54 protein-coding genes, 1 tRNA gene, 1 pseudogene and 1 riboswitch (1 of these 57 only partly in view) are annotated in these 54,285 nt (G+C 69.2%); of the genes and pseudogenes, 28 read left to right on the forward strand and 28 right to left on the reverse strand.

The window, feature by feature from the left end; translation table 11 throughout:
• Positions 1-653 precede the first annotated feature (653 nt).
• On the forward strand, positions 654-2,078 hold the full coding sequence (locus tag RIB45_RS05125; RefSeq protein WP_350049158.1) for a M23 family metallopeptidase: 1,425 nt from the start codon (positions 654-656) through the stop codon (positions 2,076-2,078).
• Between the two features lie 76 nt (positions 2,079-2,154).
• Here RIB45_RS05125 and RIB45_RS05130 read toward each other — a convergent pair whose 3' ends face one another.
• Positions 2,155-2,799 (reverse strand): TetR family transcriptional regulator, encoded by a 645-nt coding sequence (locus RIB45_RS05130; protein WP_350049159.1) that lies wholly within the window; start codon positions 2,797-2,799, stop codon positions 2,155-2,157.
• 110 nt (positions 2,800-2,909) lie between these two features.
• On the opposite strand from RIB45_RS05130, the gene RIB45_RS05135 reads away from it, so the two are divergent.
• Complete coding sequence (locus tag RIB45_RS05135) at positions 2,910-3,767, forward strand: NAD(P)H-binding protein (RefSeq protein ID WP_350049160.1); 858 nt, start codon at positions 2,910-2,912, stop codon at positions 3,765-3,767.
• Positions 3,749-4,228 (forward strand): anthrone oxygenase family protein, encoded by a 480-nt coding sequence (locus RIB45_RS05140; RefSeq protein WP_350049161.1) that lies wholly within the window; start codon positions 3,749-3,751, stop codon positions 4,226-4,228. Before RIB45_RS05135 ends, RIB45_RS05140 begins: the two co-directional genes overlap by 19 nt.
• A gap of 7 nt (positions 4,229-4,235) precedes the next feature.
• On the opposite strand, the gene RIB45_RS05145 is transcribed toward RIB45_RS05140, so the two are convergent.
• A complete protein-coding gene (locus RIB45_RS05145; RefSeq protein WP_350049162.1) occupies positions 4,236-6,017 on the reverse strand; it encodes an SLC13 family permease in 1,782 nt (593 codons plus the stop codon).
• Positions 6,018-6,049: 32 nt separating this feature from the next.
• Entirely contained in the window at positions 6,050-7,222 is a 1,173-nt protein-coding gene (locus RIB45_RS05150) for a M14 family metallopeptidase (protein WP_350049163.1), read from the reverse strand.
• 219 nt (positions 7,223-7,441) lie between these two features.
• Here RIB45_RS05150 and RIB45_RS05155 point away from each other — a divergent pair, with 219 nt between their 5' ends.
• Genes RIB45_RS05155 through RIB45_RS05175 form a run of 5 tightly spaced genes read left to right on the forward strand, consistent with a single transcriptional unit; the run spans position 7,442 to position 11,313 of the window.
• Positions 7,442-8,800 (forward strand): MFS transporter, encoded by a 1,359-nt coding sequence (locus RIB45_RS05155; RefSeq protein ID WP_350049164.1) that lies wholly within the window; start codon positions 7,442-7,444, stop codon positions 8,798-8,800.
• 54 nt (positions 8,801-8,854) lie between these two features.
• A complete protein-coding gene (locus tag RIB45_RS05160) occupies positions 8,855-9,214 on the forward strand; it encodes a TraR/DksA family transcriptional regulator (protein WP_350049165.1) in 360 nt (119 codons plus the stop codon).
• 22 nt (positions 9,215-9,236) lie between these two features.
• Positions 9,237-10,508, forward strand: a complete 1,272-nt coding sequence (locus tag RIB45_RS05165; protein WP_350049166.1) for an MFS transporter — start codon at positions 9,237-9,239, stop codon at positions 10,506-10,508.
• A gap of 36 nt (positions 10,509-10,544) precedes the next feature.
• A complete protein-coding gene (locus tag RIB45_RS05170) occupies positions 10,545-10,856 on the forward strand; it encodes a YciI family protein (RefSeq protein ID WP_350049167.1) in 312 nt (103 codons plus the stop codon).
• A gap of 34 nt (positions 10,857-10,890) precedes the next feature.
• Positions 10,891-11,313 carry an EVE domain-containing protein gene (locus RIB45_RS05175; protein ID WP_350049168.1) on the forward strand — a complete coding sequence of 141 codons (423 nt, stop codon included), beginning with the start codon at positions 10,891-10,893 and terminating at the stop codon, positions 11,311-11,313.
• Between the two features lie 39 nt (positions 11,314-11,352).
• Here RIB45_RS05175 and RIB45_RS05180 read toward each other — a convergent pair whose 3' ends face one another.
• The gene (locus RIB45_RS05180; RefSeq protein WP_350049169.1) at positions 11,353-12,078 is read right to left on the reverse strand and encodes a Crp/Fnr family transcriptional regulator; all 726 of its coding nucleotides are present in this window, start codon (positions 12,076-12,078) and stop codon (positions 11,353-11,355) included.
• 185 nt (positions 12,079-12,263) lie between these two features.
• Here RIB45_RS05180 and RIB45_RS05185 point away from each other — a divergent pair, with 185 nt between their 5' ends.
• The 6 genes from RIB45_RS05185 to rfaE1 all read left to right on the forward strand — a co-directional run bounded on the left by RIB45_RS05185 (position 12,264) and on the right by rfaE1 (position 18,945).
• Positions 12,264-13,295: a trans-3-hydroxy-L-proline dehydratase gene (locus tag RIB45_RS05185; RefSeq protein WP_350049170.1), complete on the forward strand. Its 1,032-nt coding sequence runs from the start codon at positions 12,264-12,266 to the stop codon at positions 13,293-13,295.
• Positions 13,296-13,403: 108 nt separating this feature from the next.
• Complete coding sequence (locus RIB45_RS05190; RefSeq protein ID WP_350049171.1) at positions 13,404-13,964, forward strand: NUDIX hydrolase; 561 nt, start codon at positions 13,404-13,406, stop codon at positions 13,962-13,964.
• 13 nt (positions 13,965-13,977) lie between these two features.
• Positions 13,978-15,459 carry an inorganic phosphate transporter gene (locus RIB45_RS05195; RefSeq protein WP_350049172.1) on the forward strand — a complete coding sequence of 494 codons (1,482 nt, stop codon included), beginning with the start codon at positions 13,978-13,980 and terminating at the stop codon, positions 15,457-15,459.
• A gap of 107 nt (positions 15,460-15,566) precedes the next feature.
• Positions 15,567-16,592, forward strand: coding sequence for a methionine synthase (locus tag RIB45_RS05200; RefSeq protein WP_350049173.1), 1,026 nt, complete (start codon positions 15,567-15,569; stop codon positions 16,590-16,592).
• Between the two features lie 46 nt (positions 16,593-16,638).
• On the forward strand, positions 16,639-17,421 hold the full coding sequence (locus tag RIB45_RS05205; RefSeq protein ID WP_350049174.1) for a metallophosphoesterase family protein: 783 nt from the start codon (positions 16,639-16,641) through the stop codon (positions 17,419-17,421).
• 63 nt (positions 17,422-17,484) lie between these two features.
• The gene (gene rfaE1 / locus RIB45_RS05210) at positions 17,485-18,945 is read left to right on the forward strand and encodes a D-glycero-beta-D-manno-heptose-7-phosphate kinase (protein ID WP_350049175.1); all 1,461 of its coding nucleotides are present in this window, start codon (positions 17,485-17,487) and stop codon (positions 18,943-18,945) included.
• A gap of 4 nt (positions 18,946-18,949) precedes the next feature.
• Here rfaE1 and RIB45_RS05215 read toward each other — a convergent pair whose 3' ends face one another.
• A complete protein-coding gene (locus RIB45_RS05215) occupies positions 18,950-19,435 on the reverse strand; it encodes an MmcB family DNA repair protein (protein WP_350049176.1) in 486 nt (161 codons plus the stop codon).
• Between the two features lie 126 nt (positions 19,436-19,561).
• Here RIB45_RS05215 and RIB45_RS05220 point away from each other — a divergent pair, with 126 nt between their 5' ends.
• On the forward strand, positions 19,562-20,368 hold the full coding sequence (locus RIB45_RS05220) for a hypothetical protein (RefSeq protein ID WP_350049177.1): 807 nt from the start codon (positions 19,562-19,564) through the stop codon (positions 20,366-20,368).
• A 45-nt stretch (positions 20,369-20,413) separates the two neighbouring features.
• Here the strand turns inward: RIB45_RS05220 and RIB45_RS05225 are convergent, their stop codons facing one another.
• On the reverse strand, positions 20,414-20,911 hold the full coding sequence (locus tag RIB45_RS05225) for a hypothetical protein (protein WP_350049178.1): 498 nt from the start codon (positions 20,909-20,911) through the stop codon (positions 20,414-20,416).
• Positions 20,912-20,928: 17 nt separating this feature from the next.
• A riboswitch (cyclic di-GMP riboswitch) is annotated at positions 20,929-21,039 on the reverse strand.
• A 205-nt stretch (positions 21,040-21,244) separates the two neighbouring features.
• On the opposite strand from RIB45_RS05225, the gene RIB45_RS05230 reads away from it, so the two are divergent.
• From RIB45_RS05230 to RIB45_RS05240, 3 genes and pseudogenes are all read left to right on the forward strand, one after another.
• Complete coding sequence (locus RIB45_RS05230; RefSeq protein ID WP_350049179.1) at positions 21,245-21,934, forward strand: FecR family protein; 690 nt, start codon at positions 21,245-21,247, stop codon at positions 21,932-21,934.
• A gap of 10 nt (positions 21,935-21,944) precedes the next feature.
• Positions 21,945-22,226, forward strand: a pseudogene (locus tag RIB45_RS05235) (PAS domain-containing protein); the annotation flags it as partial.
• Positions 22,227-22,242: 16 nt separating this feature from the next.
• Complete coding sequence (locus tag RIB45_RS05240; protein WP_350049393.1) at positions 22,243-22,419, forward strand: PAS domain-containing protein; 177 nt, start codon at positions 22,243-22,245, stop codon at positions 22,417-22,419.
• 22 nt (positions 22,420-22,441) lie between these two features.
• Here the strand turns inward: RIB45_RS05240 and RIB45_RS05245 are convergent, their stop codons facing one another.
• From RIB45_RS05245 to aceA, 4 genes are all read right to left on the reverse strand, one after another.
• Entirely contained in the window at positions 22,442-23,065 is a 624-nt protein-coding gene (locus RIB45_RS05245; protein WP_350049180.1) for an HdeD family acid-resistance protein, read from the reverse strand.
• A 203-nt stretch (positions 23,066-23,268) separates the two neighbouring features.
• A tRNA-Arg gene (locus RIB45_RS05250) sits at positions 23,269-23,345 on the reverse strand.
• Between the two features lie 59 nt (positions 23,346-23,404).
• Entirely contained in the window at positions 23,405-24,163 is a 759-nt protein-coding gene (locus tag RIB45_RS05255) for a hypothetical protein (protein ID WP_350049181.1), read from the reverse strand.
• Between the two features lie 571 nt (positions 24,164-24,734).
• Entirely contained in the window at positions 24,735-26,054 is a 1,320-nt protein-coding gene (gene aceA, locus RIB45_RS05260; RefSeq protein WP_502882554.1) for an isocitrate lyase, read from the reverse strand.
• A gap of 286 nt (positions 26,055-26,340) precedes the next feature.
• Here aceA and RIB45_RS05265 point away from each other — a divergent pair, with 286 nt between their 5' ends.
• Positions 26,341-27,885 carry a helix-turn-helix domain-containing protein gene (locus tag RIB45_RS05265; RefSeq protein ID WP_350049182.1) on the forward strand — a complete coding sequence of 515 codons (1,545 nt, stop codon included), beginning with the start codon at positions 26,341-26,343 and terminating at the stop codon, positions 27,883-27,885.
• 24 nt (positions 27,886-27,909) lie between these two features.
• Here RIB45_RS05265 and RIB45_RS05270 read toward each other — a convergent pair whose 3' ends face one another.
• The 10 genes from RIB45_RS05270 to RIB45_RS05315 all read right to left on the reverse strand — a co-directional run bounded on the left by RIB45_RS05270 (position 27,910) and on the right by RIB45_RS05315 (position 36,559).
• On the reverse strand, positions 27,910-28,746 hold the full coding sequence (locus RIB45_RS05270) for a 3-oxoadipate:acetyl-CoA acetyltransferase (RefSeq protein WP_350049183.1): 837 nt from the start codon (positions 28,744-28,746) through the stop codon (positions 27,910-27,912).
• Between the two features lie 35 nt (positions 28,747-28,781).
• On the reverse strand, positions 28,782-29,951 hold the full coding sequence (locus RIB45_RS05275; protein ID WP_350049184.1) for a lyase family protein: 1,170 nt from the start codon (positions 29,949-29,951) through the stop codon (positions 28,782-28,784).
• Positions 29,948-30,592 carry a protocatechuate 3,4-dioxygenase subunit alpha gene (pcaG, locus tag RIB45_RS05280; protein ID WP_350049185.1) on the reverse strand — a complete coding sequence of 215 codons (645 nt, stop codon included), beginning with the start codon at positions 30,590-30,592 and terminating at the stop codon, positions 29,948-29,950. Before pcaG ends, RIB45_RS05275 begins: the two co-directional genes overlap by 4 nt.
• Positions 30,593-30,596: 4 nt before the next feature.
• Positions 30,597-31,319 carry a protocatechuate 3,4-dioxygenase subunit beta gene (gene pcaH / locus RIB45_RS05285; RefSeq protein ID WP_350049186.1) on the reverse strand — a complete coding sequence of 241 codons (723 nt, stop codon included), beginning with the start codon at positions 31,317-31,319 and terminating at the stop codon, positions 30,597-30,599.
• On the reverse strand, positions 31,316-31,720 hold the full coding sequence (gene pcaC / locus RIB45_RS05290; protein ID WP_350049187.1) for a 4-carboxymuconolactone decarboxylase: 405 nt from the start codon (positions 31,718-31,720) through the stop codon (positions 31,316-31,318). The genes pcaH and pcaC overlap by 4 nt, the downstream gene beginning before the upstream one ends.
• Entirely contained in the window at positions 31,713-32,504 is a 792-nt protein-coding gene (gene pcaD / locus RIB45_RS05295) for a 3-oxoadipate enol-lactonase (protein WP_350049188.1), read from the reverse strand. Before pcaD ends, pcaC begins: the two co-directional genes overlap by 8 nt.
• Before the next feature lie 100 nt (positions 32,505-32,604).
• Positions 32,605-33,561 carry an acetyl-CoA carboxylase carboxyltransferase subunit alpha gene (locus tag RIB45_RS05300; RefSeq protein ID WP_350049189.1) on the reverse strand — a complete coding sequence of 319 codons (957 nt, stop codon included), beginning with the start codon at positions 33,559-33,561 and terminating at the stop codon, positions 32,605-32,607.
• A 109-nt stretch (positions 33,562-33,670) separates the two neighbouring features.
• Positions 33,671-34,573: a site-specific tyrosine recombinase XerD gene (gene xerD / locus RIB45_RS05305; protein WP_350049190.1), complete on the reverse strand. Its 903-nt coding sequence runs from the start codon at positions 34,571-34,573 to the stop codon at positions 33,671-33,673.
• Positions 34,570-36,441, reverse strand: a complete 1,872-nt coding sequence (locus tag RIB45_RS05310; protein WP_350049191.1) for a hypothetical protein — start codon at positions 36,439-36,441, stop codon at positions 34,570-34,572. The genes xerD and RIB45_RS05310 overlap by 4 nt, the downstream gene beginning before the upstream one ends.
• Positions 36,419-36,559: a hypothetical protein gene (locus RIB45_RS05315; protein ID WP_350049192.1), complete on the reverse strand. Its 141-nt coding sequence runs from the start codon at positions 36,557-36,559 to the stop codon at positions 36,419-36,421. The genes RIB45_RS05310 and RIB45_RS05315 overlap by 23 nt, the downstream gene beginning before the upstream one ends.
• A 266-nt stretch (positions 36,560-36,825) precedes the next feature.
• Between RIB45_RS05315 and RIB45_RS05320 the strand changes: the two genes are divergently transcribed.
• From RIB45_RS05320 to RIB45_RS05335, 4 genes are read left to right on the forward strand one after another with little or no spacing between them, the layout of a single operon-like run.
• Complete coding sequence (locus RIB45_RS05320) at positions 36,826-37,386, forward strand: shikimate kinase (protein ID WP_350049193.1); 561 nt, start codon at positions 36,826-36,828, stop codon at positions 37,384-37,386.
• The gene (gene aroB / locus RIB45_RS05325; RefSeq protein ID WP_350049194.1) at positions 37,383-38,546 is read left to right on the forward strand and encodes a 3-dehydroquinate synthase; all 1,164 of its coding nucleotides are present in this window, start codon (positions 37,383-37,385) and stop codon (positions 38,544-38,546) included. The genes RIB45_RS05320 and aroB overlap by 4 nt, the downstream gene beginning before the upstream one ends.
• Entirely contained in the window at positions 38,543-39,919 is a 1,377-nt protein-coding gene (locus tag RIB45_RS05330) for an HlyC/CorC family transporter (protein ID WP_350049195.1), read from the forward strand. Before aroB ends, RIB45_RS05330 begins: the two co-directional genes overlap by 4 nt.
• Positions 39,920-39,941: 22 nt before the next feature.
• Positions 39,942-40,553 carry a DUF2889 domain-containing protein gene (locus tag RIB45_RS05335; RefSeq protein ID WP_350049196.1) on the forward strand — a complete coding sequence of 204 codons (612 nt, stop codon included), beginning with the start codon at positions 39,942-39,944 and terminating at the stop codon, positions 40,551-40,553.
• A gap of 4 nt (positions 40,554-40,557) precedes the next feature.
• On the opposite strand, the gene RIB45_RS05340 is transcribed toward RIB45_RS05335, so the two are convergent.
• Positions 40,558-40,857: a ribbon-helix-helix domain-containing protein gene (locus RIB45_RS05340; RefSeq protein ID WP_350049197.1), complete on the reverse strand. Its 300-nt coding sequence runs from the start codon at positions 40,855-40,857 to the stop codon at positions 40,558-40,560.
• Positions 40,858-41,034: 177 nt separating this feature from the next.
• Entirely contained in the window at positions 41,035-41,307 is a 273-nt protein-coding gene (locus RIB45_RS05345) for a BolA family protein (protein ID WP_350049198.1), read from the reverse strand.
• Positions 41,308-41,514: 207 nt separating this feature from the next.
• Between RIB45_RS05345 and RIB45_RS05350 the strand changes: the two genes are divergently transcribed.
• The 3 genes from RIB45_RS05350 (at position 41,515) to cobT (ending at position 45,236) form a co-directional block, all read left to right on the forward strand.
• A complete protein-coding gene (locus RIB45_RS05350; RefSeq protein ID WP_350049199.1) occupies positions 41,515-42,150 on the forward strand; it encodes a J domain-containing protein in 636 nt (211 codons plus the stop codon).
• Between the two features lie 134 nt (positions 42,151-42,284).
• A complete protein-coding gene (gene cobS, locus RIB45_RS05355) occupies positions 42,285-43,301 on the forward strand; it encodes a cobaltochelatase subunit CobS (protein WP_350049200.1) in 1,017 nt (338 codons plus the stop codon).
• A gap of 30 nt (positions 43,302-43,331) precedes the next feature.
• Complete coding sequence (cobT, locus tag RIB45_RS05360) at positions 43,332-45,236, forward strand: cobaltochelatase subunit CobT (RefSeq protein ID WP_350049201.1); 1,905 nt, start codon at positions 43,332-43,334, stop codon at positions 45,234-45,236.
• A gap of 267 nt (positions 45,237-45,503) precedes the next feature.
• Here cobT and RIB45_RS05365 read toward each other — a convergent pair whose 3' ends face one another.
• From RIB45_RS05365 to RIB45_RS05390, 6 genes are all read right to left on the reverse strand, one after another.
• A complete protein-coding gene (locus tag RIB45_RS05365; RefSeq protein WP_350049202.1) occupies positions 45,504-47,153 on the reverse strand; it encodes an ABC transporter ATP-binding protein in 1,650 nt (549 codons plus the stop codon).
• A 10-nt stretch (positions 47,154-47,163) separates the two neighbouring features.
• Entirely contained in the window at positions 47,164-48,252 is a 1,089-nt protein-coding gene (locus RIB45_RS05370; protein ID WP_350049203.1) for an ABC transporter permease, read from the reverse strand.
• A 3-nt stretch (positions 48,253-48,255) separates the two neighbouring features.
• Entirely contained in the window at positions 48,256-49,365 is a 1,110-nt protein-coding gene (locus RIB45_RS05375) for a microcin C ABC transporter permease YejB (RefSeq protein WP_350049204.1), read from the reverse strand.
• A gap of 65 nt (positions 49,366-49,430) precedes the next feature.
• Positions 49,431-51,281, reverse strand: coding sequence for an extracellular solute-binding protein (locus RIB45_RS05380; protein WP_350049205.1), 1,851 nt, complete (start codon positions 51,279-51,281; stop codon positions 49,431-49,433).
• Positions 51,282-51,403: 122 nt separating this feature from the next.
• Positions 51,404-52,240, reverse strand: a complete 837-nt coding sequence (gene hisN, locus RIB45_RS05385) for a histidinol-phosphatase (RefSeq protein WP_350049206.1) — start codon at positions 52,238-52,240, stop codon at positions 51,404-51,406.
• Between the two features lie 94 nt (positions 52,241-52,334).
• A complete protein-coding gene (locus tag RIB45_RS05390; RefSeq protein ID WP_350049207.1) occupies positions 52,335-52,892 on the reverse strand; it encodes a c-type cytochrome in 558 nt (185 codons plus the stop codon).
• 266 nt (positions 52,893-53,158) lie between these two features.
• Here RIB45_RS05390 and RIB45_RS05395 point away from each other — a divergent pair, with 266 nt between their 5' ends.
• Both RIB45_RS05395 and RIB45_RS05400 read left to right on the forward strand, forming a co-directional pair.
• Entirely contained in the window at positions 53,159-53,908 is a 750-nt protein-coding gene (locus RIB45_RS05395) for a 3-deoxy-manno-octulosonate cytidylyltransferase (protein WP_350049208.1), read from the forward strand.
• 88 nt (positions 53,909-53,996) lie between these two features.
• A protein-coding gene (locus tag RIB45_RS05400) for a hypothetical protein (RefSeq protein ID WP_350049209.1) crosses the window boundary here: on the forward strand, positions 53,997-54,285 show its 5' portion. The gene runs 242 nt beyond the window's last position; the window shows 289 of its 531 coding nt (coding positions 1-289); its start codon is at positions 53,997-53,999; its stop codon lies off the right edge, out of view.

Consider the following 54,285-nt stretch of genomic DNA (forward strand, 5'->3'; position numbering starts at 1 on the left):
GAACGACACAGAAGACGGTCACGCCTGCGACCAACCGACGGCCTCTCAATCCCTCGAAAGACCCGATCAGACCCAGGACCCGACGAACGACGCCGCCGTCCGCATATCCCTTCCGATCATCCACAATGTCCGATAAAGCGGCCGGACGTTTACCTCTGGAGCGACGGACGATCAAGCCCTTATTCCATCGGTTTTTTCCGACCCCGACCCGCGAGCCCCGGGGGGGGGCGCCGCGTCCCGGCGAGGGCGGCTTATAGGGGAGCGGCCCGGGGGGTGTCAAACCCTTTCATGACGTTTTTTTTGCGCCGCGCCGCAAACCGACGACCGCCGGCTTAAGGCTTTGGCTTCGCGCGGTGAATCTGTTAAGGAGAAGCGGTTGGGAGGACAGGCGGCGCGGTTTTCGGGCGCACCGCTCATCCGACGGGAGTCGCGCGGGATCCGGCATGGCGCGTCGCTGCGCGACGTGCGAGCGCCGGGCGCCGGGCGCCTGGACGGCCCTGCAGGGGCGCCCGCACAGGGGCGCCCGCACAGGGGGGCGGGGTCGCCCGACGGTGCGGAAAACGTCCGGAGTCCGGCTGCAGGCCCGTCGGCCGCCGCCGTCCCGCTTCCCGCATGAGGTAAACTGGTCCGCCTATAGAGAGACGGAGAGATGCGTGACGCCTTACGATTCTGACGACCGGCCGCGCGCCGCCGCGCGCCGCCCCTTCAAACTGGGCGGCGCCGCCTTGGCCGGGACGCTGGCGCTGGCCGCCGGTCTGTATTTCGCATGGCCGGGCGGCGGCCCCGACCTGCTGCCGCAGCCAGGCGGCGACGCCGCCTTCGCCGAACCGGTCGAGCACCCCGCCCCGCCGGATCGCCCGCAGCTGGCCGCCGCGGCCCCGACCCCGCTTGAGGCGCAGTCCGACGCCGCCGCCAATGAGGCGTTGCTGGACGACCCGTTCGAGATGACGCTGACCGTCGAGCCCGGCGACACGCTGATGGCGATGCTGACCGACGCCGGCCTGGATCGTGGCGAAGCGCATCGCGCCATCCAGGCGTTGGCCGAAGTGTACAGCCCGCGCAAGCTGAAGCCGGGGCATGAGTTCTCAATCACCCTGCGCCCCGGCGCGGGCGAGCGTCCGGCCGCGCTGGAACGGCTGCTGTTCGAGCCCGACCTGACGCAAACCATCCAGGTGGTGCGCGCGGCGCCGGTCGGCCAAGAGGCCGCCGTATTCACCGCCGAAGCGGCCGACCGACCGGTCACCGTCCGCCGGGCCCGCGCCCACGGCGCGATCGACAGCTCGCTCTATCAGGCGGCCGTCGACGCCGGCGTGCCGCTGCCGGCGCTCGGCGAAATGATTAACGTCTTCGCCTTCGACCTCGACTTCCAGCGTGAGATTCAGCCGGGCGACCGGTTCTCGCTGATGTTCGAGGAAAAGCGCGACGAGGAGGACCGGCTGGTCGAAAGCGGCGCGGTGCTGCTGGCGGAGATGACGGTCGGCGGCAAGCAGCGCCGCTACTACCGCTTCGAGGACGCCGACGGTTTCGTCGACTACTACGACGCCGACGGCCGGTCCGTCCGCAAGGCGCTGCTGCGCACGCCGGTCGACGGCGCGCGGATCTCGTCCCGCTTCGGCAAGCGCAAGCATCCGATCCTGGGCTACACCCGGATGCACAAGGGCATGGACTTCGCCGCCCCGACCGGCACGCCGATCTACGCCGCCGGCGACGGCGTGGTCGAGGTGGCGGGCTGGAACGGCGGGTTCGGCAAATACGTCCGGATCCGCCACAACGGCACCTTCAAGACCGCCTACGCCCACATGTCGCGAATCGACAGCCGGGTGAAACCGGGCCAACGGGTGCGCCAGCGTCAGATCATCGGCTATGTCGGCACCACCGGCCGCTCCACCGGACCGCACCTGCACTATGAGGTGCATCAGAACGGCCGCCAGGTGAACCCGCAGGGGGTGAAGCTGCCGACCGGAAAGGTGCTGGCCGGCGCGGACAAGACCCGCTTCCAAAGCGCCATGCGCGAGCTGGAGGTTCAGTTCGCCGAGGCCGCCGACCTGAGCAAGACCCAAACGGCCGACGCGCGCTGAGCCGCCGGCCGGACGCCGCGATCGAAAAGGGCGCGCCCCGCCGGCGCGCCCTTTTTCTTTCCGGCGCCCGTCACCGTCAGGTCGGCGCGCACAGTCGGCGGATCTCCGCCGCCGCCATCTCCTTGTAGGCGGCGATGAGCGCGTCCGCCTCCGCGTCCGGCAGCGAGAGGGCGAGGCGCATGGCCGATTCGCCGCTTTGCATGAGGATCAGCGCGTGGCGCGCCAGCCGCGCGCGCTCGCCCGTCGGCGCGACGCGCGCCAACGCATCGGCCAGCAGCGCGCCCGTCTCGCGCACGTCGGCCACCTCCAGCGCCCCCAGGGCCGGGTCGGCCAGCACGCCGGCGCGGACTTGCGCCATCGCCGGATCCTGGCGGAACATCGCAAGATAGATGTCGACGAGACCCGAAAAGGCCTCGATCAACCCGTCCTCGGTGCGGACAGGCGCGAGCCCCTCCGCGATGCACCGGCGGCCGGCTTCGAAGTAGCGTTCCGCCAGCCCGTGGATCAGGGCGCTTTTGTCCGGGAAGTACTGATAGAGCGACCCGATCGAGACGCCGGCGCGCTCGGCGACCGCGCTCATCCGCAAGGCGTCCGCGCCGTCCCGGGCGATCAGGTCGGCGGCGCAATCCAGCATGCGGCCGACCCGCTCGCGGCTCCGCTTCTGGCTCGGCCGACGCCGTAACGCCCCTGCCGCTTCGCCGGCCGCCGCTTTCCGCCCCATCTAAACCTCGTATGTGAGAAATGCTCATTTTTTGTTGACGGCTACAATATGAGGCTTTATCAGATTTTTCAAACATGAGCTTACCTCACATTAAAGAAGGACTTCGAACCATGACGCAGATAGACGAGCGGCCGGTGCTTGTGACCGGCGGGACAGGCAAGACCGGGCGCCGCGTCGCGGCCCGCCTGGCCGCGCGCGGGGTCGCCGTCCGCGTCGCGGCGCGCAGCGCCGAGCCCGGATTCGAATGGGCCGACCCGGACAGCTGGCGGCCCTGGCTGACCGGCGCGCGGGCGGTCTATATCGCCTATGCGCCTGATCTGGCCGCCGACGGCGCGCCCGAGATCGTCTCGGCCTTCGCCGCCGCCGCCCGCAAAGCCGGGGTCGAGCGTCTGGCGCTGCTGTCCGGCCGGGGCGAGCCGGAGGCGCAACGGGCCGAAGCCCTTCTCGCCGACGGCTGCGTGGGCGCGGCCGACTGGACGGTCTTGCGGGCCGGCTGGTTCGTGCAGAACTTTTCCGAAAGCTTCCTGCTGCCGGGCGTGCAGGCGGGCGAGATCGGCCTGCCGGTCGATCCCGACTCGGCCGTGGGCGAGCCTTTCATCGACGTCGAAGACATTGCCGACGCCGCCGTCGCCGCGCTGTGCGAGACCGGACACGCCGGCCGGATCTATGAGATGACGGGCCCGCGCCTTCTGACCCTGAAAGAGATGATCGCGGAGACGGCGCGCGCCGCCGGCCGACCGATCCGCCTCACCGCGATCGACCCCGACGCTTACCGCGCGGCCTTGACGGCCCAAGGCGTCCCGGCCGAGACGATCGAGCTGGTGATCTACCTGTTCGGGACGATCCTGGACGGGCGCAACGCCCGCGTCTGCGACGGGGTTCGGCAGGCGCTGGGCCGCCCCGCCCGCGACGTCTCGCTGTACCTCGAAGAGACCGCGGCGAGCGGCCTGTGGCGGAGGGCGGCGTGATGGGCGGCGCGTTCGAAATCGCGGCTCCGGCGCTCTCGGCGCTCGCCGCGCTGGGGGCCGCCGCGGTCGGCGGCCTGTTCTTCGGCTTCTCCAACTTCATCATGGCGGCGTTGGCCCGCAGGCCCGCCGGCGAGGGAATGGCGGCGATGCAGGCGATCAACGTCACCGTCCTGAACCCGGCGCTGTTCGCACTGCTGTTCGGGCCGGCCGTGCTGGCGGCGGCCGCGGCCGCGCTGGCGCCGTCGACGGCGGCGCTCGCCGCCGTCGCGGTCTATGCGCTCGGCTGCATCGGCGTAACGGGGACGCGCAATGTGCCGCTGAACGAGAAATTGCGCCGCGCCGACCCGCAGGAGCCCGGGGCGGAGGCGCTGTGGCGGGACTATCTGCGCCGCTGGACGCGCTGGAACCATCTGCGCGCGGCCGCCTGTTTCGCGTCGGCCGGCCTGGCGCTTGCGGCGTGAGGCGGCCTCACAACGGCCAGACCCAGAGGATCATAGGCGTGCCCACCGTGACGATCAGCGCCTCCAGCGGCAGGCCGACGCGCCAATAGTCCTTGAAGCGATAGCCGCCGGGACCCATCACAAGCGCGTTGTTCTGATGGCCGATCGGGGTCAGAAAAGCGCAGGACGCGCCGAGCGCGACGGCCATCAGAAAGGGATCGGCGGCCGCGCCCAGATCGCGGGCGATCGTCACCGCGATCGGGGCCATGACGACGGCGGTGGCGGCGTTGTTCAGCACGTCCGAAAGCGTCATGGTCACGATCAGCAACATCGCCACCAGCACCCAACCCGGCAACCCGCCGGTCACGTCGATCAGTCCGCCTGCGATCAGCTCCGTCGCGCCGGTCGTCTCCATCGCGCGCCCGACCGGGATGAGCGCGCCGAGCAGCACGATCACGGGCCACTCCACGCCCTGATAGAGTTCGCGGGCGCTCAGAACGCCGGTCAACACGACGCCGATCACGGCGATCGCAAAACATACGGTGATCGGGGCGAGTCCGATCGCGGCCGCGGCGACGGCGGCCGCGAAGAGCCCCAGCGCCCAGTACCCTTTGGAGCGGCGCCCGATGGCGAGCGCGCGCTCCGCCAACGGCAGACAGCCGAGCCGCGCGATGACGTCCGGCAGGTCGCGCTGCAACCCCTGGAGCAGCAGCACGTCGCCGGCGCGCAGGCGAAAATTCCGCAGGCGGCCGCGATGCGGGCGTCCTTGACGCGATACGCCGAGCAGCGTCACCCCATAGCGCGGCCCGAAGCGCATCTGCTCCACCGTCCGACCCTCGACGCGCGCGCCGGGGCTGACGACGGCCTCCGCGATGCCGGCGTCGTCGCTGCGCAGGTCCTTGGCCGCCTCGCCCGGGCCGCCGGCGACTTCCAAATCCAGCTTGTCGACGAAGCGATCGATCTCCTCGGCGGAGCCTTCGATGGTCAGCACGTCGACCGCCTGGAGCGGCTCCTGGCGCGGCAGGACCGGATAGCGCCGCCCGCGGCGGATCAGGGCCACCACCTGGACGTCGATATCCTTAGTCTGCTCCTCGATCTCGGCGACCGTGCGGCCGTAGGCGGCGCTCTCCTTGGGCACGCGCACCTCCGAGAGATAGCTTTCGATCTCGAAGACGTCCGAACCGCCGCCGGGCGCCTCCTGGCCTTGCGGCACCAGGCGCCAGCCGATCAAGATGAGGTACAGAAGCCCCGCCAGCATCACAACGCCGCCGACCGGCAGGAAATCGAACATCCGGAAGCCTTCGCCCAGCGAATCCCGCCGGAACCCGCTGACCAGAATGTTGGGCGGCGTGCCGATCAACGTCGTCAGGCCGCCCAGGATCGAGGCGAAGGCGAGCGGCATCAGGATCGGCTTGACGGGCGCGCCGCTCTTGCGCGCGGACTGCAGCGCGACCGGCATCAAAAGGGCCAGCGCGCCGACATTGTTCATGAAGCCCGACAGGACCGCCGCCGCGCCGGACAGGCTGGCGACATGGCGCGTCGGCGTTCCGGCCCCAAGCTGCACCAGCCGCGCAAGCCCGTCGATCGCGCCCGAGACCGAAAGCGCCCGCGATAGGATCAACACCAACGCCACCGTGACGGTGGCCGGATGACCGAAGCCTTGGAACGCCTCCCGGCCGGGCACGAGGCCGAGGAGAACCGCCGCCATAAGGCCGGTCATCGCCACCAGATCGTAGCGCAACCGTCCCCAGGCGAAGAGGCTGAGAAGCACCGCCAGCAGCGTCAGGATCAGCGCCTGGTCGGTCGTCACCGCTCGCCCTCCCGCGGTCTCGCCATCGCGGTCTAGCCGCCCTCGGGAGCCGGATCGCCGTCAAGCGACGGCAGCGTGCGATAAAGCGCGTCGACGCAGGCCCGGCCGATCAGCCTGCAGCGCGCCGGCGACCAGCCGTAGCGCAAATCGGGCGCATCGGCGTTGTCCTTGAACGGCATCTCCAGCGTCATGGCCAGCGCGCCGAACCGCTCGGTGATCTGCTTCGTCGAGGTCGACAGGGTCTTGGCCGAACCGCGCGCCGCCTTCGGATAGCCGTGTTCGGTCTGGAAATCGGGATTGGCGCGGGCGAGTTCCGCCTGGAATTGAGCGAGCAGACCTTCAAGGCGATCGTCGAAGGCCGGCGCGCTCTCCCCGCCGGCGATGAAGACGTAGGGCAGACCTTCGTCGCCGTGCACGTCGAGGCAGACGTCGACGCCCGTGGCGTCCATCTTGGCGAGCGTGTGATAGACCTCCGGGCTGCGCTCCAGGCTCGGCTTGTCCCATTCCCGGTTGAGGTTCGCGCCGAGCGCGTTGGTGCGCAGATGCCCGCGCCGCGAGCCGTCCGGGTTCATGTTGGGCACGATGTAGACGACGGCGCGCTCGAGCAGCGCGCGGCTGACCGGATCGTCCGGGTCCAGCAGCCGGGCGAGGAAGCCCTCCATCCACCATTCCGCCTGGCTTTCCCCCGGATGCTGGCGCGCGATCGCCCACAGCGCCTTCTTGCCGGACCCTTTCCGATCCGGATCGGGGTCGCCGATCGTCAGCAGATCCAGATCCTCGCCGTCGAGCGTCTTGCCCAGCACTTCATGCCGGCAGCGCGGCTTGGTCTGACAGGCGGCGATCAGATCGTGATGGCGCTCGCGGCTGTAGGGCGCGAAATAGGCGAGCCAGACCAGATCCGCCTCGACCGGATCGAGGCGAATGGTCAGGCGACCGTCCGCATAGTGCGTCTCGGCGCGCGTCCACGTCTCCCGGTCGTAGGACAGGCAGGCGCGATATGCCTCCCATCCCTTGAGGTAGGAGGCCTCGCCCGCATTCTCGATCACCAGTTCGATCGACCGGCCGGTCGCGCCGGCGACGCGGAAATAGAACCATTGGAAGAAGCCGTCCTCGCCCGGATCGGGTTTGATGGCGAGACGGGCGCGATCGCCTTCAATCGCGCGCACTGCGATGTTGCCGGCGTCGAAGGCGTCGGAGATCTGCATGGGGCGGCTTGGTCCTCGGTCTGGTTGAACGGATTTTCGGGCGCGTCGCGCATGAGGCGAAGCGTCCTCAGACGGTACCCGGCGGACCGCCCGGCCTCAAGCGTCGCCGAATGCGACCGCGCCGCCGACAAATTCCCTATTGCCGCTCCCGCGCAATGGGCATATGGGCGCAGAGAGACACTATGGGCGGCCGAGCCCGCCCCACCAGCGAGGACGGACATGATTTCTGCGGTCGGATCCGCCTGGGCGCTTTTCTTCGGTCTGGCCTTCATCATGATCGGCAACGGGCTGCAGGGCGCGTTGCTCGGCGTGCGGGCGGAGTTGGAAGGTTTCGACGGCGTGATGACGGGCGTCATCATGACCGGCTACTTCGTGGGCTTTCTCGTCGGCAGCCGCGTTGTGCCCTACATCATCCTGCGCGTCGGTCATGTGCGGTGCTTCGCGGCGCTGGCCTCGCTCACCTCGATCACGATCCTGATCCACCCGACCTTCGTCGACCCGTGGGTGTGGACGGCGATGCGGCTGCTGACCGGTTTGGGCTACGCCGGCCTCTACATCGTCGCCGAAAGCTGGCTCAACGACCGGGCCACGAACGAGACCCGCGGCCAGTTGCTCGCCGCCTACATGATCACCATGCTGGGCGGCGCGGCGGCCGGATCGCTGCTGCTTGGCGCGGCGGAGCCGTCCAGCTTCGTCCCCTTCATCCTGATCTCCGTGCTGATGTCGTTTGCGGTGATCCCGATCCTGTTGTCGGCGGCGCCGACGCCCGCGGTCGATCAGCCCGAAGCGATGTCGCTGCTGCGGCTTTACCGGGCCTCGCCGCTGGGGGTGGTCGGCGCGTTTCTGGTGGGGACGACGCAAAGCCTATTCTTCGGCATGGGCGCGGTCTACGCGACGCGCGCCGGCTTTTCGGTGGCCGAGACGTCGATTTTCATGATGGGCGCCTTCGTCGGCGGCATCATCCTGACCTGGCCGATCGGACGCCTGTCGGACATCTTCGATCGGCGTCTCGTGTTGACGGTTACGACCTTTTGCGCCGCCTTGGCGGCCATAGCGGGCGCGTTGCTGACCGCTCGACTGGATTGGATGCTGTTCGTCGCGATGGGGTTCTTCGGCGGCTTCAACCAACCGCTCTATTCCTTGTGCATCGCGCACACGAACGATTTCCTGACGCCCAAACAGATGGTGCGCGCCTCCGGCACGCTGGTGATGCTCACCGGCCTCGGATCGCTCGGGGGACCGCTGATCGCGGCCCAATCGATGGAGACGATAGGGCCCTGGGGGTATTTCTGGGCGTTGGCGGTCCTGCAAACGGCGCTCGGCCTGTTCGCGCTCTACCGGATCAGCCGCCGCCCCGCCCGGCCGTTGGACGAGCAAGGCGTCTACGTCGCCGTGCCGACTACGCCGACGCCGGTCACCGCCTCGCTCAACCCGGAGATCGACTGGCCGGAGACCGACGGCGCACAGCTCACCCCCGACGACCTGCCCGAGCCCGAGCCGGCGCCTGACGAAGGCGAGGCCGTGGCGATCGACGCCGACGACGAGGACGACCGCCCGGGCGAGCCGTTGAAGGCCTGATCGGCGTGCGGCGCAATCTTTCCCCGCCCGAGCGCGCATGCTAGGCGATCGGGCATGAGCGATGACGCGCCCCTGTTCGATCCGGATGCCGCCCGCGCCCGACTGGAGGCGCGGCGCGCGGAACTGCGCGCGTTGGGCGAGGTCAGCGCGGAAAGCCGCCGCCCCGTGACGCTGGATCAGCAGAGCGTCGGCCGGCTGTCCCGCATGGACGCGATGCAGGGCCAAGAAATGGCGCTGGCCCAGAATCGGCGGCGGGAGGCGGAGCTCCTGCGCATCGAGCAGGCGCTGGCCCGCCTCGCGGCCGGCGATTACGGCTACTGCGTCGTCTGCGACGAGCCGATCGCGGCGAAACGGCTTGCGCACGACCCGTCGATCCCGACCTGCGTCGACTGCGCCTCCGGCGCCGGCTCGTGAAGCGGCCGCGCGGACCCGCTTGATGGCCGACCTCGCCCGCGCCGCCAAAGGCTTCCTGCGCGCCGATCCCCGACTGCTTGTCTTCGGGGTCGTGACCGCCTTCGCAAGCAGCTTCGGTCAAACCTATTTCATCGCGCTGTCGGGCGGGGAGATTCGCGCGGCCTTCGATCTCTCGCACGGCTCCTACGGCGCGGTCTATTCGGCGGCGACCCTGGCGAGCGCCGCCGCGCTGGTCTGGACCGGCAAGCTGATCGACCGGATCGATCTGCGGGTCTGGACGGCTGCGATCGTCTCCGGCCTCGCCGTCGCCTGCGCGCTGATGAGCGTGGTGCAGAGCGTCGCGCTTCTCGCGATCACGATCTTCATGCTTCGCCATTTCGGCCAGGGGCTCCTGAGCCACACCAGCGCGACCAGCCTGGCGCGCTATTTCGCCGAAGGGCGCGGGCGGGCTGTCGGCCTCGCCGGCATGGGGTATCCGCTGGGCGAGGCGCTGTTCCCAGCCGCCGCGGTGGCCCTTATGCTCTGGGCCGGCTGGCGGGAGATGTGGCTGATCTGCGCGGGCGTGATGCTGGCGGGCTTCCTGCCGCTGCAGATGGGGCTGCTGCGGGGGCACGGAATCCGCCAGACCCGCTGGCGCGAGCGCATGGCGGCGGAAGAGGATGCGGAGGCGGCTGCGGCCGCCGATCGTCCAAGGGGCGCGCGCGGCCCGAACTGGACCCGGGCGGAGGTGCTGCGCGATCCGCGCTTCTATCTGGTGCTGCCGGCGATTTTGGCGCCCAGCTTCATCATCACCGGGATTTTCTTCCATCAGGTGCATATCGTGGAGGTGAAGGGCTGGTCCCTCGGCCTCTATTCGGCCGCCTTCGTCGCCTACGCGGCCGCGACCGCGCCCGCCGGCATCCTTTACGGCGCGTTGATCGACCGGATCGGGGCGGCCCGCGCCCTGCCCTACTTCCTGCCGGCGATGGTCGCCGCCTGCCTCGTCCTTGCGCTGAGCGACCATTGGCTCGCCATGTGGGTCTTCATGATCTTCGGCGGCGCCAATGCGGGCATGACGCAGACCTTGGGGGCCGCGCTCTGGGCGGAGGTTTACGGGTTGCGCCATCTCGGCGCGATCAAGGCGCTGACGACGGCCCTGATGGTCTTCAGCACGGCGGCCTCGCCGGTCATTCTAGGGGCGTTGATCGACGGGGGGATCGCCGTGCGCACGCTCCTGTTCCTATGCGCCGGCTATGCGGTCCTGGGGGTCGGCCTTTCAATCCTGGGCCGCACCCGGTACGGTGCGCGCGCCTGAACAAAGCCGACAACCATAATCACAGGAGCGAGACATATGCTGGTCTGTTTTCATCTCGTCGATGCGCCGGGTATGACCGACAAGCGCGCCGAGATCCGGCCCGAGCACCTCGAATACCTCAACACCAAGAAGGACGACATCCTGTGCGCCGGCCCGCTGGTCGCCGATGACGGCGAGACCTCGATCGGCAGCATGATGGTGATCGACTTCCCGAGCGTGGAGGCCGCGCGCGCCTGGATCTCGGAAGAGCCCTTCACCAAGGCGGGCGTTTACGACATGCAGAAAATCACGCTCTGGAAGAGCGTCTTTGCGCCCGGCGCCAACGTCGCCGGCGCGACCGCCGCCTGACCTGCCTCGGCCGGCGAGAGAAGGAGCGCGGACGATGGCGCGGAACTACTGGCTGATGAAGTCAGAGCCGGGCACCTGGTCGTGGGACGATCAGCTCGCCAAGGGGGCCGAGGGCGAAGGCTGGGACGGCGTGCGCAACTATCAGGCCTCCAACAACATGAAGGCCATGAAGATCGGCGACCGCGCTTTCTTCTACCATTCGGTCAACGAGAAGCGGATCGTCGGGATCGTCGAGGTGATTGAGGAGTATCACCCCGATCCCACCGACGCGTCCGGCCGCTTCGGCATGGTGACCGTCCAGGCGGTCGAGCCGATGCCCGAACCCGTGAGTCTCGCCCAGATCAAGGCCCAGCCGGATCTGGCGGAGTTGCCGTTGATCAAGCAATCCCGGCTCTCGGTGATGCCGATTCCCGAGAGCGCCTGGGAAGAGATCTGCCGGATGGGCGGGTTGACCTAAGCGGGCCGGAAGCGGGCCGTCCGGGAATTTCCAGGCCCCTCAGTCCGCCGCCGTCGCCTCGGCGCTTTCTTCGACCCTGCGGTTCAGCGCCACGATCTTTTTCTGCATCTCGGTTGCGACCAGCCGCTCGATCGCGCTTTGGATCGGCGGGTGCTTGCGCATCAGCACGCGCAGTTGCAGCGCGTCGATGCAAAAGCAGCGCGATGCGCGCGTCAGCGTCGCGCTGGCGGTCGCCGGCTCGCCCGTCACGCTGGTGATCTCGCCGATCAGCGAGTCGGCCCTCACCGTCCCGACCGTGCGTCCGTCGGCGACGACCGCCGCCTCGCCGTCGGCGATGTAGACCAACCGCTCCACCGGCATGCCCTCGTGGGTCAACTCCGCTCCCGCCTCCAGATCGCACCACATCCCGGAATCGAGAAACCGACGCGCCAGATGAGTCGGGACGTTGGGCATCTTGTGTTGCAGAAAAATCCGCTCCTCGTCGGAGAACCGAACGCGTCGGCTCAGGAAGAAGATGCGCGCGATGCCGATGGCGCTGATCACGATCCAGCAGGTCTGGATCACGGCCGAGGCCATGTTGAAGCTCTGCGCCAAACTCACCAGAACGAAGCCGGCGGCGAACAGGTTCAGCGCCGGGTAGGTGTAGCTCTGCCCCCGGATGACGCCGAACTGCAGCGCCGCGTAAGAGGCCAAATACAGCCCGACCCCGACGGCGCCGGCGATCTCGGCCAGCAACGTCTCGTTGCCGGCGATCCAGTCTTCCATCTCCGCCCCTCCCAGGACGTCCCCGCGCGGGAACCGCCGTCCCGCATCCGCCTGGCGGGACGCTACCATACCCTTTGGTCCCGCGCCCAGCGTCAGTATGCGCGCAGCGTCCTCGGCCGCGCGGCTTGTCCCGCCGGGCGAGACGGGGCACGGTTTTTTCTGGACGAGCGGCGCGCGAGGGGGCGATGCGGGAAGGGCGCGAGATAGAGATCGTCGGCTGTCACGCCGAAGGAGAGGTGGGCGACGTCATTATAGGCGGCGTCGCGCCGCCGCCGGGCGCGACGATCGCCGAGCAGGCCCGTTTCATAGCCGAGGACGGCGGGCTGCGCGCCTTCGTATTGAACGAGCCGCGCGGCGGCGTTTTCCGGCACGTCAATCTGCTGGTCCCCGCGGTCGATCCGCGCGCCGACTTCGGCTGGATCATCATGGAGCCGGCCGACACCCCTCCGATGTCCGGGTCGAACAGCATTTGCGTCGCCACCGTCGCGGTCGAGACGGGTCTGGCGCCGATGACGGAGCCGGAGACGATCGTTCGCCTGGAGCCGCCGGCCGGCCTGATCGAAGCCCGCGTCGCCTGCCGAAACGGAAAGGCCGAGCGCGTAACGGTCCGCAACGTCCCCAGCTTCGCGACCCGCCTCGACGCGCCGTTGGAGGTCGCCGGTCGGGGAACCTTGTCGGTCGACGTCGCCTACGGCGGAGACAGCTTCGTGATCGTCGACGCGGCCGCGCTGGGCGCGGCGATCGAGCCGTCGGAGGCCCGGGCGCTCGCCGAACTCGGCGTCGCGATCACGGCTGCGGCGAACGAGCAGCTGGGCTTCCACCACCCGGCGGGGACGGGCTGGGACCATATTTCCTTCTGTCAGTTCGCCGCGCCGGTGGAGACGATCGACGGGGTCAAGACCGGCCGTAACGCGGTCGCCATCCGGCCCGGCAAGATCGACCGGTCGCCGACCGGCACGGGCTGTTCGGCGCGCATGGCCGCGCTGCACGCCCGCGGGCTGTTGCGGGTCGGAGAGCCGTTCGCCGGCCTGTCGATCTTGGGGTCGCGCTTCGATTGCCGCATCATCGAGACGGCGCAGCTCGCCGGAACGCCCGCGATCGTCCCGGAAATCTCGGGCCGGGCTTGGATCACCGGCAGAAGCCGTTTGAGCCTGGATCCGGACGATCCCTGGCCGGGCGGCTACCGATTGTCCGACACCTGGCCGGACCTGCTCTAGATCTGGAGCGGCCGTCGCGCGCGACGAATCATGTGACAAACGGATGACGAAAAGGTTACACGGATGGCGCTGCGTCCGCAGGCCCGGGCGCGCGCGTGGGAGACTTGATTGGTTCTGTTTTCGAAAACGGCGCACCAGGTCGCCGTCCTGCCCTACATCGACACGCCGGCGGGCGTGCAGGCGCTGCTGATAACCTCGCGCCGGCGGGGACGCTGGGTGCTGCCGAAAGGATGGCCGCAGGCCGGCGGGGGGCTGTCCGAGGCCGCGGCGCGCGAAGCGGTCGAAGAGGCGGGGTTGAGCGGCGCGACGGCCCCGCGGCCGGTCGGGGCCTATCGCTACGCCAAGCGCATGAAAGGCGGCTATCGTCTGACCTGCACGGTCAGCGTCTACCCGCTGCGGGTGCGCGAGCATTTGTTGTCCTTCGACGAGAAGGGGGAGCGCCGCCAGCGCTGGATGTCGCTTCCCGAGGCGGCGCGCCTCGCCGACGATCGCGGCTTGCGCCGCCTGCTGGAGCGGCTGGGCGCGCTGCCGGCGAGCGCGCTTTTGCTTCTGTTGGAGGATCCCCCCGCCGCCGCCCCGGCGCCGCCGCAGGCCGATCGGTCGCTGTTGCGCGCGCTGGCGGAATTGATCGGCTTCGCCGGGTCTTCCGACACGACCGGTCGGCGCTGAGGAGCGAGCCCCGATGAGCGATCCCGCGCCGCCGAAAGGCACCCTCGACCGCGACCTTGAGAAGCTGACCCACCGCGAGGCCGCGGCCCGCAGCGTGACCGGCCGTCTGGCGCCGGCGGCGTTGGCGGGGCTGTTTCTGGCGGCCGCCGGGGCGGCGGCGTTCGGCTTCGCCTCCGGCGACGATACGCTGGCGATCACCTTGGTCGCCGCCGTGCTCGGCGGCTACATGGCGATCAACATCGGCGCCAACGACGTCGCCAACAATGTCGGTCCGGCCGTGGGCGGACGCGCGATGACGCTGGTGACGGCGCTCGTCATCGCGGCCGTCTTCGAAAGCGCGGGCGCGCTGCTCGCCGGCGGCGACGTCGTGCAGACGATATCGAAAGGCATCATCGACCCCGCGCTGATGCCCGACCCAGGCCTGTTCGTATGGGCCATGACGGCGGCGTTGGCGGCGTCGGCGCTTTGGGTCAATCTCGCGACAATGTTGGGCGCCCCCGTCTCGACGACGCATGCGGTGGTCGGCGGGGTGATGGGATCGGGCGTTGCGGCGGCGGGCTTCGCGCTCGTCAACTGGCCGACGATGGGCGCGATCGCAGCCAGCTGGGTGATTTCGCCGGCGCTCGGCGGCGTGATCGCGGCCGCTTTCCTGGCGGTCATCAAGCTGAAGCTGATCTATGTCGAGGACAAGATCGCCGCCGCCCGGCGTTGGATCCCGCTGCTGGTCGCGATCATGGCCGGCGCCTTCGCCTGCTATCTCGCGATCAAGGGGCTGAAGCGGATCTGGCGGCCTGACCTGGCGACGATCGGGCTGATGACGGGAGGCGCCTTCGCCCTGACGCTGGCGATCATGCGCCCGGTCATCCGCCGGCAGTCGGCGGGCATGGAGAACGCCAACCGATCGTTGCGACGGCTCTTCCGCATCCCGCTAATCTGTGCGGCGGCCCTCTTGTGCTTCGCGCATGGGGCGAACGACGTCGCCAACGCGATCGGGCCCCTCGCGGCGATTCTGAATGCGGCTGAAGAGGGCGCCGTCTCCACGGTCGTCGCCGCGCCCCTGTGGGTGATGGCCATCGGCGCGTTCGGGATCAGTCTGGGCCTTTTCCTCTACGGCCCGAAGCTGATCGGCATGGTCGGGACCAAGATCACAAAGATGAATCCCATGCGCGCCTACTGCGTGGCGTTGTCGGCGGCGATCACGGTGATCGTCGCCTCGTGGCTGGGCCTGCCGGTAAGCTCCACCCATATCGCGGTCGGGGCGGTCTTCGGCGTCGGCTTCTTCCGCGAGGCCTTCGCCCGGCGCAGCAAGCGCCGACAGGCGATGGTCCGCCGCGGCGCGCCGGAGGCGCCGGCCTCGCCGATCGAACGGCGGCGGCGCCTGCTGGTCCGGCGCGCGCACTTCCTGACGATCGTTGCGGCCTGGGTCGTGACGGTTCCGGCGGCGGCGGGATTTTCGGCGGCTCTGTTCTTCATCTTGACGGCGCTCTTCGTGTGACCGCCTGCTCGGCTGGCGACGCAACCGGCGGCGACGTTGTTCGTCCGACAGGGCGCGCTATGCTGCCTATCCAGGCGGAGAGCCGAAGAAAACAGGAGGACGACCCCATGCTGGAGACCACCCTCGCCGGATCCTTGCCGAAACCCGCCTGGCTCGCCGAGCCGGAGACGCTTTGGGCGCCCTGGGCGCTGAGTTCGCCCGAGCGGCTGGCGGAGGCGAAACGCGACGCGACCCGCCTCGCCATCCTGGATCAGGAGGCCGCCGGCCTCGACATCGTCAGCGACGGCGAGCAGTCGCGCCACCATTTCGTTCACGGTTTTCTGGAGGGGATCGAGGGGATCGATCGGGAGAACAAGCGCCGCATCGGGATTCGCGACGAGCGCTACGAGGCTGACTGCCCGGTCGTGGTCGGCCCGTTGACGCGCCCCAAATCGGTGCACGCCGAGGAGGTCGCGTTCGCGCGATCCTGCACCGCGCGCACGCTGAAGTTCACCCTGCCCGGCCCGATGACGATCGTCGACACGCTGGCCGACGACCATTACGGCGACCGCGAGAGCATGGCGATGGCCTTCGCGGAGATCCTGAATCAGGAGGCGAAGGACCTTGTCGCCGTCGGGGCGGACGTCATCCAGTTCGACGAACCCGCGTTCAACGCCTACACCCGTCTCGTGCCCGGCTGGGGGGTGGAGGCGCTGAACCGCGCCGTCCAAGGCTTGTCGGCCAAGAAGACGGCCGTGCACATCTGCTACGGTTACGGCATTCAGCAGAACAACGACTGGAAGAAGACGCTCGGCAAGGTGTGGGCGCAGTATCGCGAGATCCTGCCGGCGCTGGTTGAGAGCAAGGTCGACCAGATCTCGCTGGAATTCGCCGGCAGTCGGGTGCCCCTCGACGTCCTGGAACTGGTCGGCGAGCGCAAGGACGTCCTGGTCGGCGCCATCGACGTCGCCAGCGAGGCGATCGAAACCCCAGAGCAAGTGGCGACCGTGATCGACGGCGCGCTGAAGCACATGCCTGCGGAGCGGATCTTCCCCTGCACCAACTGCGGCATGGCGCCGATGAAGCGGACCGTCGCCTACAAGAAGCTGGCGGCGCTCGCCGCCGGCGCCGAGCTGGTGCGCAATCGGCTTTGACGGCGCGGGGTTTAACCGTTCGCGTCGACCGCCCATGTCTTCCCCTATGACGGATCGATTCGCCCCCGACGCGCCCCTCGAACGCGCCGCCGCGCCGGACGGCGTGCGGCTCTATGCGATCGGCGACGTGCACGGCTGCCGCCAGCCGCTGCGCCGTCTGCTGGCCGAGATCGCGCGCGACGTCGACGCCGCGCCGGCGGCGCAGGAGGTGCGGATCGTCTTCATCGGCGACTATATCGACCGCGGCCCCGATTCGGCCGGGGTGGTGGACGACGTGCTCGCTCTGACTCGCGACGGGCTGCCCGGCGGGCGGGCGGTTCGGGTGGTGACCCTCAAAGGCAACCATGAGGACTATCTGCTCCGCTTCCTTGAGGGCGATGAGCAAGCCGGCTTGGGCTGGATGATCAACGGCGGGGCCGAGACGCTGGCGAGCTACGACGTCGAGGCGCCGTCGGCGCGTCTCGGCGCTCAGGCGGTCGGCGAAGCCGCCGCCGCCTTCGCCCGCGCCCTGCCGGCCGCGCACCGCGCGTTCTATGAAGGCTTGGCGCTTTGCCACGAGGCGGGCGGCTACTTCTTCGCCCACGCCGGCGTGCGTCCCGCGCGCCCGCTCGACGCGCAGGATCCCCAGGATCTCATCTGGATTCGCGAACCGTTCCTGTCCGACGAGCGGGACTTCGGGCGCGTCGTCGTGCACGGCCACACCCCGCGCGAGCGCATCGAAGAGCGCGCCAACCGCATCGACATCGACACGGGCGCGGTCTATGGCGGCGATTTGACCGCCGCCTGCTTCTGGGGTACCGAGCGGCGCTATCTGCAGGTAAGCTCCTAAAGTCCGAGGCACGGCGGCGCTCGCCTGTCCCGCCCGGCGCATTGGTGAGGAACGGATCCGGCCATGACGGGCTCGGACATCGCGGCGGCGATCGATCGACTGGGCGACGCGACGGTGGTCTGCGTCGGCGACCTGATGCTCGACCGCTTCGTCGAAGGGTCGGTGCGACGCATCTCGCCCGAAGCCCCTATCCCGGTGTTGAGCGTCGCGCGGCGGCGTACGGATCTGGGCGGAGCGGGCAATGTCGCGCGCAACCTCGCGGCGCTGGGCGCGAAGACGCGGCTGTTCGCCGCCGTCGGCGCCGACGACGCCGCGCAGGAGGTGCGCCGCGCGCTCGACTCGCTGTCGGGGCTGACGGCGCAGCTGAGCGTCGCAAGCGATCGGCCCACCACGGTCAAGACCCGCTTCATGGCCGGCGGTCAGCAATTGTTGCGCACGGATGAGGAAGAGATCGGCCCGCTGGACGCCGAGGCCCGCACAGCCCTGATCGAGGCGGCGACGGCGGCGCTGCAGGGGGCGGGCGCGCTGGCGCTTTCCGATTACGGCAAGGGCGTCCTGTGCGACGAGACCATCGCCGCTCTGATCGAGGCGGCGCGCGCCGCCGGGGCGCCGGTGATTTGCGATCCCAAGGGCCGCGACTATTCGCGGTATCGCGGGGCGCAGTGGCTGACGCCCAACCGATCCGAATTGGCGCTGGCAAGCGGCGCGCCCACCCACGACGCCGATGCGGTTGAAGCCGCCTGTCGCCGCATCGTCGAGACCGCCGGCGTCGAGGGCGTGCTCGCCACCCGATCCGAACAGGGTATGACGCTCTTCGGCCCGGACGGGACGTTGCATCTCCCGACTCGCGCGCGCGAGGTGTTCGACGTAGCGGGCGCGGGCGACACGGTGGTGGCCGCCTTCGCCGCCGGCCTCGCGGCGGGCGTTCCCGCCGCGGAGGCCGCTCAGCTCGCCAACCAGGCGGCGGGCGTCGTCGTCGGCAAGGTCGGCACTGCAACGGCCTATCCAGCCGAGCTTCTATCCGCAGCCCATGAGGACGCGTGGCTCGGCGGCGAAGCCAAGGTCGTCCCGGCCGCGGCCGCGGCGGACCGGGTCGCCGGCTGGCGGCGGCGCGGCAAACGCGTCGGCTTCACCAACGGGTGCTTCGACCTGCTGCACCCGGGGCATCTGTCGCTGATCCGTCAGGCCCGGGCGGCCTGCGACCGGCTGGTGGTCGGCCTTAACAGCGACGAGTCCGTACGCCGTCTCAAGGGTCCGGATCGACCGGTGCAGTCGGAGGCGGCGCGCGCCGCCGTGCTGGCTTCCCTCGCCGCCGTCGATCTGGTGGTGGTGTTCGGCGAGGACACGCCGCTGGCGCTGATCGAAACCCTGAAACCAGACGTGCTGGTCAAGGGCGCGGACTACGCCCGCGATCAGGTGGTCGGCGCCGCCCAGGTCGAGAGCTGGGGCGGCCGCGTGGTGCTGGCCGAACTGCTCGACGGGCACTCGACGACCGGGACCCTGAAGCGCCTGGGCGGCGGCTGACCTCTCACCCGCCGGGATCCGCCATCCGCATCAGTCGCTCCGCCGCCTGGCGCGCGTAGCGCAGCGTCAGCGCCTTGCGTCGGCTGGCGTTCATCGATCCCTCCGCCGCGGGCCGTTCGATCGAGGCGCCGTAGGCGTCGGCGACGATCAGGCCGACCGCGTCCGGCAGGATCTCCACCGGGAAGTCGACCGGCACGGCGAAATAGAAGCGGTCGCAAAAGGGCAGATACTCGATCCATTTCGAGTCCGCGCGATAATCCTCGATGGAGGATTTGACCTCCACGATCGTCACCCCGCCAGCCTTGTCCAACGCCATCACGTCGGCGCGCCGACCGGTCTTCAGGGTCACCTCCAGCAGACAAGCCGAGCCCATCTCGCGCAACAGGCGCACGGCGCCGCGCGTCACCGCGCCGGTCGCCGCCGGGCGGCCTTCGAACAGCGGCCCGTCGGATGAACGCTCCGCCGGATCTTCATCGCCAAACGCCGTCATCGAGTCCGTTTTTCCCAAAAGGCGTCGGCGCCAGGCCTCTCTTCCCTGGCGCGCGGCGCGGGCTTCGTCTTACACTCCGAATCGAGGGGCTCGCCTCGTAGAGCGAACATAGGGGGAAAAATCTTCATGAAAAAGGTCCTGATCGGAGTCGGCGCGCTGATCGTCGTCGCCGCAGTCGCCGTCTTCGTCCTGGTCTCCAATCTCGACAGCGTCATCAAGGAGGCGATCGAACGGGTCGGCCCCCGGGTCACCCAGACCGACGTCACCGTCGATGAGGTTCAGTTGGAGATCGCCGACGGCGCCGCCGCCATCCGCGGTCTTCATGTCGGCAACCCGCAAGGCTATCAGACGAAGCGCGCCATGGATCTCGGGCTGGTCAGCGTGCGCCTCGACACCGCCACGGCGACCAGCGACGTCATCGTGATCCACGAGATCGTCATCGACGCGCCGCAGATGACCTACGAGGTCGGCGATCCGCGCAGCAACTTCCAGCAGATTCAGAAAAACGTGGAGGACTTCATCGCCTCGACCGGAGCCGGCGGCGGCGACCAGACGGCGGCCGACGACGGCGCCGGCGGTCAGAAACAACTGATCATCGAGAATCTGTACGTCCGAAACGCCCAGGTAGGCGTCAGCGCGCCCTTCCTGCAGGGCGAGGAGGTCTCCACCGGCATCCCGGAGATCCATCTGACCGACATCGGCAAGCAAGACGGCGGCGCGAGCCCGGCCGAGGTCGCGGCGGTCACTCTGGACGCCATCACCGAACGGGTGATCGGGGCTGTCGGAAAGCTCGATCTGCGCGGCATGGTCGAAGACGCGGCCGGCCAGATTCAGAAGGGCGCGGAAGATGCGGTGAAGCAAGGCGGCGAGGACGCCCAGAAAGCGATCGAGGAGGGCGTCGGCGGCGCGCTGAAGAGCCTCACCGGCGATTGACGCCGGCGCGACGAGGTCGGAGGCGGGGATGGGGGCGGCCCGGGTTCACAACGGGTCCGGGCGCTTCCAGGCGACGGCGCCGCGGCACTCGTAGAGCGGACGGTCGCCCGCCCGCGCCCCGATCCGGTCGGCCTCGACGATCGCGGCCCCTTCGATCGCCTGGGCGTCCAGATTGTGCGCCAACACCCAGGTCAAGGTTGCGTCGTGGCCGTTGAGCGCGTCCAGCGCCGATGCGCCGCGGTCGTGCAGATAAAGCAGCACGTCGTCCGAAAGGCGCGGATTGTCCCGGCACAGCCGGTCCGCGCTGTTCCGGCCCGGCAAGTCGATTTCCGCGACCACCGTGCGATAGGCCGCGCCCTCATTGGCGTCGGCCGGCGCCAGCATCGGGCGCGTGACGAGCGTCAGCGGCTGGTCGTCGCGCGCGCCGGCGGCCTGTCCTGCGGAGATGCCGGGCACCGCGTCGCTCATCGCGACGACGAACGCGGCGGGAATGGCGACGGAGGCGCCGATCAACGAGGCGGCGATTAAATACTCTGCCCGCATGGGGCGTCTCTCCTTCCTTCGGCGGCGCCGCTTCCATGACCGTCTCGCGCGCCGGAACGGACGAACGAGAGGGTTTTAGGCCGGTCGCTTTGCGTCCCGCCGTTTCCGGCGGTTTGCCTTTATCGGGTCGGGGAGATCCCGACGCCCTATGCGACAAAGGAAATCACGGACGGCGGACTTTGCGCAGTGACTTGAATCACAGCGCACGCTTACCCTTACCCTTCTATCCGGCCCGGCTTGGCGCGCTTGACAGCGCGCCCCCGGCGGTATTCCTGGGCGCCGCGAGGCCGGGCGCGATGGGCGGGGGCGCCGGATCGGTAGGAGAAGGACGAGATGCAAGCGAGACAAAGCGCGGTCGCGCGGCGGTGCGGCGGGCTGTCGGTCGTCGCGGTTTTGATTGGGCTGGCCGCCGGGCTCGGGCCGGCGGGCGCCCTCGCCCCGGCGAAGGGCGCCGAGGCGAACGCCGAGGCGGCGGGCGGCGTCGAGGCCGTCTATCGCCAGCTCGTCGCCCGCACGCTGACCGAGCGCCGCGACCTCAGCGTCGAGGATCCGGTCTATGAAGGCGAGGAGCTGCGCACCGGTCGAGACGGGCGTGCGCGGATCGCGATGGCCGACGGCGCGCTGCTGACATTGGGCGACGAGGCGGTCCTGCGCATCGACCGGCTGGTCTTCAACCCGGACGGCGGGAACGGCGCGGGCGCCTTCACCGTGCTGCACGGCGCCTTCCGGATGACCAGCGGCGCGCTGGGCGCGAACGGCGCGGTGCAGGTGGACACCCCGATCGCCACCATCGGAATCCGCGGCACCGACTTTTGGGGCTATCAGGACGGCGGCGCCTTGTCGGTGGTGCTGCTGGACGACGGCAGGGTCGAGATCGAGACGCCGGGCGGTCGGATCGTGCTCGACGAGCCGCGCGACGGGATCGTCATCACAGACCCGGCCGCGCCGCTGCCGGCGGAGCCGCTCGTCTGGGACGAAGACCGGATCGCCCGCGCGGTCGAGACCATCGCGTTCCCGGAGTAAGACCCGCGATATGGCATTCCTCGAGACGCCCGAGGCGGCGGCGATCGCGCTCGCCGACGCGCCCAAGCATCGCCGGCTGTACGCCTATTGGCGCGAGCGCGCCGACGGACGGCGCGCGCCGGCGCGGGTCGACGTCGATCCGCTCGATCTGCCCGACCTGTTGTCGAACCTTTGGCTGATGGATGTGCTGACCGACCCGCTGGACTTCCGCAATCGGCTGGCCGGGACGGCGATCCGCACCATCGTGGGGCGGGACGTCACGGGCCTGATGTTCGACGACGTGTTCGACGGCCCCCCCCGCCGCGGCTGTGCGGCGCGACTACGAGCAGGTGGTCGAAAGCTGGACGCCGCACTTCATCCGCCGCACGGTCGATTGGGCGGGGCGCGGCCACATCGGCTATCGACGATTGGTGTTGCCGCTCTCGTCCGACGGCGCGCGGGTCGACATGCTCCTCGGCCTGACGGAGGAGGCGAGGAGCGACTGACCGGCCGGGCGAACGCCGGCGCTCAGGCGGCGGCGTCGTCGCCCTCGCCCGCGCCGGTCGACAAGGCGATCAGCGACGCGCCGAAGGCGATCAGATCGACGCCGAGCAGCAGGCCGAGGGTCCACACGGCGCTCGCCGGGAAGGCCAGGATGATCAGCACGGCCAAGGCCAGCGAGGTGACGCCGCTGAACAGGGTCCACCCCCAGCCTTTGAGCGGCTTCAGCTGAAAGGCGTGCCACGTCTTGAGGCCGCCGCCGACCAGGAAGAGGGCGGCGACCACCGTGGTCAGCGTTAAGGCGCCGGGCAGCGGGAAGAGAAGCAGCAGGACGCCGGCGATAAGCCCGACCAGGCCGAACAGCAGGGTGGCCGCGATCCGGCTCTTGCCGCGCAACTTGAAGGCGCGGGCCATCTCCATCACACCGGTGACGGCGAAGACGCCGCCGACGAAGAAGGTTGCGCCCAAGGTCGCCAGATGCGGCAAGAAGATCGCCAGCCCGCCGACCAGCAGGAACAGGGCGCCCCCGCCCCAAAACCAGACCTTATGCTCCCGGATGGTTTGCGGGTCGAGGCCGGCGGCGTTCGCGATCGAACCCGCCGGGCCGGCCTCCTCGTAGCGCTCGGAATAGCTTTCGTTGGAGTTCGCCATCGGCGCTTCTCCCTCTGTTTGCCGCGCGCCGGAGGATCGTCGACGTCCCGTGGACGCAGCAGGCCGCATCCCGGCGCGCGTCGATGCGTGCTTGCCTATTCGTCTGACAGGGACGTGGGGGTTCGATACGCATTCGTAAACCGCCGCGGCGCGGCATGTCGGCTGCAGAACGACCCGCTCTGGGATGCGAAGGGAGGGAGAAATGGCGCGCCCGGCAGGATTCGAACCTGCGACCTTCGCCTTCGGAGGGCGACACTCTATCCAGCTGAGCTACGGGCGCTTGAAAAGCCGCCCCCCGTATACCCAACGCGCCCCGTGTTGGCCAGAGCGAATTCGGGATCAGTTCGCCGACCGGTAGCGCCGGAACAGCGCGAGCAGCGCCGGCGCGTCGAGCCGGTCCGCCGTCCAGAGCGCCCGCGTCTCGGGCGCATGCTCTGCCTGCCAAAGGCGAAAGTCGAAGCACCAGCGCGTCTCCAACGATTTGCGGAAGGCGACCGACTCGCGCTGAGCCGGCGTGTCGAGGCCGAGCGACCGGCGCGCCCGCGCGGTGATCAGCATCGCCTCGCACTCCATGTCCAAGACCCGCGCGTCGGGGCCGAGACGCCCCTCGAGATGCTGCACCCCGTGACCGGCCAGTTCGTGCGCCAGCACGGCCGCCAGCGCGTCCCGCCCGCGCTGCGCGCCGTAGCGCCCGACCACGGCGACGAAGCGCCGCCCGCCGGCGGCGTCCGGCGCCGTCGGCAGAAAGGCCGCCAGCGTGACGCGCGAGAGCGCGGGATAGGGGAAGCCCGGGTCGTAGATCACCACGACCCGCCCGGCGGCGCGCAGCCGGTCGATCGCCGCCTTGGCCGCCGGATCCGCCGCCTCCAGACGGGCGAGCGCCGTCTGCGCAGCCGCGAGGCCTGCGGCGGGATCCGGCCCTTTCGGCTCGACCCCGGCCTCCGACGGCGCGAGCGCGTAGAACAGGACGCCCCGCGCTTCGGCCTGCGCCGCCACCGGCCGCTCCCCGAGCCGCTCGCCGTCGAAGGGCGTGAAGGCCTCTGCGGGCGCGCAGAATAGCGCCGCGCTCAGGAAGGCGTTGAGCAGAAACCGCCGCATACGCCGAGGATAACGGCGCGACGCCGACGCCAAAAAGAAAAAACGCCCCGACCGCGCGGGTCGGGGCGTGAAGTCTTCTCTTTCAGGGAACAGAGAGGCGTTCGCCCGTCAGACGGCCAATCCGATCGCGAAGAGGGCGACGGCGGCTAAGGCGCCGAGAGCGCCGGCGGGCAGATGATCCACGCTTTGGGACAAGGTGCGCATCGGTGTGAACTCCCCCTCCTGGTCGGCGCGTCAGCCTTGAAAGCGGTCCCGTGCGGTCCGCGTCGCGCGGCGGGACCCTGAGCGCCGGGTCGCATGATGGAGAAATCATGCCGCACGCCGTCGGGCTTCGCTGTGCCGACCGTCACATCGGGCCGATTTTTTCGGGGCGCGCCCGGACGGGCAGGCCGCGAACGAGAAGACGCCCGCCGGATCTCTCCGACGGGCGTCTCGCCGAGTGGGGCGTTCCCTCTTGTCAGTCCGCGTGTTCAGGCTGTGCAGGCGGTCGGGTCTAACCCCCCGGCCGAGTCCGACCGTCCTGCACATCCTGCGACCGTCCTTCGAGGCGGCCCTCCCTGGAAGGCGACCCTTAGAACTGGGCCGACTCGGTGCTCTCGCCCATCGCCGTGGTGGCCGAGAGGCCCTTGGCGGTGGCGTTGTTGACGGCGTCGAAGTAGCTGACGCCGACCTCGTGCTGGTGGCGGGTGGCGGTGAAGCCGTTGGCCTCGGCGGCGAACTCCGCCTGCTGCAGCTCGGAATAGCCGGCCATGCCGCGGTCCTTGTAGGCCCGCGCCAGCTCGAACGTGGCGTAGTTCAGGCTGTGGAAGCCGGCCAGCGTGATGAACTGGAACTTGTAGCCCATGGCGCCCAGCTCGCGCTGGAACTTCTCCATCGTGGCCTGGTCCAGATGCTTCGCCCAGTTGAAGGAGGGCGAGCAGTTGTAGGCCAGCATCTGGTCCGGATATTCCTTCTTGATCGCCTCGGCGAACTTGCGGGCGTCCTCCAGGTCCGGGGTGGAGGTCTCCATCCACAACAGGTCCGAATAGGGCGCGTAGGCGAGGCCGCGGGCGATGCCCATGTCCACGCCGCCGGTGATGCGGTGGAAGCCCTCGATCGTGCGCTCGCCGGTCAGGAAGGGCGCGTCGGCCTCGTCCACGTCGGAGGTGATGAGGCGCGCGGCCTCGGCGTCGGTGCGGGCCATGATGATGGTCGGCACGCCCATGACGTCGGCCGCCAGGCGCGCCGAATTCAGGTTGCGCACCGCCTGCTGCGTCGGCAGGAGAACCTTGCCGCCCAGATGGCCGCACTTCTTCTCGGAGGCCAACTGGTCCTCGAAATGGACGCCCGCGGCGCCGGCCTTGATCATCGCCTTCATCAGTTCGAACACGTTGAGCGGCCCGCCGAAGCCGGCCTCGGCGTCGGCCACGATCGGCGCGAACCAGTCGACGTCGTCGGTCGACTGACCCTCGAGGCGCTCCATGGTCTGGATCTGGTCCTGGCGCTGGAAGGCGTTGTTGATCCGCTCCACCACCTGCGGGACCGAGGAGACCGGATAGAGCGACTGGTCGGGATACATCTGACCGGCGTTGTTGGCGTCGGCCGCGACCTGCCAGCCGGAGAGGTAGATCGCCTTGAGGCCGGCGCGGATGTGCTGGACCGCCTGGCAGCCGGTGAAGGCGCCGAGCGTGTTCACATAGGGCTCCTCATGCAGCAGCTTCCAGAGCTTCTGCGCGCCCATCTCGGCCAGCGTGTGCTTGATCTGGACCGAGCCGCGCAGCTTCTCGACGTCGGCGCGCGAGTAGTCGCGCCGGATCGTCGCCCAGCGGTCGGGCGCGTAGTCCGGGGCCGGCCAATCGTCGCCGCCCTCAGGCGCGGGCTCCCAATTGTAACCGGAAGTCATGCTGTCCATCGTCTCAGGTCCTTCTGTCAGCGTCGGGCCGCCCGTCGGGTCGGCCAAGATGTTTCGGGCGCCGCGACGCGCCTTGTTAACCCTTTACAAACCGCCTTTACAACGTCTCGATCCGGGTCGCCGCGCCGGGCACGGGTCGGTCGGTCGCCCGCCGTTCCCCTTCGATCCTGTGATACCGCGGGGGCGCCGCGCTGCACAACGCTTTCCGACGTGACAAGAATAGACAAGCGGCTGGTAAATTGTTTACAATTTGTAAAGTTTGTAAATCACGAGAGGCGGCGCAGTCATGGCGACAAGTGCGGGGGCGAGCGCGAGATCCCCGAAACAGGCCCCGAAGCAAGCCCCGAAACTGGGCGCCAAGATCCGGCGCCTGCGGCGCGAGCAGGGCATGACTCAGGCGCAGCTGGCCGAGGCGCTGGGCGTCAGCGCCTCCTATCTGAACCTGATCGAGCACAATCGGCGCAAATTGACGACCGACCTGCTGCTGGCGATCGCAGAGCAGTTCAGCCTGGATTTCGCGACCCTGGCGGAGGATGACGAGAGCCGGCTCTACAACGACGTGATGGACGCCTTCGGCGACCGGCTGTTCGAGGAGGTCGAGCTCACCACCACCGACGTGCGCGAGTTGGTGATCGCCAGCCCGCAGGCGGCGCGCGCGCTGCTCACTCTCTATGACGCCTACTACAAGACGCTGAACGACGCGCGCTCGCTCGCCGCGCAGATGACGGACGGCGAGGAAGGCGGCGGCTTCCCGCTGGTCGATCTGGCGCCGGCCGATCTGATCTCCGACATGATCCAGGAGAACCAAAACTATTTTCAGGATCTCGAGCACGAGGCCGACCGGGTGCGCCGCGAGGTTCGGATGGCGGGCCCTGCGGTTCAGCACGCGGGATCGGCGCTCAACTGGGAGCGGATGGCGGACTATCTGCAGGAGGCGCACGGGGTCCGCACCGCCTTCGCCACCCCGGACGAGGCCGGCAGCCTGGGCGTCGCCCGACGCTTCGACAAGAAGGATCGGCTGCTCACCGTCTCAGCCCGCCTCGACGGTCAGGCGCGGGCCTTCCAGCTGGCCCACCAGATCGGCCAACTCTCGGCCGAGCCGGTGCTGGAGATGCTGCTCAGCGAAAACCGCATCAAGGATCCGCAGGCCCGCGCCATGGGACGCATCGCGCTGGCCAATTATTTCGCCGCCGCGCTGCTGATGCCCTACGAGGAGATGTTGGAGGCGGCGCGCTCAAGCCGCTACGACATCGAGCTCCTGCAGCATCAGTTCAACGCCAGCTTCGAACAGGTGTGCCACCGGCTCACCTCGCTCAATCGGCCGGACGCGAAGGGCGTGCCGCTGCACATGCTGCGGGTGGATACGGCCGGCAACATCTCCAAGCGCTTCACGCTCTCAGGATTGCCGATCCCGCGCCACGGCGGGGCGTGCTCGCGCTGGAACGTCTATTCGGCCTTCCTCAATCCCGGCGTCATTCAGGCGCAGGTCTCGAAACTGCCTGACGGGCAGGCCTATTTCTGCATCGCGCGCACCGTTCGCAAAGGCGGCGTCGGCTACGGCGCGCCGCAATATTTCCAGTCGATCGGGCTCGGCTGCGATCTGCGCTACGCGCGTGAGATGATCTATTCCGACGATGTCGAGCTTGAGCGCCCGGAGCGCTTCGGCGAGATCGGCGTGGCGTGTCGCATCTGCGAGCGCATGGACTGCCCGCAGCGCGCCTTCCCGCCGGTCCATCTGCGCTACACCGTCGACAGCAACGTCCGCGGCGCCAGCCCCTACACCGCCCCCGGCTGGCCCTGGCACCACGAACGGCCGGGGCCGACGCGGTAAAAAGAGGCGTCGGCGCGCCGCGCTTTACGCCGCCTGCAGCTCCAGCCCCAGCAGGCGCCGCGCTTCGGCGACGCTGGCGGGGCGGCGGTCGTATTGGGCGCAGAGATCGACGGCCTGCTCCACCAGCGCGGCGTTGGACGGCGCGAGCGTATTCTTGTCCAGGCGGATGTTGTCCTCCAGCCCCGTACGGACGTGGCCGCCGCGCTCCAGCGACCATTCGACCAGCGTCTTCTGATGCCGCCCGATGCCGGCCCCCGTCCAGGTCGCGTCGGGGGCGAGGCGGGCGAGCGTGTCGACGTAGAAATCGAAGCTCGGCCGGTCGACGGGCATCGCGTTCTTCACGCCCATGACGAACTGCACGTGCAGCGGCCCCTTGATCTTGCCGGCCTTCTCCATCTCGACCGCCGAGAAGATCATCGACAGATCGAAGGCCTCGACCTCCGGCTTCACGCCGCATTCCAGCATCTGGGCGGCGAGGCTGTCGATCAGCTCGGGGCTGTTGTCGTAGACCCGGGTCGGGAAGTTGCAGGAGCCGGTGGCGAGCGAGGCCATGTCCGGCTTCAAGCGGATCATGCCCCCGCGCTCCGCCCCCTTGCCCGAGCGCCCGCCGGTCGAGAACTGCACGATCATGCCGGGACAGTGCGTGCGCAGGCCCTCCAGCAGCGCCGCGAACTTCTCCGGGTCGGAGGTGGTGGAGCCGTCGTCGTTGCGAACATGGCAATGGGCCAGCGTCGCGCCGGCCTCGAAGGCGGCCTGCGTGCTTTCCACCTGCTCCGCAACCGTGATCGGGACGGCCGGGTTGTTTTCCTTCTTCGGCACCGAGCCGGTGATCGCGACCGTGATGATGGCGGGCGTGGTCATGGGCTTGCGTCCTTCCCCTCTCGTTCTTTTTGATCTCAGCCGGCGCGCCAAGCGGCGAGCGTGCGATCGATCATCGCCGTCGCCTCGCCGGCGCCCCCCGCCCGCACGGGCTCGGGCGCAGCCTTCAGATTGGCGCGCAGCCGATCGGCGTGAACCTCCAAAGTCTCCAGCATCCGCTCAGCCCCGGCAAGCGCCGCCCCGACCGCCAGCAAGAGCGGCCCCCAGGCCAACTGCTCCTGCAACCAGGCGGCGCCGTCCCGCTCATGGATCGGCAGGGCCGCGGCCTGCAGGGCGGCCTGCTGCGCGCCGGCGTGCCGCGCGAGCGCGAGGACGGCTTCCGCCCGCACAGGATTGCGCTTATGCGCCATGGCAGACGACCCGCCGGCGTCGGCGAACGAGACCTCCCCCACCTCGTTCTGACCCATCAGCAAAAGATCCTGCGCCGTCTTGCCCGCGCTCGCCGCGCAAGAGGCGAGCGTCGCACCGATCGCGACCATCCCCTCGCGCCGGACGTGCCAGGGCAGCGGCGCGACGGCCAGGCCGAGACGCGCGGCCAGGCCCTCCTCCACCGCGCGGGCGCGTTCGCCGAGCGCGGCCTGCGTCCCGGCCGCTCCGCCCAGCGAGACGCAGAGCTCGGCGGCGCGCAGCCGACTCAAGGCTCGGCGATGGGCGATCAGAGGGGCTAGCCACTGCGCCGCTTTCAGGCCGAAGCTTGTGGGCGCCGCCTGCTGCATGCGCGTCCGCGCGAGCGTCGGCGTCACGCGATGGGTCTCCGCGAGATCGGCGAGCGCGTCGCCGATCCTCTGCACCCGCGCCTCCATGACGCAGAGAGCGCGCGACAGACAGCAGGCCCAAGCGCTGTCCACGATATCCTGACTGGTCGCCCCGTGATGCACGTAATCGCCCGCCGATCCCGCAGCGGCGCGCAGCCGGCGCACCAACTCCGGAACCACGACCCCGTCGCGCGCCGCGGCCGCGGCCAGCTCCCCGGGATCGAGATCGCCGGCCAGGCGCTCGGCCGCGCGGGCGATCGCCGGGGGCGCGTCGCTCGGAATCAGGCCCAGCTCCGCTTCGACGTCGGCCAGCGCGGCCTCCACCCGCAGCATCGCGGCGAGTTGCGCCAGCCCGTCGATCTCGGCGGCGACCTCGGCGTCGCCTGCAAGATCGCCCAAGAAGGCGGGCAAGGCGGCGTCCAGGATCGTCATGCGTCGAAGAAGACCGTCTCATGCGGCCCGCCAAGGCGCACGTCGAAACGATAGACCGGCGGCGCTGCGCCGACGGCCGCTTCCCGCGGAGCGATCAGAGCGGCGCGGCGATCCTGATGCTCCAACCGGCTCAAGATCGGATCGGCGGCGTTGGCCTCCGCCTCGTCGGCGAAATAGACCCGCGTCAGCAGCCCGATATTGATCCCGCGTGCGACGATCCACAGAAGCGCGTGCGGCGCCATGACGCCGGTTCGCCCGCCGGGCAGCGGCGTCGGGACCGGGCCGGGCTTCACCGTCTCGAACCGGTAGAGGCCCGTCTGCAGATCGGCCGCCGCGCGGCCCCAGCCGAACAGGGCCGGATCGCGCTCGCCATAGCGCGGATCGTCCGGGCTGTTGTAGACGCCGCGCGCGTCGGCCTGCCAAATCTCCAGAACGCAATCGCGCATCGGAGCCCCGTGGCGATCGTGGACGACGCCTTCGATCGCGATGCGCTCGCCGCGCGCCGCAGGGCCGGCGATCTCCGTCCCCGGATCGGGGAACGGACCCTGCAGACCGGCGACGCTGGGAGTCAGACCGATATGGACGTAGGGACCCGCAGTCTGCGACGGCGTTTCCTTCCAGATATTGAGCGGTTGGGGCATGGCCTCAGCTCCCTTCCGTCTTGTTTTCGAACGGGGTCTGGCGGCGCCCCCGCAGCACAATGTCGAAGCGATAGGCGAGCGCGTCCATCGGCATGGCGGCGTTGCGGTCGAGCGGCGCCACCAGGCTCTCGACCGCGCAGGGGTCGGGGATCGCGTTCAGGATCGGGCAATGCGGGATCAGCGGATCGCCTTCGAAATACATTTGCGTTATCAGCCGCTGGGCGAAGGCGCGCCCGAAGATCGAAAAATGGATATGCGCCGGGCGCCAGTCGTTCGGGCCGTTCGGCCAGGGATAGGGGCCAGGCTGAATGGTGCGGAACCGATAGGCGCCCTGGGCGTCGGTCACGGTGCGGCCGCACCCGCCGAAATTAGGGTCCAGCGGCGCAATGTATTTCTCCGTCACATGACGATAGCGCCCGCCGGCGTTGGCCTGCCAGATCTCGATCAGGGCGTCCGGGACGGGGCGGCCCGACTCGTCCGTGACCCGACCGTGCACCAGCAGGCGCGGGCCGACCGGCTCCCCGTCGACCATGGCGTTGCGGATCAGATCCGCGTCGAGCGGCCCCAGCCGGTCGGAGCCGAAGACGGGTCCCGTCATCTCCGAGAGCGTGCTGTCATGCGCAATCAGCGGCTTTTCGGGGGAGCGCAGGACGCTCGACTTGTAGCCGGGCGCGCAGGGCGGCGGATGCCAGGCCCGGTCGCGGGGAAAATAGCCGCCGCCCTTCATCGGCCGCCCCCGTCCTCCAGGTCCGCGAAAACGCGCTTCGCCGCGCGAAACGCAGAATTGGCGGCCGGAACGCCGGCGTAGACGGCGACATGCAGCAACGCCTCCTTGACGTCCGCGGCGCTCGCGCCCGTGTTGGCGGTGGCGCGCAGATGCATCGTCAACTCCTCCTCCTGACCGAGGGCCGCCAGCAGCGCGATGGTGACGATCGAGCGCTCGCGCAGGCTAAAGCCCTCGCGCGCCCAGAGACTTCCCCAGGCGCCCTCGGTGATGAACCGCTGGAAGTCGGCGTCGAAGTCCGTCTTGGCCGCCTCCGCCCGATCGACATGGGAATCGCCCAGCACGCGCCGGCGCACGGCCATGCCGCGCGCGAAGGCCTCGGCGGGGCCGCCCGCGTCAGACATAGCCGATCTCCGTCAAGAAGCCGCCGATCAAGGCGGCCGTGATCTTCGGCGCCTCGACGCAGGGCAGGTGGCCGGCGCCCTCGATCAACTCGAAGCGCGCGCCCTGGATCAGGTCGGCCGTCGCCTTCACGACGTCAGGCGGGGTGGAGCCGTCCTCCGATCCGCCCAGCGCCAGGGTCGGCGCGGTGATCGCGGGCGCCCGGCTGCGATAATCGGCGTCGCGGATCGCCTTGCAAAGCGCCAAATATCCCTCGACCGGCGTGCGCGTCAGCATCGCCCGCCAGAGCGCGAGCTCCGCCGGCCGCTCCTCGTGAAACCGCGCCGAGAACCACCGCGCCAGGATCGTCTCGGCCATCGGCGCCAAGCCGTCGCGCTCGATCGCCGCGATCCGCTCGTCCCAAAGGGCCGCATCGCCGATCTTGGCGGCGGTGTTGCTGAGCACCAAGCCCGCCACGCGGTCCGGGCGAGCCGCGGCGAGGGCTTGGGCGATCAGTCCGCCGACCGAGAGACCGACGACAACCGCGCGTTCGACGCCGGCCGCGTCCATCACCGCGACCAGATCGTTCGCATGCTCTTCAATGCCGCGTGCGCCGCGGTGGTCGCTCAGCCCGTGCCCGGCGGCGTCGTAGCGCAGCAGCCGCGCCCCTCTGGGAAGGTGAGGCGTCATCGGCGACCAGACCCGCAGATCCGTGCCCAGCGAATTGGAAAAGACCAACGCCGGCCCGTCCTCCGGGCCGTCGGAGCGCCAATGAATCACGCGATCGCCCAGCGCCAGCGCCTGCATCCTCGCCTCGCCTCCCTCGTCTGACAACGTCAAGTCGGGCGCCATCCTGCGGAGCGGCGGCGGATTTGTAAAACCCCCAGGCGCGCACGCGGTTTCCAGCCTAGAGCTGCGCGTCGCGCCCCATGGCGATGAACTTCTCGCGCCGCTGTTTGCGCAGGCCCGCGGCGTCGAGGTCGGCGAGCGCCGTCAGCTGCGCGTCGATCGCAGCGCCGACCGCATCGATCGTTTGGTCGGACGAGCGATGGGCGCCCCCGACCGGTTCCTCGACCACGGCGTCCACGACCCCGAGCTTCTCGAGATCCTGGGCGGTCAGCCGCAGCGCCTCGGCCGCGGTCTGGGCGTTGTCGGCGCTGCGCCACAGGATCGAGGCGCAGCCTTCCGGCGAGATCACCGAATAGACCGAATGCTCCAGCATCAGCACGCGATCGGCCGCCGCCAGCGCGATGGCCCCGCCCGAACCGCCCTCGCCGATGACGACGGAGACCATCGGCACCCCGAGCCCGAGGCACTTTTCGATGGAGCGCGCGATCGCCTCGGCCTGGCCGCGCTCCTCCGCGCCGACGCCGGGATAGGCCCCCGGCGTGTCGACCAGACTGACGACCGGCAGCTTGAAGCGATCCGCCAGATCCATCAGGCGCATCGCCTTGCGATAGCCCTCGGGCCGGGCCATACCGAAATTGTGCGCGACGCGCGACTGCGTGTCGCCGCCCTTCTCGTGGCCCAGCACCACGACAGAGCGCCCCTTCAGCCGACCGAGTCCGCCCTGGATGGCCTTGTCGTCCGCATAGGCGCGGTCTCCGGCCAGCGGCGTGTAATGGGTGATCAGCCGTTTGACGTAATCGCTGAAATGCGGGCGCTGCGGATGGCGCGCGACCTGGACCTTCTGCCAGGGCGTCAGCTTGGCGTAGGTCTGGCGCAGCTGCCGGTCGGCCTTGGCCTGAAGACGGGCCACCTCGTCGGCGATGTTGACCTCGCCGTCGTCCGACAGATGCCGCAGCTCCTCGATCTTGCCTTCGAGTTCCGCGATCGGCTGTTCGAAATCCAGAAAATTATGCATGGGCTGTCGTCTGCGACCCCCGGCTTTGACGAAAGCGCCGCGCGGGAAGCGCACGGCCAGCGCGGGTGTTAGCACACCCGGCCGCGCTTGCAAACGCGGCGCGCACGCTTCAGCGCGTCTTCGCCAGCGGATGTTTCTCCGCCACCAGGCGTTTCAGGCGTTCGTCGAGCACGTGGGTGTAGATCTGGGTGGTGGAGATGTCCGCGTGCCCCAGCATCTTCTGAACCGCGCGCAGGTCCGCGCCGTGGGCCAGCAGGTGGCTCGCGAAGGCGTGGCGCAGCACGTGGGGACTGACCTTCTTGGGGTCGAGCCCGGCCTGAAGTGCGAGCTCTTTCAGAAGCTGGCCGAAACGCTGTCGGGTCAAGTGACCTTGCTTGGAGCGGCTGGGGAAGAGATAGCGGCTCTCCCGGCCGTTCGGCAGAAACGCAGTGCGGGCGTCGCGATAATCGGCGAGCGCGGCGCGCGCCGGCTCGCTGAGCGGGGTGAGGCGCTCTCGCCCGCCCTTGCCCTTGACCATCAGAAAAGGCTCGTCGCGCCGAACGGCCGCCAGCGGCAGCGTCACCAGTTCGCTCACCCGAAGGCCCGTGGCGTAGAGCAGCTCCAACAGGCAGGAGAGCCGCGCGCCCTCAGCCCCCGACGCGGCGCTTGCGGCGGCCAGCAGTCGGTCGACGTCCTCTTCGCTCAGAATCTTCGGCAGCGGCCGCCCGCGCTTCGGCGCGTCGACCGCGCCTGTCGGGTCGTCGGCGCGCACCCCTTCGGCGTGAAGGAAATGATGGAATTGCCGCAGCGCAGAGAGGCGCCGCGCCGCCGTCGACGGCTTCGCGCCGCCGGCGGCGAGGTGAGAGAGATAGGCCGAGACGTCGCGGTCCTGCGCCGTCCTAGCGTCGGCGCCGCGGGCGGCCAGGAAGGCCTCGTAGTCGCGCAGGTCGCGCTCATAGGCCGCCCGGGTGTTTGCGGCGGCCCCTCGCTCCGCCGCCAGCATCTCAAGAAAGCTTTCGGCGAGCGCGCTCACAGGCCGGCCGCGACGGCGGCCTCCAAGGCGAGGCGCCGCGCCGCGTCGCTCAGTCCGGCCTCGGTCAGCGCGGCGGCGATTTCCGCCAGCGAAGCCGGCTCCATCTCCGCCGCCGGCAAGACGCCCAGGCGATACAGCGCGAAAAGCGCGGTTTCGCCGATCCGGCCCTCCTGCGCCGCCAGGCGCATCAGCACGCCGGCGGCCGGATTGGCGATGCTGGCTTCCACCAGACCGCCGGCCAGCGCCTGCGCGGCGAGCGCCTCGCGCACCGCCTCGGTCTCCGGGGCCAAGACGAGCAGCGGCAGATAGAGCCGCAGCGTCAGGTCCGCCGCCCGATCGGGCGCGCGCGCCTGCAGCGCCGATTCGAAGGCCGCGAGCCGCTCCGCCTCCCCCTCCTGCGGGGACGCGGTCCCCGCAAGCCGGGCGAGCGGCCACAGCCGGGCGGCGGCGGTTCGCATAGCGGCGCCGGCGCCGTCGCCGGCCGCGGCCTCGTTGACGGCGCGCGCCTCGACCAGCGCCCGCCACCGTTCGGCTTGAGAGAACGCGCCGACGGCGAAAAGCGCGCGCGACGCCGTCTCGGCGAAAAAGGCGAGGCCCGAGCCGGCGTCGAGCTGCATCAGTTGGTCGGAGAAGACCGTCGCGCCGATCGGATAGACCCCGTCGCGCGCGGCGGTCGTCAGCGCGGCGGTCAGCAATTCCGCCTTCGCCGCCGGCGCCGACTGGATGGCGAGCGACTGGTAGAGCAGCGCGCGCGCCTGCGCCCCCGGGAGGTCGCGCGCCGCGGTCAGCGGGCTGTCGAGCTGCGCGGGCTCAAAGTCGGCCCCCGCATAGAGTTCGGCGAGGCGCGCCGGATCCAGCACCCCGCGCCAGACCGCCGCCTCCGCCAGGCCCAGCGCCTGCGGCTTGGCCGCGACCAGCGCGGCGACGGCGGGTCCGCCGCCTTCCATCGCCACGGCGTCCGGCGGGGCGGCCCCGGCGACCTGCGCCATCGCGGCGTGCAGCGCGGCGAAGGCGCCGGGGTCGGCGTCGATGAGATCGATCGGCTCGCCGCGCACGACCGCGTCGGCGAGACGCACGAACAACGGATCGTCCACGCCCATTTCCGCCAGCAGCCCCAGCCCGAATTCGGCCTCGCCGGTCGCGCCGGCCGCCGCCTGGCAGAAGATCAGCAACTTCTGCCAAAAGGGCGCATCGGACCGCTGGCTCATCGGTCGAGCGTCCGCGCACGCGCCTGGAATGTCGCCCGAGGCCAAGCGCGCGTCGGTTCGCGCCTTGATCAGGGCCGGCGTTTCGGCCACGGCCTGCGTGGTCTCAGCCAAGGCGAGCGCCGCCTGCAGCGCGCCGATGGCGACCAACGCGTCGATCCGCGCGGCGAGGAAATCGCCGGCGGCGGGCGTCTGGTCGCCGGCGGGCGCCGGGGCCGCGCTGGTCAGCAAGCGCACGGCGAGCCGTCGACCCGCCTGACTGCGAATCTCGCTCGGCAGGGCGGAAAGCCCGCGATAGGCGAGGGCGCGGGACGTGCCGGCCCACATGTCGGCGGGCAGGCCGCCGCTGGTCGCGTCAATCAATCCGACCGCATCGGCTGACGGCGCGGAAAGCGGCGCGACCTCTACGGCTTCCGGACCGCTGCCGATGACGCCGGGCGCGTCCGCGCCGGACTGCGGCGTCTGTTGATTGAGGCCCGAGGGCCGCTGAACGTCGAAATCGGGGCCGCCGCCCTCGCCCGCGGGCGCGTCGGGCGCACCGGGGAAGAGGCGGATGGGGCCGTCTTCGCTCTGCGCGAAGGCCGCCGGCGCGGCGGCGAGCGCCGCGCAGACGAGACCGGCCGCAAGGCCCGCGCGCCGCTTAGCGAGGGAAGCGCGAATCATCCAGCGTCTTCTCGACCGTCTGCGTCGGGGCCGGGATATCGAAGGTGGCGAGATAGACCCCGCCGCCGACCGCCGCCAGCAGGATGACCCCGAAAATCGCTGCGAAAACCTTACCCATACTCTGTTAACACCCGCTGGATCGGTTGACCGGGTCCGAGACGGCGGCGCGCGCGACGCAACCGGCCCGGGAAAGCTTTACGCTAGGCCGTGACTATGGCAATTCTGCGACCCGCATGAAAGCGGGAATGCGCCCGCCGGCGACCCGGCGGCGAGCCGGGAGCCCAACTCACGGACCCGGCCCTGGATCGGGGTCCGGGGCGGACCGGGCGGCGATCCGGCGCGCGCTCCGCCGATGCTTTGCGCTTGAAGGACCCTGCCCGGCCCATGCCCGCCCGTCCGACACACAGACTCGTCCGCACCGTCGCGCTGATCGGCATGATGGGCGCCGGCAAGACGGCGATCGGTCGGCAACTGGCCAAGCGTCTCGGGGCGCCGTTCCTCGATGCGGACAAGGAGATCGAGAAGGCGGCGGGCTGCACGGTCGCGGAGATTTTCGCCGAACACGGCGAGGCCCATTTCAGGGACGGCGAGCGTCGCGTCATCGCCCGTCTGCTGGACGGGCCGCCGGCCGTTCTCGCGACGGGGGGCGGCGCCTATATGAATGCGCAGACGCGCGCGCTCTTGAGCGAACGCGCGACGACCGTATGGCTCAAAGCCGATTTCGAGACGCTGTGGAAGCGGGTCTCGAAGCGCGGCCACAGGCCCTTGTTGAAGACGGAAGACCCGCAAGGGACCTTGCGTCGCCTGCTCGCCGAACGCGAGCCTGTGTACGCCGAAGCCGACCTGATCGTCGACAGCGGCGAGCAGACCAAGGAGGCGATGGCGCGCAAGGTGGAAGACGCGCTGGCCGCGAGCGAGGCTTTGGAGGAGACGCCCGCACCATGAGCGAGGCACGAGAGACGGCGCCCGCGCCCGGCGAAGACGCCGGCGCCGACGGCGCACAGACGGTGCGGGTCGACTTGGGCGCCCGCAGCTACGACATCCGCGTCGGCGCCGGGCTGATGGCCGGCGCGGGCGCGGCGGTCAAACCCTTCGCCGGCGGACGCCGCGTCATCGTGGTGAGCGACGAGACGGTCGGCGACCTGCACCTCGACATGCTGGCCGCCTCGCTCTCGGCCGCGGGCGTCGGCGGAGAGGCGGTGGTAATGCCGCCGGGCGAGGAGACGAAGAGCTTCCGCGCGCTCGAAGGGCTGATGGACCGCCTGTTCGAAATCGGCGTCGAACGGCGCACTTTGCTGATCGCGCTGGGCGGCGGGGTGATCGGCGATCTGGCGGGCTTCGCGGCGGCGACGGCGCTGCGCGGCGTCGACTTCGTGCAGATTCCGACCACCCTCTTGGCTCAAGTCGACAGTTCGGTCGGCGGCAAGACCGGAATCAACGTCGCCGCCGGCAAGAACCTCGTCGGCGCCTTCCATCAGCCGCGACTGGTGCTGGCGGATGTGGAGACGCTGGACACCCTGCCGCGCCGAGACTTCCTGGCCGGTTACGCCGAAGTGGTGAAATACGGCGCGATCGACGACCGCCCCTTCTTCGAGTGGCTGGAGACGAACGGCGCGGCCTTGATCGACGGCGACCAGGATCTGCGCCGCGAGGCGGTGGCGCATTGCTGCCGCGCCAAGGCGCGCATCGTCGCCCAGGACGAACGGGAAGGCGGGGTGCGCGCGCTGCTGAACCTCGGTCACACCTTCGGTCATGCGCTTGAGGGAGCGGTCGGCTACGGCGACGCGCTCCTCCACGGCGAGGCGGTCGCGATCGGCATGGCGCTGGCCTTTCGACTGTCGGCGCGCCTGGGGCTGTGCCCGGCGGCGCAGGCGGATCGGCTGATCGCCCATCTCGACGCCGTCGGATTGCCGACCCGACCCGATCAGGTTCCCGGCGCCGATTTCGAGGTCGACGATCTGATCCGTCGTATGGGGGCCGACAAGAAGGTCAAGGACGGCAAGCTCACCTTCATCCTGGCGCGCGGGATCGGCGAGAGCTTCATCACCCAGGAGGTGGAGGCGGACGCCTTGCGCGCCTTCATGGCGGAGGCGTTGGCGTCATGAGCTGGTGGGACTCCTACGGCGATCTGGTCGTCACCGGCGGGGTGATCCTCGTGCTGCTGGTTCTATCGGGCTTCTTCTCCGGCTCGGAGACGGCGTTGACCGGGGCGTCGCGCTCGCGCATGCACATGCTGGCCAAGCAGGGCGACAAGCGCGCCGCGCGCGTGCTGGCGCTGTTGGAGCGCAAGGACCGGCTTATCGGGGCGATCCTGCTGGGCAACAATCTGGTCAACATCCTGGCCTCGGCGCTGGCCACGACGGTGTTGGTGGCGCTGTTCGGCGACGCGGGCGTCGCCTACGCGACCCTGGGTATGACGCTTCTGGTGCTGATCTTCGCCGAAGTGCTGCCGAAGACCTACGCCCTGAGCCACACCGACAAGATGGCGGTTCGGGTCGCGCCGCCGATCCGGGCGGTGGTGGTGCTGTTCGCACCGATCACGCATGCGGTCCAACTGGTTGTCCGGGCGACCTTGAAGCCCTTCGGGATCGACCTCTCGACGGACCTCGACGGCGAGCAGCATGAGGAGGAGCTGCGCGGCGCCATCGACCTGCACGACAATGAGGATCCCGAGACGCGCCACGAACGGGTCATGCTGAAATCGATCCTCGATCTCGACGACGTGGAGGTGGCGGACATCATGACCCACCGGCGGCGCGTGGTGATGATCGATCTGGGCGAGTCCGTCGCCGACAACATCGACGCCGTGCTGGGCAGCCCCTACACGCGCATCCCCGTCTATCGCGACGATCCGGACAACATCGTCGGCGTGCTGCACGCCAAGGCGCTGCTGCGCGAGGTGCGCGCGCGCCAGAAGGCCGACGCGGAGCGCGAAGGCGCGCCGACGCCTGAGGCGGACGGCGGGGCGGTCGAGCTCACGGTGAGCGATCTCGACAGTCTGGACCTGGGCAAGCTGGCGACGCCGCCTTGGTTCATTCCCGATTCCACGACGTTGCTGGATCAGTTGCAGGCCTTCCGGGAGCGACGCGAGCATTTCGCCATCGTGATCGACGAGTACGGCGCCTTCATGGGCATCGTGACCCTTGAGGACATCCTCGAGGAGATCGTCGGCAACATCGACGACGAGACCGACACGCCGGTACCGGGCGTGCGCCCCCAACCCGACGGCTCCTATCTGGTCGACGGCTCGGTGACGCTGCGTCTGCTGGCGCGCGAGTTCGACTGGCAATTGCCGGACGACGACGCCGCGACCATCGCCGGCCTCGTCCTGCACGAGTCGCGACTGATTCCCGACCCGGGTCAGATTTTCATGTTCTACGGCTTCCGGTTCGAGGTGGTGCGCCGCCAACGCAACCAGATCACCTTGATCCGCGTCACGCCCCCGGACGATAAGGACGGCGAAGACGCCGACGCGTAGGCTTCAGTCAGGAGAGATCGCCATGCCGCTTTCGCCCCCGGCCAAGCGCCGCCATTACCACACCCGCGACATCCAGTGCCGCGGTTATTTCCGCGAGGACGGCCTGTGGGACGTCGAGGGTCAGATGACCGACGTGAAGACCTACGATTTCGAGAACAGCGATCGCGGAGAGGTGAAGGCGGGCGAGCCCGTGCACGAGATGCACATCCGCCTCACCCTTGACGATTCCTTCGAGATCAAGGCCATCGAAGCGGCGACCGATCACGGCCCATTCAGCGTCTGCGCGGCGATCGCGCCGTCCTACGAGAAGCTTGTCGGGGTTAGGATCGGGCCCGGCTTCCGCAAGGCGGTGAAGGACCGGATGGGCGGAGTCGCTGGGTGCACGCACCTCACGGAGCTGCTCTTCCCGATGGCGACCGTGGCCTACCAGACGCTTTACGCGTCGCGCAATCAGGCCCGACGCGACGCAGGTCTTCCGGTGGAGGAGGACTTCAACCGTCCGAAGCGCAAGCCGCGCCAGATCGACAGCTGTCACGCGCTGCGCGCCGACGGGCCGGTGGTGCGCGAACAATGGCCGGATTTCTACACAGGACCGGAAAGAGCCGAGAGGCGCGCAGAAGGCGGCGACGCCTGACCGGTCAGGAACGGCGCGTCGTCGGCAAGCCCCCGATCGGAACCGCGCCGAGCGCCGCGGCCATATCCCCGCTCCAGCCGTAGGCCAGAAGAAAAACCCGAATGGCGGCGGTCAGGCCGTAACCGTCCGCCCGCTCATGCACCGCCGTGCACAGATTGTTGACGCTGGTCTCTTCGCGTCGCGCGGCCGTCTCCAAAGCGTCCCAGAAAGCCGGCTCCAACTTGACGCTGGTGCGGCGCGCGCCGATGCGCACGTTGCGCGCCCGAAGCGCGCTGCGCCCGCGCGGTTTCTCTTCACCCCTCATCACACCTACCTCTGCCGGACCTTTCCCGACCCCCTCTCACCCCGCCAACCGGCAGAATACATGGATTTGCAGGGGGCGCAACAAGAGGTTGTGAGGCAAGGCGGAACCCCCCTAGTACGCGCAACGCATGCGTGATCCGGATGAAATGGTCACAGCTTTTACGCTCTGATAGGCCTCTTATCCAACTTCGTCGGGCGTCTTCAGGGATAGGGACAAGGCGTGCACCGGACCGGCGAGTTCGTCCGCCAAGGCGGCGTAAACGGCGCGCTGGCGCTGGACGCGGCTCATGCCGGCGAACGCCTTGGCGGTCATGTGAACCTGAAAATGCGACTCGCCCGTGCCGGGCGACCCGGCGTGCCCGGCGTGGCGGTGGGACTCGTTGACCACGCTCAGCGCCGACGGCGCGAACGCCGCGGTCAGCTTCTCCTCCATGCGCTGTTGCACGCTCATGCTCTCGCTCCTCTGCATCGGCGCGGGATCGGCTCCGTCGCGCATAAGGTTGGCCCCATAGGGTTGTCGCCTCGTACCCGCACCGCCATACTCCTTCGGCGCGAGCCGGGCGCGTCCGCGCAGACAATGGCGCCCGGCGTTTTCACTGGCAAGCGAGGGGCGACCGGCCGTTGGCGCGTCTCGCACGGCGTGCGGGAGCGATCGGCGATGGACGGCGGCCCCTTCTCGAGCCGAACCCCCCGCGAAGAGCGGCTGTGCGACCATCCGGACTGCACGGCGGCGGGTCTGCATCGCGCGCCGCAGGGCCGCGACCGGCTGGATCGCTATTTTTGGTTCTGCAAGCTCCACGCCCGCGAATACAACGCCGCCTGGGATTACTGCTCCGGCATGTCGGTCGACGACCTCGACCGCATGACCCGGGACGCCGCCGTCTGGGGACGGCCGACCTGGCCGATGGGCCTGCGCTTCGGCGCGCAGCGCGCCCGCGCCGACGTGCGCGATCGCACCGGCTTCTTCGACGAGGAGGGCGGCTTCAAAGGTGCGGACGACGCCGAGGACTTCGAGCGTCGCGCCCGCCGCCGCGCCAACGAGGGGCCGGAGGCGCAGGCCATGCGCATCCTGGGCCTGGCGGGGCCGCTCACCTTGACCGCCCTCAAAGCCCGCTATAAGGAACTTGCCAAGGCGTTGCATCCGGATCTCGGCGGGGCCGCGCGCAGCGAGGCCGAGCGTCGCGACGCGGAAAATCGCCTGAAGGAGATCAATCGCGCCTATGCGGTGTTGCGCCGAAGCCTGGCGGACGCCGCGCCCGAGCGCCGCGCGCGCGCGCCGGCGGCCCCCGGTTGAGACCCGACGCGATCGCCCCATGTTAGAGGGGTGACGCCTCATTCGCGCCGCCCGCGCCGTTCGGTCTGCGGGCGGTTTGTTTGAAGATCGGGCGCACCGCCCCGATGCAACGTTGATCTGCGAGATTTATGCCCATGAGCACCGCCGCCGCCAAGCAGACCGCCGAAGACCTGCCGCCCGTCGAAGGGCTGGGCGATCCGGACATCGAAGTTTCGGTGCGCCAGACCTTCGGCCTCGACAGCGACATGAAGGTTCCGGCCTACTCCACCACGACGGAGCATGTGCCCGACTTCGACGACGGCTACGTGTTCGATCACGACACGACGATGGCGATCCTGGCCGGCTTCGCCTACAACCGGCGCGTCATGATCCAGGGCTATCACGGCACCGGCAAATCGACCCATGTCGAGCAGGTGGCCGCGCGCCTCAATTGGCCGTGCATCCGGGTCAATCTGGACAGCCACATCAGCCGCATCGATCTGGTCGGCAAGGACGCGATCGTCCTGCGGGACGGCCAGCAGGTCACCGAATTCCGCGAAGGCATCTTGCCCTGGGCGCTGCAGAACCCGGTCGCGCTGTGTTTTGACGAATACGACGCCGGTCGGCCGGACGTCATGTTCGTCATCCAGCGCATCCTGGAGCGGGAAGGCAAGCTGACCCTGCTCGACCAGTCGCGCGTGATCCGGCCGAACCATAACTTTCGTCTGTTCGCGACCGCCAACACGGTCGGTCTCGGCGACACCTCGGGCCTCTATCACGGCACACAGCAGATCAACCAGGGTCAGATGGACCGCTGGTCGATCGTCACCACGCTGAACTATCTGCCGCATGATCAGGAGGTCGACATCATCCTGAAGAAGATGCCGCAATTCGACACGGCCGAAGGGCGCGATCAGATCTCGGCCATGGTGCAGTGCGCCGACCTGTCGCGGACCGGCTTCATCGGCGGCGACATCTCCACCGTCATGAGCCCGCGTACGGTCATCACCTGGGCCGAGAACGCGCAGATCTTCAACGACGTCGGCTTCGCCTTTCGGGTCACCTTCCTGAACAAGTGCGACGAGACCGAGCGCCCGATCATCGCCGAGTATTATCAGCGCTGCTTCGGCGAAGAGCTGCCGGAGACCGGCGTCGACGTGCAGGTGCACTGAGGACCGAAAAGCCGGGAGCCCGCTTCGCCTATGGCCGCCGACAAGGACGCGCCGATCGAGGACTTCAAGCGCGCGAACGCCGCCTGCTTTCGCGCCGTTTCGGGCAAGCCCGAGCTTGAGGTGACCTACGGCTCCGAGCCCGCCCACATGGCGGGCGAGCGCGCGCGCCTGCCTTTCCCCGCCAAGATGCTGCCGGCCGAGGAGGTCTCGCGCACCCGCGGCGAGGCCGATGCGCTGGCGCTGCGCCTGCGCCATCACGACGACGCGTTGCACCGTCGCGCCAAGCCCCAGGGCGACGTCGCGCCGATGCTGTTCGACGCGCTTGAGACCGCGCGGGTCGAAGCCTATGGCGGGCGCAATATGTCGGGTCTGCGCGCCAATCTGGCCGACGCGCTGGAGGCGCGCTACCGCAAGATGGGCTTCCACCGGATCGAGGAGCGGACGGAATCGGCCCTGCCGGAAGTGGTCCGCCTGCTGGCGCGCGAGAAGATGTCGGGCGAGCCGCCGCCGCCATCGGCCGCCCGCGTGGTCGAGCTGTGGCGGCCCTATCTGGAGGACCGCATCGCCGAGGCGCTGACGCGCCTGAAGCCGGCGATGGGCGACCAGCAGGCCTACGCCGACGCCGCGCGCGACCTGATCCGCGAAATGGACGTCGATCTCGGCGAGGAGGAGCCGCAGGAGCCCGAGGGCGAAAGCGAGCAGGAGGAAGAGCAGGAGGACGAGGACAACCAGGCCCGCGGCCAGACCGAGGAAGAGGGCGGCGACGAGCAGGAGGGCGAGACCGAAGGCTCCGCCGACAGCGCCTCCGGCGAGGGCGAGGAGGAAAGCGACGGCGAGATGATGGACGAGGATCTCGCCGGCGAAATGATGCAGGCTCCCGGCGCGGACGAGCCCGGCGACAGCGGCAAGCGTTGGCGCCCGGAGCACGATCTCTCCAACCTGCCGAAGGAGAAGTTCTACCGCGCCTTCACCGAAGGCTATGACGAGATCGTCGCCGCCGAAGAGCTCTGCGACGCGGAGGAGCTCGGCCGGCTGCGCAGCATGCTGGACCAGCAGCTCTCCCACCTGCAAGGCGTCATCGGGCGCCTCGCCAACCGGCTGCAGCGCCGCCTGATGGCGCAGCAGCAGCGCTCCTGGCATTTCGATCTGGAGGAAGGGGTCTTGGACACCGGGCGCTTGAGCCGCGTCGTCACCAACCCCTCGCACCCGCTCTCTTTCAAGCAGGAGAGCGAGACCGAATTCCGCGACACGGTGGTGACGCTCCTGATCGACAATTCCGGCTCGATGCGCGGTCGGCCGATCTCGATCGCCGCCATGTCGGCCGACATCCTGGCCCGTACGCTGGAGCGCTGCGGCGTGAAGGTCGAGATTCTGGGCTTCACCACCCGCGCCTGGAAGGGCGGGCAGAGCCGCGAGGCCTGGATCGCCGACGGCAAGCCCGCCAATCCGGGCCGCCTCAACGATCTGCGCCACATCGTCTACAAGCCGGCGGAGCTGCCCTATCGCCGGGCGCGCAAGAATCTCGGCCTGATGCTGCGCGAAGGACTCCTCAAAGAGAACATCGACGGCGAGGCGCTGATGTGGGCGCACCAGCGCCTGATCGGCCGGCCGGAGGAACGCCGCATCCTGATGGTGATCTCCGACGGCGCGCCGGTCGACGACAGCACGCTCTCGGTCAATCCGGGCAACTATCTGGAGCGCCACCTGCGCGACGTGATCGAGTATATCGAAAGCAAGAGCCCGGTCGAACTCGTCGCCATCGGCATCGGCCACGACGTCACCCGCTACTACCGCCGGGCCGTCACGCTGGTCGACGCCGAACAGCTCGGCGGCACAATGATGGAGCAGCTCGCCGACCTGTTCGAAAACGAAGCCGACCTCCCCCGCGGCCGCCGCAAAAAGCCCAAGCTGGAGCCGGTGCGCGCGCGGCGGTGAGGGCGCCACTAAGCTCGCCCTCCAAACGCCTATCCCCCGCGAAAGCAGGGGGCCATTCCTGGGGCCGCCCCTCACGCGCCCGCCGACTGCGGGGCGGGGGTTTTTGGCGTAAGCGCCGCGCCGCGTCCGTCGTCACGGCCGCAAGAGCCGGGACAACGGGAGTTCCAGCGAGGCGGCGTCACCGGTTGGCCCGGCTCAAGGCCGGGCCGACAGATTTAATTCCGGGATTCTAGGAAAGACGAGGTGTGGGCGGACTCTGGCTCGCCGTCAGACGCTCACCGCCCCTGTCTCCACGGCCTCCAGGTCGAAGGCGGCGGCCATGAGGGCTTTGGTGTAGTCGGCTTGCGGGCGGTCGAAGATGTCGGCGGCGGGGCCGGCCTCCACCACCTGGCCGTCCTTCATCACGATCACCTCGTCCGCCATGGCGCGCACGACCTTGAGGTCGTGGCTGATGAAGAGATAGGCGAGGCGGTGGCGGCGCTGCAATTCGCGCAGCAGGTCGACGATCTGCGCCTGCACCGACATGTCCAGCGCGCTGGTCGGCTCGTCCAGCACGACGAAGCGGGGCTTGAGCACCATGGCCCGCGCGATGGCGATGCGCTGGCGCTGGCCGCCGGAGAACTCATGCGGGTAGCGCCAGCGCGCCTCGGGGTCGAGCTGCACTTCCTTGAGCGCCTCGACCACCAGCCGGTCGCGCTCGACCGCGTCGCCGACGCCGTGGACGACCAGGCCCTCGCCGACGATTTCGGCCACCGACAGGCGCGGGCTCAGGCTGCCGAACGGGTCCTGGAAGACGACCTGCATCTGGCGGCGCAGATCGCGCAAGTCCTTGCCCCCGAGACCGGCGATCGAGCGCCCGTCGAAGGAGACGCCGCCCTGGGCGCCGATCAGGCGCAACAAGGCCATCGCCAGCGTCGTCTTGCCGGAGCCGCTCTCGCCGACGACGCCGACCGTCTGCCCCTCCCGCACGGTGAGCGACACGCCGTCGACCGCGCGCACGTGATCGACCGTGCGGCGCAGGAGTCCGGCCTTGATCGGGAACCACACCTTGACCCCGTCGCCCTGCAGGACGATCGGGGCGTCCTCGTCCGGCGGGGTCTTGCTCCCCTGCGGTTGCGCCGCGAGAAGCTTTTGCGTGTAGGCGTGGCTCGGCGCGTCGAACAGCGCCTTGGTCTCGCCCTGCTCCACGATCTCGCCGTTCTGCATGACGCAGGTGCGCTCCGCCATGCGGCGCACGATGCCCAGATCGTGGGTGATGAAAAGGATCGCCATGCCGAAGCGCTGCTGAAGATCCTTGAGCAATTTCAGGATCTGCGCCTGGATGGTGACGTCGAGCGCCGTCGTCGGCTCGTCCGCGATCAGCAAGTCCGGATCGTTGGCGAGCGCCATCGCGATCATCACCCGCTGGCGCTGACCGCCCGAGAGCTCGTGCGGGTAGGCGTTGAGGCGGCTTTCCGGATTGCGGATGCCGACGAGGTCGAGGAGCTCGAGGATGCGCGGGCGCGCCTCCGCCCGACTCAAGCCCTTATGGATGAGGAGCGCCTCGCCCACCTGCTTTTCGATCGTATGCAGCGGGTTCAGGCTGGTCATCGGCTCCTGGAAGATCATCGCGACCTCCGCGCCGCGCACCTTGCGCAGGGTCTGCTCCGGCGCGCCGACCAGCTCGCGGCCCTTGAAGCGGATCGACGAGCCCGCCCCATGCGCCGCCGTCGGATAGGGCAGGAGCTGCAGGATCGACAGCGCGGTCACCGACTTGCCCGACCCGCTCTCGCCGACGAGCGCCACCGTCTCCCCGCGCTTCACCTCGAAGGAGACGCCGCGCACGGCCGCCACCGGCTCCGCCCCGCCCATGGCGAAGGAGACGGAGAGGTCGTCGACCGCCAACAGCGCGGTGTGATCGTCTGTCGCCTCGCTCATCCGTTCAGTCCTACACCATCGTCTTGCGGGGGTCGAACGCGTCGCGCGCCGCCTCGCCGATGAAGATCAGCAGGGTCAGCAACCCGCCGATCACGAAGAAGCCCGTGAGGCCGAGCCACGGCGCCTGCAAATTCTCCTTGCCCTGCTTCAACAGCTCGCCCAGCGAGGCCGAGCCCGGCGGCAACCCGAAGCCGATGAAGTCTAGCGCGGTCAGCGTGGTGACGGAGCCGGTCGCGATGAAGGGCAGGAAGGTGACGGTCGCCACCATCGCGTTGGGCAGCACGTGGCGGCGCATGATGGTGGCGTCGGAGACGCCCAGGCCCTTGGCCGCCCGAACGTAGTCGAAATTGCGCGCGCGCAGCGTCTCTGCGCGCACCAGCCCGACCAGCGTCGGCCAGCTGAACAGCAGCATCAGCCCCAAGAGCCACCAGAAATTCGGCTGCACGATCGAGGCGAGGATGATCAGCATGAACAGCTCCGGCAGGCCGTTCCACACTTCGATCGCGCGTTGGCCGACCAGGTCGGTCAGGCCCCCGAAATAGCCTTGCATCAGCCCGATCATCACGCCGATGGCGGAGCTGGCGAGCGTCAGGGCGAGCCCGAACAGCACCGAGATGCGAAAGCCGTAGATCGTCCGCGCGACGACGTCGCGGGCCTGGTCGTCGGTGCCGAGCCAATGGGTCGCGTCAGGCGGCGTGGGCGCGGGGGCGGTCAGGTCGTAGGCCGGATTGCGGTAGTCGTACGGGATCAGCGGCCAAACCATCCAGCCTTTCTCGCGGATGAGCTCCTGCACGGCCGGATCGGTGTAGACGGCCTCGGTCTCGAAGAAGCCGCCGTATTCGGTCTCCGGCACGCTTTCGACGACCGGGAAGTACCAGCCCCCGTCATAGTGCACGAGCAGCGGCTTGTCGTTGGCGATGAACTCCGCGAACAGCGACAGGACGAACAGGATCACGAAGATCCAAAGGCTCCAATAGCCGCGCCTATTCTTCTTGAAGCGCTCGATCCGCTTGGCGGTCAGCGGCGTGATCGCGAGGCCGAGGAACCGGTGCTGATGGCGTTTCGGCGGGGCGGCGATCTTGGGCGCGGGGTTCAGCATCAATCAGCCCTCCCGCCGTTCGAAATCGATGCGCGGGTCGACCAGCGTGTAGGTGATGTCGCTCACGAGATTGAGCAGCAGACCGATCAGCGTGAAGATGTAGAGCGTCCCGAACATCACCGGATAATCCCGGTTGAGCGCCGCCTCGAAGCCGAGCAAGCCGAGACCGTCGAGGGAGAAGATGACCTCGATCAGCAGCGCGCCGGTGAACAGGATGCGGATGAAGGCGCTGGGAAAGCCGGCGATCACGATCAGCATCGCGTTGCGAAAGACGTGGCCGTAGAGCACGCGCCCCTCCTCCAGCCCCTTGGCGCGGGCCGTGACGACGTACTGCTTGTTGATCTCCTCCAGGAAGCTGTTCTTGGTCAGCATGGTGAGCGCGGTGAACATGCTGACGGCCATGGCCAGCAACGGCAGCGCCAGATGCCAGAAATAGTCGACGATCTTCATCGGCCAGCTCAAGCTCTCCCAATCGTCCGAGACGAGCCCGCGCAACGGAAACCAGTCGAGATAGCTGCCGCCGGCGAAGACCACGATCAACAGCACGGCGAACAGAAAGTTCGGGATGGCGTAGCCGACGATCAGCACGCCCGAGGTCCAGACGTCGAACGGCTCGCCGTCGCGCACCGCCTTGCGGATGCCGAGCGGAATCGAGATCAGATAGGTCAGCAAGGTCGTCCACAGGCCGAGCGAGATGGAGACCGGCATCTTGTCGACCACCAGCTCGATCACGCTGCGGTCCTGGAAATAGCTCTCCCCGAAATCGAAGCTGAGATAGTCGCCCAGCATGCTGAAATAGCGGATATGCAGCGGCTGATCGAAGCCGAACTCGCGCTCCAGTTCGGCGATGAACTCCGGGTCGAGACCTTGGCTCGCCCGCGTGTCGCCGGAGCCCGACGAGCGCTCGCCGGCCCCGCTTTCCGCCCCGCCCCCGAAGTCGGAGGCCTGGCCGGAGACGCGGCTGAGCGCGCCCGCCGCCTCGCCCTTCAGATCGGCGATCAGACGGTCGATCGGCCCGCCGGGCGCGGCCTGGATGATGATGAAGTTGATGGTGAGGATCGCCAGCAGCGTCGGGACGATCAGGAGCAGACGCCGCACCACATAGGCCAACATGTTGGGCTGTCGCCTCCCGCCTCGCCTTCAGCCTATGCGCGCGCGATCCAGGGGATCGGCGGCGCTCACCCGCCCTTCTGCAGGGCCGCGTCCTTCTCCGGATCGACCCACCAGGCGTCGGTGGTGACGCCGTTCATCGGGATCACCTCCGGCATGCCGAACCGATCCCAATAAGCCAGCCGATCGACCTCGATATGGTACATCGGGATCAAATAGTGCCCCCACAGCAGCGCCCGGTCGAGCGCGCGCGTGCGCGCCACCAGCGTCTCCCGGTCGGGAGAGGCGATCAGCTGCTCGATCAACCGATCGATCGCAGGATCCTGAACGCCGATGGTGTTGCGGCTGCCGGGCCGCTCCGCCGCTTCGGAGCCCCAGAACTCCCGTTGTTCGTTGCCGGGACTGTGGGATTGGCCCCAGACCTCGACGGTGACGTCGAAATCGAAGGAATCCATGCGGTTCTGATATTGCGCGTCGTCCACGACGCGGATCTCCACCTGCCCGCCGAGCCGTTCCACCGCACGCTCCAGCGCCTGAGTGTGGCCGACGAAGAGCTCGGAGTTCAGCAGCACCTCGAACTCGAACGGCGCGCCGGTCTGCGCGTGGACCAGTTCGCGGTCGCGGATCTCCCAACCGGCCTCCTGCAGCAGGCCGAGCGCGGCGCGCAACTGGTCGCGATTGTTTCCGGAGCCGTCGGTCGACGGCGGCTCGTAATCCTGGGTGAAAACCCGCTCGGGCAGTTGGTCGCGCAGCGGCTCCAGCACCGCCATCTCCATAGGTCCGGGCGTCCCGGTCGCCTCCAACTCCGAATTGTCGAAGTAGCTGTCGGTGCGCACATAGGCGTCGTACATCAGGTTCTTATTGACCCACTCGAAGTCCCAAAGATAGGTCAACGCCTCTCGAACCGACGGATCCTGGAACAAAGGCCGGCGCAAATTGAAGATGTAGCCCTGCATGGGCGAGACGCGCTCATGCTCGAATTCGCGCGTGATGAGATCGCCGCGCTCGACCGCCGGCACATCGTAGGCCGTCGCCCACAGGCGCGCTGAATTCTCCGCCCGGATGTCGATATTACCGGCTTTTAGCGCCTCCAGGGCCACGATCGGATCGCGGAAATACTGGATGTCCAGGCGCTCGAAATTGTCGAGCCCGCGATTGACCGGCAGATCCGCGCCCCAATAGGCCTCGACGCGCTCCAGCGTGATCGCCTTGCCGGCGTCGACCCGGGCGATGCGGTAGGGGCCGGAGCCGACCGGCGGCTCCAAGGTCGTCGCCGAAAAGTCGCGCTCGGCCCAGTAATGCTTCGGCAGCGCCGGCACCTGGCCGAGGATCAGCGGCATTTCCTGGTTGAGGCCGGGAGCGAGCCGGAACTGCACCGTCAGCGGGTCGAGCGCCTCGACCTCCTCGACCGAGCCGTAATAGTAGCGGTAGAAGGGCCGCCCCTTCTCCTTCAACGTCTCGAAGCTCCAAACCACGTCGTCGGCGCGGACCGGCTCGCCGTCGTGGAAGCGCGCCTCTTCGCGCAGACCGAAGGTGATGGTGCGCCCGTCTTCCGAGACGGCGAGCCATTCGGCCAGCAGGCCGTACTCGCTGCTCGGCTCGTCGCGCGCGCTCTTCATCAAGGTGTCGTAGATCGAGCCGGAGCCCGACGCCGGCGTCCCTTTGATGATGAAGGGGTTGAGGCTGTCGAAGGTGCCGATCGCCAGCTGCGTCACCGTCCCGCCCTTCGGCGCGTTCGGATTCACGTAATCAAAATGGGTGAAGTCGGACCCGTACTTCAGATCGCCGTGGATGGCGAAGCCGTGGCTTTTTTCGCCGGGAACGGCGTCTTGAGCGAGGGCGGGCGCCCCGAAGCTTGCGGCGGCGAAGGCCCCCACAGTCAAGCAGGCGGCCCAGAAGGCGGCGCGGCGCGGCGTCATCGCGACTCCCATCCTGACAATCCCGTTCGGGCCGCCTCTTCGGCTTTCCGCGGGCGGCGTTCCAGAAAGCGTGCGAACAAGATGGGCGCTGGACGGCGCAGACTCAAGAGCCGCCCGCCGGCTCAGCCGTGAGTCAGCAGCCCCCGGGCCGCGACGTTGAGAGCCGGCGTCGCCGCCGCGACCACCGAGCCGTCGGACGCGATGGACAGAGGCGCGCCGGTCCAGTCGCTGACGGCTCCGCCCGCCCCCTCGATCACCGGTGCGATCGCGCAGAAATCGTAAGGCTGCAGATTGGTCTCCACCACCAGCTCGGCCCAGCCCGCCGCCACCAGACCGTAGGCGTAGCAGTCGATCCCATAGCGCGTGCGCCTGACCGACCCGGCAAGCTGGGCGAACGGCGCCTCCAGCCCGCGCGCGGCGAACATGTCCGGATGGGTTGAAAACAGCGTCGCTTCCGCCGGATCCTCGCAGCCGCTGGTCGCGACCGGCTCATTCTGAAAGGTGGTCGTGCGTCCGGCGGCGCCCAGCCAGCGCTCCTCCAGGATCGGCTGATCGATCACCCCGACGACGGGACGCCCGTTCCGACAAGCCGCGATCAGCGTGCCGAAAAGCGGGACGCCCGAGATGAAGGACTGCGTGCCGTCAATCGGGTCGAGGACCCAGACGACCTCCGCGTCGGTCCGGACTTGGCCGTACTCTTCGCCGTAGATCCCGTGATCGGGGAAGACCGCCTCGATCTCCTCGCGCATCGCCGCCTCGATCGCGCGGTCGGCGATCGTCACCGGGCTTTCGTCGGCCTTGGCGATGATCTCCAGCGGCTGGCGGAAATGACGCCTGGCGATCGGCCGGGCGATGTCGGCCAGCCGACAGGCCAGATCGATCCAATCCTGGGGGGCCGGCTCCAGCGTCGTGAAGTCGGCGGCGGCGGCCGCGTCCGGTGAGTCGGGGGCGTCGGTCATGAGCGTCGGTGTCTTTCGCTGAGCCTCGAAACGAAACGGGCGAAGCGGCGTCGGCCGGCTTCGCCCGTCAAAACCCGTGTCGGGCGGTTCGCCCTCACTCCTCCGGCAGCGGCGGAGGGCTGTCCGTCATGGTGCGCATATAGGCGATCAGATCAGCCCGGTCCTCGGTGTCCTTGAGGCCGTTGTAAGACATCTTGGTGCCCGGCGCCCACTCCTTGGGGGCGTAGAGGAACGCGTTCATCTTCTCGTAGTCCCACTGCCCCTCCTTGTCGGAGAGCGCGGAGGAATAGCTGAAGCCCTCGTGCGCCGCGATCTGCATGTTGAGAGTGTTCCACAGATTCGGCCCGACCTTGTTGGCCCCGCCCTGCTCGAAGCTGTGGCAGCCCGCGCACTTGCGCGCGACCTTCTCGCCCGCCGAGGGGTCGGCGGACGCCAGCAGCGGGAGGATCGGCTCGGGGCCTGCGGGCTCCTCCGGCGCGGCGTCGGCGCTGGACGCGGTCTGCGTCTCGCCGGTGGCGATGGTGAAAATCTGCTCTTCCGGCTGATCGACGGTGTAGAGCATGCCGCCGATTTCGCCGACCACCATGACGCCGAGACCCGCCGTCAGCACGGCGCCGGCGATCTTGTTCCAGAAAAGCGCGTCCTTCGCCATCGACCCGTTCCCTACCTGTCTGCCCGTGACGCCCGCATCGGCCGGCGTCGATGTCTGATGATCCCCCTGCGACCGACCCGGCGCGGCGCCGGCGTCGATCGCTTCGGCGCGACAATTCGGTTGTCCGCGCGGGTTCGCGGTATATCCTGCCCGCGTCCGTTAATCAATGCCGCCCGCGCCCGCTGCGCAAGGCCTCTCGGAAGGGGCTTTTGGTCGCAGGGGGCGGCCGCGAGGGCCGGCTTGCGCGCATCGAAGACTGGCGGCCCATGGCTCATTCGCTGTCCCCTATCGTCCTGATACCCGCCCGATTGTCGTCCACGCGACTGCCGAACAAAGTGCTGGCCGACATCGCCGGCCTGCCGATGATCGTCCATGTCTGGAAGCGCGCGATGGAGGCCGACGTCGGCCCCGTGGTGGTCGCCGCGGCCGAACGGGAGACCGCAGAGGCCGTGCGCGCCGCCGGCGGGGAGGCGGTGTTGACCGACCCGGATCTGCCGTCCGGCTCCGACCGCATCCACGCCGCGCTGGAGCGCTGCGATCCCGATCGCCGGTTCGATACGGTGGTCAACGTCCAGGGGGATCTTCCGACGCTGGATCCGGCGTTGATTAGGGCCGCGCTCGCGCCGTTGGAGGCGGATGAGGGGGTCGACATCGCCACCATCGCGGCCGAGATCATACGCGCGGAGGAGCGAGACAATCCCAATGTGGTGAAGGCCGTCGCGCCGCTGACCGCGGACCGGCGGATCGCCCGGGCGCTCGCCTTCACACGCGCGACCGCGCCTTGGGGCGAGGGGCCGCTGTGGCACCACATCGGCCTCTACGCCTACCGACGCGCGGCGCTGGAGCGTTTCGTGGCGTTGCCGCACGGCGTTCTGGAGGCGCGCGAGAAGCTGGAGCAGTTGCGCGCGCTTGAAGCCGGGATGCGCATTGACGTCGCCGCCGTCGACGCGGCGCCGCTGGGCGTCGACGCGCCGGAGGATCTCGCCCGCGCGCGGGCGCTTCTCGGACATGTTTGAGCCGCACGATTGAGGGTTGTCCCCCGCGTGCGAATCGCAGCCTATTTACAGGTCATGTGACGTCTGCGAACCGGTGGGGATGGTCCGCGTGAGCCAGCGCCGTTTGAAATCGACAGCCGCGACGCGTCGCCTGGTCGTCGGCGCCTCCTTGGCGGCCGCGTTGGCGCTCGGCGCCTGCGCGCCCGGCGCCGGATTCGGCGGCGGCGGGCAGGACCGGGCGGCCGCGCAGGGCGGCACGCCGATCGCCTCCCAAGGCGGCGTCGGCGGCCAAGCCCCGCAGGCCGAGATGCCGCCCGATATGATGAGCCTGCCCTCGCTGCCCGTGCCGCCGGGCGCGGAAGTGCTGCTGGGCGACACCGTCATCATCGGCGACGACG

The sequence above is a fragment of the Marivibrio sp. genome (genome assembly GCF_040218065.1).
Taxonomy (GTDB): Bacteria; Pseudomonadota; Alphaproteobacteria; order UBA8366; family Aestuariispiraceae; genus Marivibrio.

What these genes read in the sequence shown, in the direction of transcription:
- RIB45_RS05130 (WP_350049159.1), bottom strand. Translation starts at nt 2,799, where the DNA reads ATGGGGCGGAAAGCGGCGGCCGGCGAAGCGGCAGGGGCGTTACGGCGT.
- RIB45_RS05135 (WP_350049160.1), top strand. Translation starts at nt 2,910, where the DNA reads ATGACGCAGATAGACGAGCGGCCGGTGCTTGTGACCGGCGGGACAGGC.
- RIB45_RS05150 (WP_350049163.1), bottom strand. Translation starts at nt 7,222, where the DNA reads ATGCAGATCTCCGACGCCTTCGACGCCGGCAACATCGCAGTGCGCGCG.
- RIB45_RS05155 (WP_350049164.1), top strand. Translation starts at nt 7,442, where the DNA reads ATGATTTCTGCGGTCGGATCCGCCTGGGCGCTTTTCTTCGGTCTGGCC.
- RIB45_RS05160 (WP_350049165.1), top strand. Translation starts at nt 8,855, where the DNA reads ATGAGCGATGACGCGCCCCTGTTCGATCCGGATGCCGCCCGCGCCCGA.
- RIB45_RS05165 (WP_350049166.1), top strand. Translation starts at nt 9,237, where the DNA reads ATGGCCGACCTCGCCCGCGCCGCCAAAGGCTTCCTGCGCGCCGATCCC.
- RIB45_RS05170 (WP_350049167.1), top strand. Translation starts at nt 10,545, where the DNA reads ATGCTGGTCTGTTTTCATCTCGTCGATGCGCCGGGTATGACCGACAAG.
- RIB45_RS05175 (WP_350049168.1), top strand. Translation starts at nt 10,891, where the DNA reads ATGGCGCGGAACTACTGGCTGATGAAGTCAGAGCCGGGCACCTGGTCG.
- RIB45_RS05180 (WP_350049169.1), bottom strand. Translation starts at nt 12,078, where the DNA reads ATGGAAGACTGGATCGCCGGCAACGAGACGTTGCTGGCCGAGATCGCC.
- RIB45_RS05185 (WP_350049170.1), top strand. Translation starts at nt 12,264, where the DNA reads ATGCGGGAAGGGCGCGAGATAGAGATCGTCGGCTGTCACGCCGAAGGA.
- RIB45_RS05195 (WP_350049172.1), top strand. Translation starts at nt 13,978, where the DNA reads ATGAGCGATCCCGCGCCGCCGAAAGGCACCCTCGACCGCGACCTTGAG.
- RIB45_RS05200 (WP_350049173.1), top strand. Translation starts at nt 15,567, where the DNA reads ATGCTGGAGACCACCCTCGCCGGATCCTTGCCGAAACCCGCCTGGCTC.
- RIB45_RS05205 (WP_350049174.1), top strand. Translation starts at nt 16,639, where the DNA reads ATGACGGATCGATTCGCCCCCGACGCGCCCCTCGAACGCGCCGCCGCG.
- rfaE1 (WP_350049175.1), top strand. Translation starts at nt 17,485, where the DNA reads ATGACGGGCTCGGACATCGCGGCGGCGATCGATCGACTGGGCGACGCG.
- RIB45_RS05215 (WP_350049176.1), bottom strand. Translation starts at nt 19,435, where the DNA reads ATGACGGCGTTTGGCGATGAAGATCCGGCGGAGCGTTCATCCGACGGG.
- RIB45_RS05220 (WP_350049177.1), top strand. Translation starts at nt 19,562, where the DNA reads ATGAAAAAGGTCCTGATCGGAGTCGGCGCGCTGATCGTCGTCGCCGCA.
- RIB45_RS05225 (WP_350049178.1), bottom strand. Translation starts at nt 20,911, where the DNA reads ATGCGGGCAGAGTATTTAATCGCCGCCTCGTTGATCGGCGCCTCCGTC.
- RIB45_RS05230 (WP_350049179.1), top strand. Translation starts at nt 21,245, where the DNA reads ATGCAAGCGAGACAAAGCGCGGTCGCGCGGCGGTGCGGCGGGCTGTCG.
- RIB45_RS05245 (WP_350049180.1), bottom strand. Translation starts at nt 23,065, where the DNA reads ATGGCGAACTCCAACGAAAGCTATTCCGAGCGCTACGAGGAGGCCGGC.
- RIB45_RS05255 (WP_350049181.1), bottom strand. Translation starts at nt 24,163, where the DNA reads ATGCGGCGGTTTCTGCTCAACGCCTTCCTGAGCGCGGCGCTATTCTGC.
- aceA (WP_502882554.1), bottom strand. Translation starts at nt 26,054, where the DNA reads ATGGACAGCATGACTTCCGGTTACAATTGGGAGCCCGCGCCTGAGGGC.
- RIB45_RS05265 (WP_350049182.1), top strand. Translation starts at nt 26,341, where the DNA reads ATGGCGACAAGTGCGGGGGCGAGCGCGAGATCCCCGAAACAGGCCCCG.
- RIB45_RS05270 (WP_350049183.1), bottom strand. Translation starts at nt 28,746, where the DNA reads ATGACCACGCCCGCCATCATCACGGTCGCGATCACCGGCTCGGTGCCG.
- RIB45_RS05275 (WP_350049184.1), bottom strand. Translation starts at nt 29,951, where the DNA reads ATGACGATCCTGGACGCCGCCTTGCCCGCCTTCTTGGGCGATCTTGCA.
- pcaG (WP_350049185.1), bottom strand. Translation starts at nt 30,592, where the DNA reads ATGCCCCAACCGCTCAATATCTGGAAGGAAACGCCGTCGCAGACTGCG.
- pcaH (WP_350049186.1), bottom strand. Translation starts at nt 31,319, where the DNA reads ATGAAGGGCGGCGGCTATTTTCCCCGCGACCGGGCCTGGCATCCGCCG.
- pcaC (WP_350049187.1), bottom strand. Translation starts at nt 31,720, where the DNA reads ATGTCTGACGCGGGCGGCCCCGCCGAGGCCTTCGCGCGCGGCATGGCC.
- pcaD (WP_350049188.1), bottom strand. Translation starts at nt 32,504, where the DNA reads ATGCAGGCGCTGGCGCTGGGCGATCGCGTGATTCATTGGCGCTCCGAC.
- RIB45_RS05300 (WP_350049189.1), bottom strand. Translation starts at nt 33,561, where the DNA reads ATGCATAATTTTCTGGATTTCGAACAGCCGATCGCGGAACTCGAAGGC.
- RIB45_RS05310 (WP_350049191.1), bottom strand. Translation starts at nt 36,441, where the DNA reads ATGATTCGCGCTTCCCTCGCTAAGCGGCGCGCGGGCCTTGCGGCCGGT.
- RIB45_RS05315 (WP_350049192.1), bottom strand. Translation starts at nt 36,559, where the DNA reads ATGGGTAAGGTTTTCGCAGCGATTTTCGGGGTCATCCTGCTGGCGGCG.
- RIB45_RS05320 (WP_350049193.1), top strand. Translation starts at nt 36,826, where the DNA reads ATGCCCGCCCGTCCGACACACAGACTCGTCCGCACCGTCGCGCTGATC.
- aroB (WP_350049194.1), top strand. Translation starts at nt 37,383, where the DNA reads ATGAGCGAGGCACGAGAGACGGCGCCCGCGCCCGGCGAAGACGCCGGC.
- RIB45_RS05330 (WP_350049195.1), top strand. Translation starts at nt 38,543, where the DNA reads ATGAGCTGGTGGGACTCCTACGGCGATCTGGTCGTCACCGGCGGGGTG.
- RIB45_RS05335 (WP_350049196.1), top strand. Translation starts at nt 39,942, where the DNA reads ATGCCGCTTTCGCCCCCGGCCAAGCGCCGCCATTACCACACCCGCGAC.
- RIB45_RS05340 (WP_350049197.1), bottom strand. Translation starts at nt 40,857, where the DNA reads ATGAGGGGTGAAGAGAAACCGCGCGGGCGCAGCGCGCTTCGGGCGCGC.
- RIB45_RS05345 (WP_350049198.1), bottom strand. Translation starts at nt 41,307, where the DNA reads ATGAGCGTGCAACAGCGCATGGAGGAGAAGCTGACCGCGGCGTTCGCG.
- RIB45_RS05350 (WP_350049199.1), top strand. Translation starts at nt 41,515, where the DNA reads ATGGACGGCGGCCCCTTCTCGAGCCGAACCCCCCGCGAAGAGCGGCTG.
- cobS (WP_350049200.1), top strand. Translation starts at nt 42,285, where the DNA reads ATGAGCACCGCCGCCGCCAAGCAGACCGCCGAAGACCTGCCGCCCGTC.
- cobT (WP_350049201.1), top strand. Translation starts at nt 43,332, where the DNA reads ATGGCCGCCGACAAGGACGCGCCGATCGAGGACTTCAAGCGCGCGAAC.
- RIB45_RS05365 (WP_350049202.1), bottom strand. Translation starts at nt 47,153, where the DNA reads ATGAGCGAGGCGACAGACGATCACACCGCGCTGTTGGCGGTCGACGAC.
- RIB45_RS05370 (WP_350049203.1), bottom strand. Translation starts at nt 48,252, where the DNA reads ATGCTGAACCCCGCGCCCAAGATCGCCGCCCCGCCGAAACGCCATCAG.
- RIB45_RS05375 (WP_350049204.1), bottom strand. Translation starts at nt 49,365, where the DNA reads ATGTTGGCCTATGTGGTGCGGCGTCTGCTCCTGATCGTCCCGACGCTG.
- RIB45_RS05380 (WP_350049205.1), bottom strand. Translation starts at nt 51,281, where the DNA reads ATGACGCCGCGCCGCGCCGCCTTCTGGGCCGCCTGCTTGACTGTGGGG.
- hisN (WP_350049206.1), bottom strand. Translation starts at nt 52,240, where the DNA reads ATGACCGACGCCCCCGACTCACCGGACGCGGCCGCCGCCGCCGACTTC.
- RIB45_RS05390 (WP_350049207.1), bottom strand. Translation starts at nt 52,892, where the DNA reads ATGGCGAAGGACGCGCTTTTCTGGAACAAGATCGCCGGCGCCGTGCTG.
- RIB45_RS05395 (WP_350049208.1), top strand. Translation starts at nt 53,159, where the DNA reads ATGGCTCATTCGCTGTCCCCTATCGTCCTGATACCCGCCCGATTGTCG.